The organism is Pseudomonas sp. 14P_8.1_Bac3 (genome assembly GCF_025466085.1).
Taxonomy (GTDB): domain Bacteria; phylum Pseudomonadota; class Gammaproteobacteria; order Pseudomonadales; family Pseudomonadaceae; genus Aquipseudomonas.
The window spans coordinates 114603-170705 of sequence record NZ_JANLOD010000021.1; the positions used below are offsets into that span (position 1 = coordinate 114603).

Genomic DNA, 56103 nt, shown 5'->3' on the forward strand with positions numbered 1-56103 from the left:
GGAGCGCACGGCTTTAATCTTAAACATGATGATCGGCTGGTCCTGAAAAGAAATGCCGTCGATAAATGTGAAAATTTCATTTATCGCGACGGCATTAATTCTAGAAAGCCAACCATCAATTTTTTGTGAAAAGGAAGCCAACGATTAGTTGGCTCCAGTGGTAGGTCGAAGCTTAAGTTGTGTTTGAGAATGGTTCAGGCCTGGTTCAGGTACCAACGCCAATCCTGCTCTCCGACTTCGCCCATGAACTGCCGGTACTCGGCACGTTTAACCGCGAGGTAAACACCCAGAAACTCACTGCCGAAGGCTTCCCGCGCCCAGCCCGAACCTTCCAGCGCGCGCAATGTGGTGAGCCAATCGGTGGGCAGGCGTTCCGTGGCCTGGGCGTAACCGTTGCCCTCCACTGGTGCACCCGGGTCCAGTTGTTCACGAATGCCGCGATGGATGCCGGCCAGGATCGCTGCCGCCGCCAGGTACGGGTTGGCGTCAGCGCCGCAAATGCGATGTTCGATGTGCCGCGAAAACGCCGGACCGCCTGGTACGCGCAAACTCACGGTGCGATTGTCGACGCCCCATGTAGCGGCCAGCGGCGCGTAGCTGTTGGTCTGGAAGCGACGGTAGGAGTTGGCGTTCGGACAGAACAGCAACAACGAGTCGAGCAAGGTGCTCAGCATGCCGCCAACCGCGTGTTTGAGCAGCGGCGTACCGTCCGTGGCGTCGCTGGCGAACAGGTTATTACCCTCTTTATCCGCCAGGCTGACGTGCATGTGCATGCCGGTGCCGGCCAGGTCGTCGAAAGGCTTGGCCATGAAACACGCCGCCATCCCATGCTTGTGCGCCACGCCCTTGACCAGACGCTTGTAGCGCACAGCTTCATCCATCGCCTGCAACGCGTCGGTGCGATGTTCGAGGGTGATTTCCACTTGCCCCGGCGCGTATTCGGAAATCGCCGTGCGCGCCGGGATGCCTTGGAGTTTGCAGGCGCTGTACAAGTCGGCGAGGAACGGCTCGATCTGCTCCAGTTCACGCAACCCGTAGACCTGGGTGCCGCGTGGCCGGCCCCCATCGACATCGCGCGCCGGTTGCGGCCGGCCATTGCTGTCGCGCTGTTGATCCAGCAGATAAAACTCCAGTTCCGCGGCCATCACCGGGTAATAGCCGTCTGCCTGCAAGCCTTCGATCACCTTGGCCAACAGGTGTCGCGGGTCGGCGATGGTCGCGGGCATACCCTCCTTCGGGTGCATGCTGACCTGCACCGCCGCCGTTGGAATCAGGCGCCATGGCATGCGGGTCAAACTGCCACTGATCGGGTAGGCACGGCAATCGATGTCCCCGACATCCCAGACCAGCCCGGAATTTTCCACGTCATCGCCGTTAATGGTCAGGCCCAGAATAGTGCTCGGCAACGGGCGCCCGCTTTCATATACCGCGAGTAACTCGTCGCGATGCAACAACTTGCCCCGTGGCACCCCGTTGTTGTCGAGGATGAACAACTCGAACATCTCGATATCCGGGTTTTGTTCCAGAAATGTCAGGGCTTCTTGCTGGGTGGCGAATGATGTCGTGGCACAACTCATAGGAATTCTCTCGTTTCCGCGTCAGGCAAACGCGCAGGCGCTGCCGATTTGATCCGGCGCAGGGCGCGGGACCTGTAAGCATCATCAACGGGAAAGGCGGGAGTCCGGCGGGCGCGCGTGACGGCAATGCCACAACGCCCAGAAAGCGAGTTCGGATGGAAGTGCGACTGGACAACCGTCCATAGGGAAGACCGCAGTAAACAGATGGGCAGCAGCGTCACATGGCGGGATAAGTCGTTAAATCGGGATTTGAAGAACTTTGGGTTTGGATCGGCTAAACATTAATGGGGCTACCGCTCCCACAGTGGAGCTGCATCGCACTCCAGCTATTGGATTTTTAAATAATGCGCCGGACTTTCTGATTTGCGGCCCTGCCGGCCTCGCGCGCCTAATCTGCGCCAGGTCAGTCAAGGCTCCATCAATGGAAAACGTTCGTGCAAGTTCCCGCCCCGCCCTCTGGTTAATGTTCAGCATCATTTTGATCGCGCTCAACCTGCGTCCCTCCATGGCGGCGGTCGGCCCTTTGCTGTCAGCGATCCGCGGCGACATTGCGCTGAGCTTCAGCCTGGCCTCGCTGCTGACCATGCTGCCGGTGATGGCCATGGGGCTGGCGATGTTCTTCGGCCTCAGCGTCAGCCAATGGCTCGGCGAGCAGCGCACGGTGGCGGTGTCGCTGCTGATCATTGGCCTGGCGACGGCGTCACGTCTGTTCCTGGACTCTGCCACCGAACTGATCCTCAGTGCCGTGCTCGCCGGGATCGGTATCGCGCTGATCCAGGCGTTGATGCCCGCGCTGATCAAGTCCCGTTTCAGCGGCCACGTCTCCATGTGCATGGGCCTCTACGTCACCTCGATCATGGGCGGCGCCGCCATTGCCGCGTCCTTCGCACCGCAGGTGATGCTGCGCACCGACAGCTGGCGAATGGGATTGGCGATCTGGGCACTGCTGGCGTTGGTGGCCGTGCTGTTCTGGCTAGGTCAACGCGCAGGGACGCCGCCACTGCAGGCTCAAACGCAACGTAACGGCTCGTTTTTCGCCAATCCCCGCGCTTGGCTACTCGCACTCTTCTTCGGTCTGGGCACGGCGTCCTACACCTGTGTGTTGGCTTGGCTGGCGCCGTACTACGTGGAAAAAGGCTGGAGCGAGCAGAACGCCGGATTGCTGCTGGGGTTCTTGACTGCCATGGAAGTGTTATCGGGCCTGCTCACGCCGGCGATTGCCAACCGCAGTCGTGACCGACGCCCGGTCCTGGTGGTGTTGTTGGCGCTGATCCTTTTCGGCTTCTGCGGGCTGATCCTGGGCCCGCAACACTTGAGCCTGTTGTGGCCGTGCCTGCTGGGGCTGGGCATCGGCGGACTGTTCCCGATGAGCCTGATCGTGTCGCTGGATCACCTGGACAACCCGCAACGCGCGGGCGCATTGACCGCTTTCGTGCAAGGCATCGGCTACCTGATCGCCGGTCTTTCGCCGCTGATCGCCGGGATGATCCGCGATCAACTCGGCAGTTTCGAATGGGCCTGGTGGTCACTCACCGGCGTCATCGCGGTGATGATGTTGATGGTTCTGCGTTTCAATCCACGGCATTACGCCAGGTACGTTCACTGACTCACAGGAAACTTCCTACAGGGCATTCTCCTGGCACCATCGTTCCGTTAGGATCCGTCGCACGAGTGTGCGCTCAGCCAGCGCAAGGATCACAGCGAGATGAATGGATGCTGAACAGTAACTTGCTTAGAAAACTCGACATGCAGGACCTCATGGTGTTTATCGCCGTGTACGAGCAACGCAGCGTCACCGAGGTGTCCGAAACCCTCTGCGTCAGCCAGTCCACCGTGAGCTATTGCCTGAAAAAACTGCGCACCGGTTTCGAGGACGTGTTGTTCATCAATACCCGCGCGGGTATGCGCCCCACCTGCAAAGCCAGCACCATGTACACCCATGTGCTGAAAATCCTGGAAAGTATCAACCTGTGTCACGCCGTTGCTCCGACCTTCGACCCCACCTTGCAACCGGCCACCTTCAACATTTGCGCGCCTGAATACTTCGAGCAGTTGATCCTGCCGCGCCTTTTGAAACGTATCGATCTCGCCGATTGGCCAGTGATGGTCAATATGCACAAGTTCGAAACCGACATCCCCGCCGAAGCACTGCGCGACGGCAGCCTCGACCTGGTCATTTGCTTCGGCCCGAGCTTTCATCGCAATCACACTGACTTCAAATCCCGGATGTTGCTCGAAGATGACCTGGTCTGTGTCTTCGATAAACGTGCCGCGCCACGGGAGCCGCGTCTAAGCCTGCAAGCCTTTACCGAACGCCGGCATGTGTTTCCGACACCTTGGACGTCCGCCACCAACATGGTGGATGGCTGGCTGGCGCAACAGGCGCAAAAACGCCAAATCGTCGCGCGATCCAACAGCTACGGCGCGGCGCTGAAAATGATCGCCGGCACCGATTTCATCGTCACCCTGCCCCGACGCATCCAGCAATTGCTGGCCAGCGACGCCATTTTCAGCCACTGCGAAGCACCCAACGGTTTACCGGGCTTCACGCTCGACATGCAATGGAGTCAGCATGCCGATCAGGACGGCGCCAACGCCTGGTTGCGTGAACAGGTGGTGCAGGCCTGCTTCGAGCGTGAAGCGGCGTGAAACTCAGTGGCTGATCGCAACCTTGCTGTAGGACTCCCGATCGATGTCGAGGATTTCCACCGCCAGCTGGACTTCAATATCCGTTGGCCACTCACACAGGTCCTGCACCACCGCCAGCAGACTCTCGGACAGCTGCTTCTTGATCTGCGGCGAGCGGCCGCTCAACAGCGCCAACTTCACGTGGACGAACGCCCGCTCAGCCATGGTGGTGCCGACCTTGAACGTCTCGACCTTTACCGCACGACTTTTAATGTCGTATTCGGCCGCAAACTGACCGGAAGCCACCAGCGTATTGTTGAGCCGGATCAGCGCCACATCGGCATTCAGCTCGGGCAAGTTGGTGGTGTATTCCATGTGCAGGTGAGGCATGACGTGGCTCCTGAAGGTAGGCGGAAGGGTCGTACATATATCACAGAGTCGGCCCGTTCACCGGGACGGCGACGGGTGAAAACGCTCACTCATGAACGCCTCCAGTCGCGCACGCAACCAGCGTTCGGCCGGATCGGTGTCGACATGGCTGAGCCAGACCATGGACAGGTCCAGGGTCGGTGTCTCGAACGGAAAAGGTTCCGCGAACAAATGACCGGATGTCGCCATCGCCTGAGCGGTGTAATCCGGCAGGCTGGCGATCAGATCGGTGCCGGCGAGCAACGCTGGCAACGAACTGTATTGCGGCACGGACAGCACCACGTGGCGCGTACGGCCGATCTCAGCCAGCCACTCGTCGGCGTAGCCACTGACATTGGCGGTGTGGGACACGATCACGTGGGGGCGCGAGCAATATTCGTCGAGGGTCAGCGGTGTGGCAGAGGCATCGGCACGCAGAAGGCTGGGCTGGATGTGCCGCAGCAATTTGCGCTTGGCATTGGCCGGAAGGCCGCGGGTCTGGCTGATGCCGACAGTGATGTCACCGGACGCCAGCAAGTCGGGAATCCGCCAGTAATCGACATGCTGCACCACAAACACCACTTTCGGCGCTTCCTGGCGCAGGGCACGCAGCAGTGGCGGCAACAGGCCGAACTCGACATCGTCCGACAGCCCGATACGAAAGGTCATGGTGCTGCTGGCGGGGTCGAAATCGCGGGTCAGGCTCAAGGCCACCGACAGCGAATCCAGCGCCGGCGAAAGATACTGGATCAGCTCTTCCGCCCTGGCAGTGGGCTCCATACGATGCCCGACCCTGATAAACAACGGATCATTGAACATCGCGCGCAAGCGATTGAGCGCCGAGCTGATAGTCGGCTGCCCGAGAAACAGCTTCTCCGCCACCCGGGTCACGTTGCGTTCGAGCATCAAGGTTTCGAACACCACCATCAGGTTAATATCAGCCTTGCGTAGTTCGTTGCGATTCATCCCCTGCCCCCGGTTCCCCTGTCTGCCGACAGTTTAGGTAGCTGTCACCAACGGCGTCTATGCGACTCAAGCAGATTGCATTCGCGCGTGCTTGCGAGGTTGCCTGGAACGAAGCTGCTCCGGTTGAGCAGCTTCAACGCTTGAGGCTAGATTTCCTTCACCGGGGTCAGGTCGTGAGTGCCCTTGATCAAGCTGATGGCATGGGCGCAATCGGCCCGGTTGACGTACGCCTCTCCACTGGCAATCGTTTCGTGGTTGCCCGCCCTCAAGCGCCACCGCCATTGGCCTTTGCCAGTCTGGGGGGTGCCGCGGGTTTGCCTGTAAATCTCAAAATACATGGTTCGCTCCTTGCGATGGCTGATAACGGCAGATCAGTGATCTGCGAAACCAGAGTAGATGAGGATTTTGGGCGGCGAAGTCTTTGAATGTCAGGGGATATTTCACGGAGAAACCCTTGAGTCCCGGGACGCCCAATGGATACGAGCGACGGTAATTCGAGCTACTCGGGTGCGTAATTTTTCCTGTAATCAGGCTTACTTTTCTTACGCCGGGCCGGTGTCGTTTCTCACAACAAAGGGACAGCGGCCGGACGCCCTGCAACGTCCAGCCGATGACTATTACTTGCTGGCCCAGGCGTTGAAGCGTTCCTCGAGTTCTTCGCCGTGATCAACCCAGAACGCCACGTCCATGGACAACGCACCCTTGAGGTTCTGCGGCGCCGTGGGCACCCATTGCGCCAGCTTGCTGTCGAGTTTGGCGGCGGCCAGGGTATTGGTCGGGCCATACGGGATTTGCTCGACATACTTGACCTGAGCATCCGGCTGGTTGGCAAAGGCAATAAAGCGCTTGGCCTGATCAACATGCTTCGAGCCTTTGATGATCGCCCAGTAATCCATGCCATACAGGCTGCCCGGCCAGACCAGCCCAAGGGGGCTACCGGTTTGCGCAGCGGCGGCGATACGCCCGCTGTAGGTGGACGTCATCACCACGTCCCCGGCCGTCAGCCATTGCGCCGGTTGCGCACCCGCTTCCCACCACTGGATATAAGGTTTGAGTTCGGTGAGCTTGGCAAAAGCGCGGTCGACGCCTTGCGGCGTGTTCAGTACCGAATACACGTCCTCGACCTTCACCCCATCGGCCAGCAAGGCGAACTCCAGGTTGTACACCGCGCGTTTACGCAACCCGCGTTTGCCGGGCGTTTTCTTCACGTCCCAGAAGTCGGCCCAGGAGGTCGGTGCCTGTGCCAGCTTTTGCGTGTCGTAGGCAATCGCCACGCTCCACACCAGCGCTGCCGAACCACAGGCCTGCGCCGCGTCGGGGATCAATTGTTCGACGCGCCCGAGACTTTTCCAGTCCAGTTTTTCGTACATGCCTTCGTCGCAGCCGCGCATCAGGTCCGGGCCTTCGATCTGCACCACGTCCCAATCAGCGTTGCCGGTGTCGACCATCACTTTGATCCGGGCCATCTCGCCGTTGTATTCGCTCTGGATCAGCTTGCTGTGATCCGCCGCGCTGAACGGCTGGAAAAACGCGACATCCTGCGCTTTCTGGCCAGCGCCGCCGTAACCCACCACCACCATTTCCGGCGCTGCCTGAGCACTGCCGAGGCCCACGGCCAATGACAGCAGCAAGGGATAAAAACCGTGCTTGAGCGTGTTCGATTTCATCAGTGGATCCTCTTGCAGGTGCCACTCGGCACAACGCCGCGTGACCCTTTTTTATTGTTGTGAGGTTCGCCCGATTGCGGGCGCCAAATGAATCTACTGCGAGCCATAGTAAAAAAACAAGTTGATTTTTTACTGAAGGTAAATTTCTATAGGCAAATAATAACAACGCCGAAACTCGGCCTTTCGGCTTCAGCCTGCCCGGAGTACCCGTCCCATGCCGACCTCGTCCCCTGCTTTTGCACACCTGTTCGAACCGTTGCAACTGCGCGGCAAACGGCTGAAAAACCGCATCATGTCGAGCGGTCACGACACTTCCATGCCCACCGATAACCTGGTCAACGATCAACTGATCGCCTACCACGGTGCGCGTGCCGAAGGCGGGGTCGGCTTGATCGTGCTGCAGGTGGCCGGGGTGCACGACAGCGCTCGTTACACTTCCCACGTGCTGATGGCCACCGATGACGCCTGCATCGAGGGCTACCGGAAGATCGCTGAGCGTTGCCATGCCCACGGCACGCTGGTGTTGTCGCAGGTGTTCCATCCGGGGCGGGAGATAATGGAGTCCAGCGACGGTTTACTCGCCGTCGCTTACTCACCGTCGGCAGTGCCCAATGAGCGTTTCCGGGTGATGCCGCGGGCCCTGGATCAAGCGATGATCGATGAGATCGTCGCCGGTTATGGTGCCGCCGCCCGCCGCTTGTATCAGGCGGGCATCGACGGCGTGGAAGTGGTCGCCAGCCACGGTTACCTGCCGGCGCAGTTCATCAATCCGCGGGTCAACCGCCGCACCGATGGCTACAACGGCGACCTCGAACAGCGCCTGCGCTTCCTGCGTGAAGTGATTGCCGCTGTGCGCGCCAGCACCGATGAGCATTTCATCATTGGCTTGCGCATTTCCGCCGACGAACGCGACCCCGAAGGGCTGACTGAGGATGAATCCCTGGCCGCCGTGCAAACCCTGCAACCGAGTCTGGATTACGTGCACATCGTCGCCGGCACCTCGGCATCGCTGGGCGGCGCCGTGCACATTGTGCCGCCGATGGCGATCGAAGCCGCTTACCTCGCCAAGGAAGCGGGGACGTTCAAGGCTGGCCTGTCGATTCCGCTGTTCGTCACCGGCCGCATCAACCAGCCCCAGGAGGCTGAGCTGATTTTGGCGCGGGGTCAGGCAGATGTCTGCGGCATGACCCGCGCACTGATCTGCGATCCGCAAATGCCCAACAAAACCGATACCGGCCACGCCGAAGATGTACGCGCCTGCATCGCCTGCAATCAGGCGTGCATCGGTCACTTTCATAAAGGCCTGCCGATTTCCTGCATCCAGCATCCGGAAACCGGGCGTGAATTGATCTTCGGCCAGCGGCAACCAACGGCGCAACGCAAACGCATCATGATCGCCGGCGGCGGGCCTGCCGGGATGAAAGCCGCCGCCGTCGCCGCCCAGCGCGGCCATGATGTGACGCTCTACGAAGCCAGTTCGCAATTGGGCGGACAGGTCTTGCTGGCGCAACTTTTGCCACGGCGCGCCGAATTCGGCGGCGCCAGCACCAACCTGCAACGGGAGATGGAACTGGCCGGCGTGCGCGTGGTGCGCAACACCCGCGTCGATCGGGCGTTGGTGGAGCGCGAACGGCCGGACCTGGTGATCGTCGCCACGGGTGCCGCACCCTACTGGCCACACTTCGAGCGCGGCGGTGAATTGCAGGTGGTGGACGCCTGGCAAGTGCTGCGCGATGAGGTGCAGATAGGCCGTTCGGTGGTGGTGGTCGACTGGCGCGCCGACTGGATCGGCCCCGGTATCGCCGAACGCCTGGTGCGCGCCGGGCATCAAGTGCAACTGGCCGTCAACGGCACCCATTGCGGGGAAAACCTGCCGCTGTACGTGCGCGATCAACTGGCCGGCGAACTGCACAAACTCGGCATCCCGATCACCCCCTACGCGCGGCTTTACGGTTGCGACGACAACACCGTCTACCTGCAACACACCGCCAGCGGCGAACCGATGCTGTTCGAAAACATCGACACGCTGGTGCTCTGTCAGGGCCATCAACCAGTCGACACGTTGGGCGCAGAGCTGCAAGGCCTGGTGGAGTTCCGGCGCATCGGCGACTGCCTCGCCCCGCGCACCGCCGAAGAAGCCATCTATGAAGGGTTGAAAGTCGCCTGGACGCTTTGAGGCTGTTTTATACTCCGGGACTTTTGAAATTTCCGGTTTGGAGCACGCCATGAGCAACAGCAGCAAGATGCCGCCTGCCAGCAGCGCGCCCACCCAGGACAGCGCCGCGGCAGCGCCGCATTTTCTCGGCACGCGCATCCGCGGCCTGCGCAAACGCCGCGGCATGACCCTGGCAGAACTGGCGCAACTGAGCGAACTGACTGCGGGCTACATCAGCCAGCTCGAACGAAACCTGGCCTACCCGTCCATCCCCGCCCTCTTCAACATCGCCCGCAGCCTGGGCGTGACCATCCAGTGGTTCTTCGCCAGCGAAGCGCAAACCGCGCCCGAAGACGACGGTATTGTCGTGCGCAAGAACAGCCGCATGAGCGTGCATTACGAAGACGGGATCGTCGATCACCTGCTCACCCCGCAGCCGAATAGGCAATTGGAAATGCTGCACTCGCGATTTCCGCCAGGCACGTATAGCCAGCAGAGTTACAGCCATGAGGGGGAAGAGGCTGGGTATCTGCTGTCGGGGAGTTTTGAGTTGTGGGTGGGGGAACGGCACTTTCAGCTAAGTGAGGGGGATAGTTTCAGCTTTTCAAGCCAGGAGCCGCATCGGTACGGGAATCCGGGGGATGTGGATGCGGTGGTGATCTGGGTGATTACGCCGCCTACGTTTTGAGGGCTGCTCAGCCGTAGTAAGTGCCACATAAAATACCAGCGTCCGGCCTGGCATGACACCCAGTGGGAGCGAGCCTGCTCGCGATAGGCTGGTACTACCGCCACATCTGCTGTGGTTGGAATACCGCCACAACCGGCAAACTGGTCTTGCTAACACAGTGATTGGTCTTAACTAATCGGAATTGGGCGCCGCGCGGGCTTTTTGTAAGCATCGACTCACAACCACCCAAATCCTTTTCCCATCATCCCAGCCAACCCCAGCGCGGCCGTAATCAAAGCGCCAAATAACACACGAAAGTCTGTTCTGGTTTCTTTTCGATGCTCCCGAATATCCACACGAAGTTCATCAAGGTCGCGCCGGACGTATTCGATGTGCGTTTCAAGTTTTGTAACACGCGATTCCAATGGATTTTCTCCTGGAGGACCTGGGGGCCTTCGGTCGTTGCCGTCGCCGCTTGCCCGTCTGTCACTCGGTAAGCGCTCGGGATAATGCTCGTTCAGGTTTACCAGCACAAAAGGCTCACTCATCGCTGGTCTCCGGGCCGTCGCCCGCAATGCCGCCTTCGACGATGACATCTGACAACACGCTCAACGAATGCAGCCGAATAAACCCACAATGCTTACAGTTAAGCATCACTGCCGGCACGCCGCATTGCAAATATTCTGTGCCACGCACCCAAGGCAACCCTACGCCTGTCGCCCCGCTTTGAAGTGGTAACTCCCACTCAGCTTGCTCACAGAATGGACAATCGTCGTTCGTTAGTCTTTCTTTGAAAATCTGCGCTAATCGACTCGTATCTAGATGAAGATCCCTAGGCATCGACTAGCCTCGTGACATCTGCGAGCCAGTCGCTTTTCTCTGGAAAATATACTTTGTCGCCATCGCACATAGCTGCCTCCTCCTTGAGCGCGTAATTCATTGATTGAGCGGGGAACCAAAGTGTCTGCGCCAGCACGACCCGTGACGTCGTATCGGACGCTTAGCTGAGACTGAATATACCCCCTATCAAACTCGGACATGTCTGTGTAAGAAGTAAGAACATTCGCCTCTTTGGCGTCGGCTCGGAATAATCACTGTGGGATCCGTCTGCATGATCTTTGCGTCTGCCTGCATCCCACATCACGCCTCCAATATCTCCAAAACAAATAATCCAGAAACGAAAAAGCCCCGTAACTTTTCAGTTACGGGGCTTTTCCTATGTAATGGCGGAGAGATAGGGATTCGAACCCTAGGTACCGGTGAAGGTACAACGGATTTCGAATCCGTCCCATTCGGCCACTCTGGCATCTCTCCAACGGCGCGCATCATAACAACACTTTTGCCGGAAGCGAACCCCCTAGGCGAAATTTTTCCGTGCTATCAGATGCTTGCGTCGATTAAAGCGGTACGCCCAGACGGTTGGCGACTTCTTCGTAGGCTTCGATGACGTCACCGAGGCCCTGACGGAAGCGGTCCTTGTCCATTTTTTTGCCGGTGGCCTTGTCCCACAGACGGCAGCCGTCCGGGCTGAATTCGTCGCCCAGGACGATGGAGCCGTCGGAGAACACGCCGAATTCCAGTTTGAAGTCGACCAGCAACAGGCCGGCGTCGTCGAACAGTTTGCTCAGGACTTCGTTGACCTTGAGCGAGAGTTCTTTCATGCGAACCAGTTGCTCGGCGGTGCCCCAACCGAAGGCCACGACGTGGGATTCGTTGATGAACGGGTCGCCCTTGGCGTCGTCCTTGAGGAACAGCTCGAAGGTGTAGGGGTTGAGTTTCATGCCTTCTTCGACGCCCAGGCGCTTCACCAAGCTGCCGGCGGCGTAGTTACGCACGACGCACTCAACCGGAATCATGTCGAGTTTTTTCACCAGGCATTCGTTGTCGCCCAGCAGTTTGTCGAATTGGGTCGGTACGCCGGCCGCTTCGAGTTTCTGCATGATGAAAGCGTTGAACTTGTTGTTCACCATGCCTTTGCGGTCGAGCTGCTCGATGCGCTTGCCGTCGAACGCCGAGGTGTCGTTGCGAAACAGCAGGATCAAGCGGTCAGCGTCGTCGGTCTTGAACACCGATTTGGCTTTGCCGCGGTAGAGTTCTTCACGTTTTTCCATGATGGGCTCCGCTTGCTAAGTAGGTGGGCTAGGCGATGTGTCGCCAGTCGAGCCCTGAATCTTGATCGGCCAGTTGCAGCCAGTCCGGGTCGCACCCGAGGGTGTCGACAAAACATTGCCGGGCCAGCTGCGGCAGGTTGTTCTTGCTGCTCAGATGGGCCAGGACCAGGTGTTGCAGGCCTTGCCAGCCCAACTCGGCCACCAGGAATGCCGCCTGATGGTTGTTCAAATGTCCCAGTTCCCCGCCCACCCGCTGCTTGAGAAAGTACGGGTAATGACCGCGAGCCAGCATGTCCCGGCAATGGTTGGCCTCGATCATCAACGCATCGAGGTCGCGATAGCCGTCCAGCACCTTGTTGCAATACGAGCCAAGGTCGGTCAGCAGGCCGAAGCGCCGCTCGCCGTCGCTGAACACATATTGCGTCGGTTCCTGTGCATCGTGGGCCACGGCAATGACGCCGATGCTCAGTGCGCCGATCTGCAATTGCTCGCCGCCCGCCAGGAGGCCGGCCGGTTCAATCGGTTTGCGCATCCCGCGCAGGGTGCCGCGGCTGAGGTAGACAGGCAGATTGTAACGCCGAGACAGCAAACCCACGCCATGCACGTGGTCGGCATGTTCGTGGGTCACGAGTATCGCGCTCAGTTGCGCCGGGTTCACACCCAGGCGCAAAAGGCGTTTTTCGGTTTCCCGCAGGGAGAAACCACAATCCACCAGCACGTACGTGTCAGCGCTGGCTATCAGCGTGCCGTTCCCTTGGCTACCGCTGCCGAGAACGGCAAAACGCATGGAATCAGCCCAGGTTGTCCTGAATCACGCTCAACACTTTGCGCGCCACTTCAGCCGGCGCCACGGTGTTGATGTTTTTCTCGACGGTGACCTGGACGTTTTCGCCGACCTTGCTCAGGCGAACCTGATAACGCTCGGCACGGGCTTCAACTTCTTCCTTGCTTGGCGCACTGCCGAACAGGCTGCTGAGGAAACCGGGCTTCTCGTCTTTCTTCTCGGCTTTTTCGGACAGGTTGATGTAGTAAAGGCCCAGGCTGCGGTTGATGTCTTCAACGCGCCATTCGCCCTGTTCCAGCGCGCGACCGACGCTCGACCAGGCGCGATCCAGGTCGTTACCAACGTTCAGCACCGGGTTGCCACTGCCGTCTTCGCTCAGGCTGACACGGCTAGGCGTATCGAAATCACGCGAGGCCAGCATGGAGACCGAACCGCCCTTCTCGGAGATGCGGCTCATGCTCGCGAGCATGTCGTCGACCAGTGCCGCGTCCAGGCCAGTGTTGACCGAACGGTTGGTGAACTCCACATCGGCTGTGCTGCCGGCAGGACGTTCGGCACTGACCACATAGACTTCACTGGTGTTGCGCTGCACGCCCGGCTCGATGCGCACCCGCACGCGGGTTTCGCTGCCAGCGTCGACACCGGCTGCGCTCAGGCGCTTGGCCATCGCCGCGGACAGTTCGTCGGAGTGCTGCCAGGTGGTGGTGAATTCGCCGGTTTGCGGGCGCTGTTCATCCAGACGGAAACCGTTGTCCTGGAAGAACTGCACTGCCACTGGCCAGACTTCGGCCGGCGGGTTCTGCGCGACGATCCAGCGCGAGTCGCCGGTCTTCTGCAGCGAGTAGGCACTGGCGTCGGCGGCCGCGGACAGCGGCTGCGGACGCGGCACGACGTATTCGCCCTTGGCGGTGTCATCAGCTACGTTGCGCGGGATCGGCAGCAGCGGATCCAGGTGCTTGGAAGTGCTGACGTCCGGTGGCAATTGCATGGGTGCAGTCTGTTGCGCTTCGAGGTAATCGCTACCACGGTCACGGAAATAACCTTCCGGGCCCCAGACCCATCCACAGCCACTGGTGCTGGAGATAATCAAGGCAAGTGCGGAAAGTCCGGCCAATCGCTTCATGCGTAGTGCTTCCTCAATTAAACCAGGACGCCGGACTGGCGCATGGCCTGCCGCAGCGGTTCGTGACAGGCCGCACTGAGCCAGGTGAGCGGCAGACGGATACCGTCCGGCATCAAGCCCATTTCATGCAGTGCCCATTTCACGGGGATAGGGTTGGATTCGACAAACAGGGCTTTATTGAGCGGCATCAGCTTTTCGTGGATCGCGCGGGCCGTGACGGCATCGCCTTTCAGCGCAGCGTTGCACAGGTCAGCCATTTCCCGCGGCGCGACGTTCGCGGTCACCGAGATGTTGCCCTTGCCGCCGAGCAGGATCAGTTCCACTGCGGTCGGGTCGTCGCCGGAAATCACCAGGAAATCCTTGCTGACGCCGTCGAGGATCGCTTTTGCACGGGACAGGTCGCCGGTGGCTTCCTTGATGCCGATGATGTTTTTCACGGTCGACAGACGGATCACGGTCTCGGCCTGCATGTCGCATGCGGTACGGCCAGGCACGTTATAAAGGATCTGCGGGATGTCGACGGCCTCGGCGATGGCCTTGAAGTGCTGGTACAAGCCTTCCTGGGTCGGCTTGTTGTAGTAAGGGGTCACCAGCAGGCAGGCATCGGCGCCGGCGGTCTTCGCATTGGTGGTCAGCTCGATGGCTTCGCGGGTCGAGTTGGCGCCGGTACCGGCGATCACCGGGATGCGCCCAGCGACCTGCTTGACCACGTAACGAATCACTTCGATGTGTTCATTCACGTCTAGCGTGGCCGATTCACCTGTGGTGCCAACCGCCACGATGGCGTGGGTGCCGTTTTGCAGGTGAAAGTCCACCAGTTTGCTCAGGCTGTCCCAGTCGAGACGACCCTGTGCATCCATGGGTGTGACCAGTGCCACCATACTGCCCGCAATCATGCAACCGCTCCTGCCGGAAAAAGAGAGCCGTAATGGTACTGGCGCCAAGATGCTTGTACAAGCGAAGTACTGCGCGGCTGCCATTCCCCTTGGCGCTGCTTTTCGCTACCCTTCAGACTTTGATCGGTACTGATAAGCTCGGACACCGGGTTCCAGCCTCCATTTTCGGCATCACAAGCCCCGATCCAGCGTTGCCGCCCCCTCGCTATTGCCCTACTGGAGCAGGTGGCAACCTTCCGGCTCGGGTTTTCTGAATTCGCATCCACAGGCTCGTCCCCGGTCAAAACAGCCCGTAGAAGTACCGACCGCTCATCGCTTTAGGAATGCTGCATGTCCACCCCCACAGTTCGCGAACAATTCCTTGTCATCAGTGCCCTCGGCGCCAACCCCATGGAGCTGACTAACGTCCTGTGCCGCGCCAGCCATGAAAACCGCTGCGCCGTGGTCACCTCTCGCCTGACCCGCCATGGCGAGTGCAGTGCGTTGATCCTTGAAATCTCCGGCAGCTGGGACGCTCTGGCACGCCTGGAAGGCAGCCTGCCGTCACTGGCCAAGAAGCACGCGTTCACGGTCAACGTGGTACGCAGCGCAGCGCTGGAAAATCGTCCCCAGGCCTTGCCTTACGTGGCCTACGTCAGCTCGGCGTACCGCTCGGACATCATCAACGAGTTGTGCCAGTTCTTCATGGACCACAACGTCGAGCTGGAAAACCTGACCTGCGACACGTATCAGGCGCCGCAAACCGGCGGCACCATGCTCAACGCCACGTTCACCGTGACCTTGCCGGCCGGCGTGCAGATCAGCTGGTTGCGCGATCAGTTCCTGGACTTCGCCGACGCGCTGAACCTGGATGCCCTGATTGAACCGTGGCGCCCACAAAACCCAATGTAAGGAAGCTTTCATGGCCGTTGCCATCGATCAACCGGTTGCCGACTTCGAAGCCCCCGCCACCAGCGGGGAGACCATTAGCCTCGCCGGCCTCAAAGGCAAGCAAGTGGTGATCTACTTCTATCCGAAGGACAGCACGCCGGGTTGCACGACCCAGGGTCAGGGCTTTCGCGATCAGCTGGACGCTTTCAAGGCGGCGAACACCGAAGTCTTCGGTGTGTCCCGCGACAGCCTGAAATCCCACGAGAACTTCAAGGCCAAGCAAGGCTTCACCTTCGAGCTGATCAGCGACAAGGAAGAAGCGTTGTGCCAGTTGTTCGATGTGATCAAGCTGAAAAAGCTCTATGGCAAGGAATACATGGGTGTTGATCGCAGCACGTTCCTGATCGACAAGAATGGCGTGCTGCGTCAGGAATGGCGTGGTGTGAAGGTGCCGGGGCATGTGGATGCTGTTTTGGCGGCGGCACAGGCGTTGAACAAGGCCTAAGCTATATTGGCGTCTGTGCTGACGCCATCGCGGGCAAGCCCGCTCCCACAGGGACTGCATCGGTCCTGTGGGAGCGGGCCCGCGATGAGGCCCTCCGCCTCATCCTGTGAATCAGAACAGACAATTAAAGCAACGGCGCCACCACCGGCTCCTTGCGCGGCCAGGCATCCAGCACCGCCTTGAACAGCGTCGCCAGCGGAATCGCAAAGAACACACCCCAGAAGCCCCACAACCCGCCAAACAACAGAACCGCGCAGATAATCGCCACCGGGTGCAGGTTGACCGCTTCCGAGAACAGCAGCGGCACCAGCACGTTGCCGTCCAGCGTCTGGATAATCCCGTACACTGCCATCAAATAGATGAATTGATCGCTCCAGCCCCACTGGAACAGCGCAATCAGTAGCACCGGCACTGTCACCACCACGGCCCCGACGTAGGGCACAACCACGGACACGCCCACCAGCAACGCCAGCAGCGCCGCGTAGTTGAGCCCCAGCACGACGAAGCCGATGTAGGTCACCCCACCGCAGATAAAAATTTCGATGACTTTGCCGCGAATGTAGTTGGCAATCTGCCGGTTCATTTCGTGGGCGACCCGGGTGATCAACGCGCGCTCACGGGGCAGGTAACCGCGGACCCACTGGCCGATCATTTGCCGATCCTTGAGGAAGAAGAACACCAGGATCGGCACCAGTACCAGGTAGATCATGATGTTGACCAGCAGCGGCAAGCTCGACAACGAGAACGTCAGCGCCCATTGCCCGAACTTGCCGATCTCGCCCCGCGCCACCTCGATGGCCTGCAGCACCTGCTCGTCGGACACCAGGTGCGGATAACGCTCGGGCAACAGCAATAGCAGCGACTGCCACTTGGCAAGCATGCCGGGCAGTTCGTTGAACAGCGTGATGAGTTGATGCCAAAGCAGCGGCACCAACACAATGATGAACACCAGCAGCACGCCCATGAACAAGGCGAAGACCAGGCCCACAGCCACTCCACCCGGCACGCGCAATCGCTCAAGCGTGACGACCAGCCCCTGCATCAGGTACGCCAGCACCATCCCGGCGAGCACCGGCGCCAGCATGCCGCCGAGGGTCAGCACCGCGGTGAATGCCAGAACCAGCAGGACCGCCAGCACCACCGCTTCTTCATCGGAGAAATAACGCTGAATCCAGTCGCGTAACACTTTGAACATCAATAATCCTTAGCAACGAACACAACAGTTTTCAGGCTTTCTTCAACCAGTAGCGGTAGACGCCCGCTTCATCTTCTTCACGCAGCAGCGTGTGACCTGCCAACCGCGCAAAGGTGCGGAAGTCGCGTTGCGATCCCGCATCAGTGGCGATCACCTTGAGCACCGCGCCGCTGGCCATGCGATTGAGTTCGAGCTTGGCCTTGAGCAACGGCAACGGGCAATTCAGGCCGCTGGCGTCCAGTTCGGCGTCATGGGCTACAGCGTCGGTCATTGCGTCACTCCGGGTCAGGTCATCGAGCGGCTTAGAATATCTGGTCCGAAGCGTACTGTCCGGCTACAGTAAGGTCTTTGTCGACTAAGGCTTTGTGCATGACTTTTTTGCGCCCTACCCTGCTGACGCTCGCTTGCCTGCTCGCCTCACCGGGCTTCGCCGACGACCTGCCGTCACTCGGCGACGCCAGTTCTGCCATTGTCTCGCCGCAACAGGAATACCAGTTGGGTCGCGCCTGGCTGGCGCTGCTGCGTAGCCAGGTTGACCAGCTCAACGATCCGCAGCTCAAGGACTACGTCGAATCCAGCGTCTACCGTCTGGTGGAGACCAGCCAGGTCAACGACCGGCGCCTGGAATTCATCCTGATCAACAGCCCGCAGCTTAACGCCTTCGCGGCGCCAGGCGGGATTGTCGGGGTCAACGGCGGCTTGTTCCTCAATGCCCAGACCGAAGGCGAATACGCCTCGGTACTGGCCCACGAACTGGCTCACTTGTCGCAACGCCACTTCGCCCGAGGCGTCGAAGCGCAACAACGCATGCAAGTACCAATGATGGCCGCGCTGCTGGCCGGGATCGTGATTGCCGCGGCCGGTGCCGGCGATGCCGGGATCGCCGCCATTGCCGGCACGCAGGCCGCAGCGATTCAGGAGCAACGGCGCTTCTCGCGTCAGAACGAGCAAGAAGCCGACCGTATCGGCATCCTCAACCTGGAAAAGGCCGGTTACGACCCACGCTCGATGCCGACCATGTTCGAGCGGTTGGCGCGCCAGTACCGCTTTGACGCCAAGCCGCCGGAATTCCTGCTGACTCACCCGGTGACCGAATCGCGTATTGCCGACACCCGTAACCGCGCCGAGCAAGCCCCGCTGGGCGGTATCGAAGATACCATGCGTTATCAGCTGATTCGCGCGCGGGTCCAGTTGATCTACGAAGAAACTCCGGGCCTGGGCGCCAAGCGTTTTCGCGCTCAGCTCGATGAAAATCCGAAAAACGATGTCGCGCGTTATGGCCTGGCGATCGCCCAGATCAAGGGCGGTCAGCTGAACGAAGCGCGGGAAAACCTCAAGCTGCTGCTGGCTAAGTCACCGAACGAGATCATCTACAACCTCGCGCAGATCGATCTGGACATCACCAACAATCGCCTGCCGGACGCACAGACCCGGGTCGACCGGATGCTGACTCAGTATCCGGGCAACTATCCGCTGAATCAGGTGCGCGTCGATTTGCTGCTCAAGCAGAACCGTGCACCGGAAGCGGAAAAAGCGCTGGAAAACCTGCTCAAGAGCCGCCCGGATGATCCGGACGTCTGGTACATGGTGGCGGAAACCCGTGGTTTGTCGGGCAACATCATCGGCCTGCATCAGGCTCGCGCCGAGTACTTTGCGTTGGTCGGCGATTACCGCCAGGCCATCCAGCAACTGGACTTCGCCAAGCGCAAGGCCGGCTCCAACTTCCCGCTGTCCTCGCGCATCGACGCACGCCAGCGCGAGTTGATGGAGCAGGAGCGCATGGTCAAGGACATGATGGGCTGAGCGGTTACTCACAAAATCTGCAGACACAAAAAAACCGCCTCTTTCGAGGCGGTTTTTTATTCAACCTGCAACCGGTTATTCAGCCAGTTTGAAGGTGATGAAGCTGGCGCGATTCTGACGCAGAACCCGCATGGACACCGAGCGGTTCTTCGGCAGCGCCTTGGCGATATCGGTGAACTCCTTGGTGGAGCCGATCGCCTGATTGTTCAGGTGAGTGATGACATCACCTGGCTGCAGCCCGATCAGCGATGCAGGACCGTCCTGAACTTCCTTGATCACCACACCACCTTTAAGGTCGTAGGTTTTCTTCTGCTCAGCGGTCAGCTCGGCCACGGACACGCCCAGTCGATTGCTGCTGCGCTCGGTACTGGATTGCGGCAACGAATCCAGCTCTTTGCCTTCTTCCGGGATCGCGCCAACGGTCAGCTCGACATTTTTGCGTTTACCTTCACGGATCACTTCCAGGTTGGCTTTCGAGCCGGCTTTCAGTGCGCCAACCAGGTGCGGCAGATCAGCAGACATGACGATCGGTTGACCATTCATGCTCAAGATCACGTCGCCGACCTGCAACCCGCCTTTAGCGGCCGGGCCGTCATCCTGGATCTGTGCGACCAGGGCGCCAGCGGGCTTCTCAAGACCAAACGACTCGGCCAGGTCCTTGTTCACTTCCTGAATGACGACACCCAACCAGCCACGACTGACCTTGCCGCCGCTTTTCAGCTGATTGGAAACGTCCATGGCGACGTCGATAGGGATGGCGAACGACACGCCCATGAAGCCACCGGAACGGGTGAAGATCTGCGAGTTGATCCCCACTACTTCGCCATTGAGGTTGAACAGCGGACCGCCGGAGTTGCCCGGGTTGATCGGTACGTCGGTCTGGATGAACGGCACATAGTTTTCGTTCGGCAGGCTGCGACCGACGGCGCTGACGATACCTTGAGTGACGGTATGGTCGAAACCGAACGGTGAACCGATGGCTACGACCCACTGGCCGGCCTTCAGGTCCTGGGATTTACCCAATTTCAGGACGGGCAGATCCTTGCCTTCGATTTTCAGCAAGGCCACGTCGGAGCGTGGGTCAGTGCCGACGAGCTTGGCTTTCAGCTCGCTGCGGTCGGCGAGACGAACGAGAATTTCATCGGCATCGGCGATCACATGGTTGTTGGTGAGGATGTAGCCATCAGGCGAGATGATGAAACCTGAACCCAGCGACTGGGCTTCGCGCTGACGATCACCGCGTGGCGAACGTTGCTGCGGCATGCCGCGCTCGAAGAACTCGCGCAACATCGGCGGCAAGCCTTCGAGGTCGGGCATTTGATCGCTCACTTTGCGATCCGGCAGTTTCTGCGTGGTACTGATGTTCACCACCGCCGGCGAGGCTTGTTCGACCAGTTGCGTAAAGTCGGGCAACTCGGCTGCTTGCGCAGCGACCGCCTGACCGAGCACCAGTACAGTGGCGAAAATGGAGAGGTAAGACTTCAAACGTGGTATCGACATACGGCTCCCGTTACGACGAGCATGGTTGAGCGATATGGAGCAAGGAACACCGGGAACGATACGCCGGTATTTTTGTTCCGGGAACAACAAACAAGGCCAGAGCCGAGGGGCTCTGACCTATAAAAAATTTCAGGAATATTTGCAAATTGAAATGCTCACCAAACATTTCGATATCAGCTCACTACTGGGTTGCAGTGGCATCGGTGCGCATGGACAGCGCAATCCGTTCAGCGGTACCTACAGGAATTTCACCAACGACGGTCACCATAATTTCGCCCTGAGGCGTGGTCAGGCGTCGGGATACAGCAACCGTTGGGCCCAGCTGAGTGCGTGTATCGGTGACGGTGGCGCCATTCAACGGTTCGAGGAACACCGAAAAACGCGCCAAACCATCGTCGTACATCAGGCTGTTGACCTGGGTTTTGGTCTCTGGATCTTTACGCGATGTGCTGCTGGTCAGCTCGAAACCTGCGGGCAGCCAATCTGAATGCCAAGCCTGGGCAGCCTTGACCGCCGACGCCTTGTCGCTGTCGAGGGCGATGGCTTTGCAATCACTGCCCGGCTGCAGGTCGCTCTCGGAAGGAGCACTGGAGGTATCCAGCTGTGTGAACTGGAAGCGTTCAAGCAACTGCCCCTTGTCGTTCAATAGCAGCGACTTAAGAGGCAAACCGGTTTCTTTATCCAGGTGAAGTTCAAAACCGTAGCGATGTTGATCCCGTGGCTTCAGCGAAACGATGACAGCTGAACGTCCAGCCACACGCGACTTGCCGATGACGGCAAGGTCGTACCAATTCTTGAGCTTTTGTGGATCGAGTGCCCGGGCAGCGGAGTTGGGGGAATCCCCAAGTCCAGCAATCAGGGTGCCGCTGACGCATTGAGTATGCCCATCAATGCGCACGACTTCCTGCGCAGAGCCGTCGAGCTGGAGCAGACGCTCGCGGACCTTGCCATCCTGGACGCGGTGCCAGATATTGTGGGTAGAAAAACTACCGTTTCGCTCGTAAACAAAAGTACCGTGAAAGCTTTGCTGTTGCTCGGCCTGACCAAGACGGGTCAACCAGTCCTGGGCTTCATCGGCGTGGGCTGGAACAACGAACCAGCCACCGAGCAGAAGCGAAAGTAGAGGGATGGCGCGCATGATCCTCCTTAACGGTTTTCCAGGCTTGCCGCACGAGCGTAAGGCAGAGCGCTCTCAGTACCTTTCAGTGCAGCTTGTTGAGCATGTTGGCGCAAGTAACCTGGCAAACGCTGATCGTGCCAGCCTGGTTGACCTTGCAATACGCCGTTGACCATCGGGCCAGTGGCTTCCGAACTCTCATTATAGCCTGCCAATACAGCTGGACCTTTAACCTGAGGAACGGCCAGGCTCGGTTGGTTCGACTGCTGAGCCAACTGCACACCTGCGATCTCGTCCTGGTTATAGAGACGAACACCCGCCAGCACGGCGACGGTGACCGAAGCTGCGACCGCCAGACGACCCAGGCTACGCCATGGACCACGGGAAGCTTTTGCCGGTACAGCCTCGTCAGCCAGCGCAGCGGAAACGGCCGCGGCGATGTCCAGGCGTGGAAGCAGTAGATCCTTATGCATCACTGCCCGAGCGATTTGATAACGAGCCCATGTTTCACGAGTTTCAACATCGTCAAAGGCATTCAATACCCGACGCAATTCCAATTCGTCCGCTTCGTTATCCATCACTGCGGACAGCGATTCCTGCAGGGCTTCACGACTCATGGCGTTCCTCTCTTGGCTGTCGCCGCTGTCTCAGTTTTCCTGCAACAACGGCTGCAGGGCTTTATCGATGGCCTCCCGAGCGCGGAAAATCCGGGAGCGCACGGTACCGACCGGACATTGCATGACCGCCGCAATGTCCTCGTAACTCAGACCATCGAATTCACGTAAAGTTAAAGCCGTACGCAAATCTTCTGGCAGTTGCTGGATGGTTCGATGGACGGTGCCTTCGATTTCATCCCGCAGCAATGCACGTTCTGGCGACTCGAGATCCTTGAGGCCGTGATCGCCATCGTAGAACTCTGCATCCTCGGAACTGACATCGCTATCCGGCGGCCGACGGCCGCGTGATACCAGATAGTTTTTCGCCGTGTTAATGGCGATGCGGTAAAGCCACGTATAGAACGCGCTGTCTCCGCGAAAGTTTCCTAGTGCACGGTATGCCTTGATAAAGGCTTCCTGTGCCACGTCCTGGGCTTCATGGGTGTCGTGCACGAAACGCACGATCAACCCGAGAATTTTGTGCTGGTATTTCAGCACTAGCAGATCGAAAGCTCGCTTGTCGCCGCGCTGAACGCGTTCGACCAGCTGCTGATCCTCTTCCTGGGTTAGCATGAACTCTCCTCGATAAGCTCGGAGGAAGCTTGCATAACTAAACGACCAGACTTGCAAACATAGACTCGGGCTTTTCGCAAAAGTTCTCCCCCTCCAAGCAAGTTTCCTGCGGACTCTGATTTGGCACGCACGAAAAGCGCAGCTCGGGTTAACCCGGCTGCGCGAATAATCTTGTCATCGGATCCATCAGCAAGGACCAAACTGCAATCTTGCGCTGAAGCCGACGCTGTCCCTTGATTCAGGCAACGGTCTATTGATCTTGAGCCTTTGGCAAAAGTTCCAAATATTTATAGCTGTGCCAGAGCGACATTGTGCAACCGTGAAGCGAAAAAGACTGTTAAATCCACGATACAGTCGTGTTGTCGCTGAACCGGTCAAAAAATCATCCGACGAAGCGTCAGATCCATTCTGTCACCGTAGTTTCACAATGCCATGCCAGCGCGGCTATTGTGCCGCTCCCCCCCTCTATATACTAGTGGGCTGTGTGGCAGCCTTGACTCGCCGGTCCAGAAGTCTGGCGCCAACCCCGACCCGGGTCGCTTTGAGCGGAATCCTGAAATGAGCCAACAGTTTCAACATGATGTTCTGGTCATTGGCAGCGGTGCTGCCGGTTTGAGCCTTGCGCTGACCTTGCCCGATCATTTGCGTATCGCCGTACTGAGCAAAGGCGACCTCGCCAACGGTTCGACGTTCTGGGCTCAGGGTGGTGTCGCCGCCGTCCTGGACGACACCGATACTGTCGAATCCCACGTCGATGACACCCTCAATGCCGGCGGCGGCCTGTGTCATGAAGACGCCGTGCGCTTTACCGTCGAGCACAGTAAAGAGGCGATTCAATGGCTGATCGACCAAGGCGTGCCGTTTACCCGCGATGAACAATCCGGCACGGAGGACGGCGGCTTCGAGTTCCACCTGACCCGAGAGGGTGGCCACAGTCATCGGCGCATCATTCATGCTGCCGATGCGACAGGCGCAGCAATTTTCAAAACCCTGCTCGAAAAAGCCCGGCAGCGACCTAACGTCGAACTGCTGGAACAGCGGGTCGCGGTCGATCTGATCACCGAAAAACGCCTGGGCCTGGAAGGCGATCGTTGCCTCGGCGCTTACGTCCTCAATCGCGGCACCGGCGAAGTCGACACCTACGGTGCGCGCTTTGTGATTCTCGCATCCGGTGGCGCCGCCAAGGTCTACCTCTACACCAGCAACCCCGACGGCGCCTGCGGTGACGGCATTGCCATGGCCTGGCGTTCCGGCTGCCGGGTGGCGAACCTGGAATTCAACCAGTTCCACCCCACCTGCCTGTATCACCCGCAGGCCAAGAGCTTCCTGATCACCGAAGCCCTGCGTGGCGAAGGCGCGCACCTGAAGCTGCCCAACGGCGAGCGCTTCATGCAGCGGTTCGACCCCCGCGCGGAACTGGCACCACGGGACATCGTCGCCCGGGCGATCGACCATGAGATGAAACGGCTCGGTATCGACTGCGTTTATTTGGACATCAGCCACAAACCGGAGGCGTTCATCAAGACGCACTTTCCGACGGTGTACGAGCGCTGCCTCGAGTTCTCCATCGACATCACCCGACAACCGATTCCGGTGGTTCCCGCGGCGCACTACACCTGTGGCGGCGTGATGGTCGATCAGCAGGGCCGCACCGACGTGCCGGGGCTGTACGCGATTGGCGAAACCAGCTTCACCGGCCTGCACGGCGCCAACCGCATGGCCAGCAACTCGCTGCTGGAATGCTTCGTGTACGCGCGATCGGCGGCGGCGGACATTCTCGAGCAATTGCCGCAGGTGTCGATTCCCGCCGCCCTGCCCGTCTGGGATGCCAGCCAGGTCACCGACTCGGACGAAGACGTGATCATTGCGCACAACTGGGACGAACTGCGGCGGTTCATGTGGGACTACGTCGGCATCGTGCGCACCAACAAGCGCCTGCAGCGGGCGCAGCACCGTGTGCGGTTGTTGCTGGATGAAATCGACGAGTTCTACAGCAACTACAAGGTCAGCCGGGATTTGATCGAGCTGCGTAACCTGGCCCAGGTTGCCGAGTTGATGATCCAGTCAGCCATGGAGCGCAAGGAAAGTCGCGGCCTGCATTACACCCTCGACTACCCGGACATGCTGCCCGTCGCGCTGGACACTATTCTGGTGCCGTCCACCTACGTCGACTGAACGTGAGCCGGACCCGCAGGCGTCGATGAAGATCGGCCGCCTGCGAGTCCCGTGGCACGCAAATCGAACGGACCCGCCGCTCGCCTCGCAGACGAAACCGCAACACCACGATCAACGGTAACGCCAGGCTGTCCCGCCGCAGCTGAACCGCCTGCCAGCCTTGCGCCTGATTCCACAACTGCCAGCCATCCGCGTCACGACGCAAGCCGCGAAACGCCTGCGGGTGGGTCAGCAGGATCTGGCGCGGCAAGACCCGGACGCCATGCGCCAGACAGCATAAAGCCCCCAGCAAGCTGGCCCAGGCCGGTATCGCAAGCAGAAACAACGAACCCAGCGCGAACAGCTGGGCCGACAGATAGGCCGCCAGCAATTGCCGTGAGGCATGCCAGCGGCATTCGAACGCATTACTTGGGCTGGACACGATCCAGGATCATGCGAACCATGCGCTGAAGCTCCGGATCTTCCGATTCGGCGCGTTCCATGAACCAGCCGAACATGTCCTGATCTTCGCACTCGAGCAGCTTGCGGTAGCAATCGCGGTCAACATCGTTGAGGTGCGGGTAAACCTCTTTCACGAACGGCACCAGCAACACGTCTAGCTCAAGCATGCCACGGCGGCTGTGCCAGTAGAGGCGATTCAGTTCAACATCTTCGACCATGGAGCGCTCCTCAAATAGGCGGCAAGTATACAGCCCCGGGGAACATCGAACAGTCGGCTTTGGTCGGGCGCACCCGACCTTTTGTGAACTACCCATTTCATGGGCGCCCCCTTATGATGTCCTCCAGACTCTTCACGCTGCGATGTCCCATGGCCGACTCTGCTTTTTTCTGCACCCTCTCTCACGAAGGCGTTCTCGCGGTCCGCGGCGCGGATGCCGGTAAATTTCTGCAAGGCCAGTTGACCTGCAACCTCAATTACCTGAGCGACACTCAGGCCAGCCTCGGCGCACGCTGCACGCAGAAGGGCCGGATGCAATCGAGTTTCCGTATCCTGTTGCAAGGCGATGGCGTGCTGATGGCCATGGCCACCGAGCTGCTGGAGCCGCAATTGGCGGACCTGAAAAAGTACGCGGTGTTTTCCAAATCCAAACTGACCGACGAAAGCGCCGCCTGGGTCCGCTTCGGTGTCGAGCATGGCGACGCCGCCCTGCTCAGCCTCGGTCTTGAATTGCCAACCGACACCGGCAGCGTTGCGCGCAACGACGGGCTGATCGCCATCCGCGTATCGCCAGACCGCGCCGAACTCTGGACCGCCGCCGATCAGGCCGAGGCCATCAAGGGCAAGCTGTCCGCGCTGTTGGCCGAAGGCGATCTAAATCAATGGCTGCTTGGCCAGATCCGCGCCGGGATCGGTCAGGTCATGCCGAGCACCCGTGAACTGTTCATTCCGCAGATGCTCAACCTGCAAGCCGTGGGTGGCGTGAGCTTCAAAAAAGGCTGCTACACCGGCCAGGAAATCGTCGCGCGGATGCAGTACCTGGGCAAACTCAAGCGCCGTTTGTATCGCCTGAGTCTCGACACCAGTGAATTGCCGGAACCGGGCACGCCGCTCTTCTCGCCGACTCATGGCAGCGCCATCGGCGAAGTGGTGATTGCCGCACGCGCCGGGCAAGAAATTGAACTCCTTGCAGTACTGCAAGCCGAAGCAGCTGAAGGCGGTGACGTCCATCTGGGCGCACTCGAAGGGCCCGCCCTGCACCTGCTCGACCTGCCTTACGAACTGGACCGCGATCGAGAAATCCAGCGTTAACGGCAGCACTTGTCGCAACACCTAGAGAAAAAAAATGATTGAGCTGGCGGAAAAGGTCCAACAGGATTTGGTTGAGGCCATCGATAACGATGACCTGGTTCTGCCAACGTTGCCGGAAGTGGCCCTGCAGATTCGCAAGGCCGCTGAAGACCCGGAAATCAGTGTCAGCACCCTGAGCAAAGTGATCGGTCGGGACACCGCGCTCTCCGCGCGCCTGATCAAAGTGGTCAATAGCCCGCTCCTGCGCGCGACCCAGGAAGTCACTGGCTTGCACACGGCCATTACTCGCCTGGGCGTCAACTACAGCAGCAACCTGGCCATTGGCCTGGTGATGGAACAGATTTTCCACGCCCGCTCTGAAGTGGTGGAGAAGAAGATGCGCGAAGTCTGGCGCAAAAGCCTGGAAATCGCCGGCGTCAGCTACGCATTGTGCCGCAGTTATACGCAACTCAAGCCTGATCAGGCAGCGCTCGGCGGCCTGGTGCACCAGATTGGCGTGTTGCCGATCCTGACCTACGCCGAAGACCACTACGAACTGCTGTCAGATGCGGTCAGCCTGAACCACGTCATCGACCAGATCCACCCGGTGATCGGTGACAAACTGCTGCGGGTCTGGGAGTTTCCGGAAAAGCTGGTGCAACTGCCGGGCCTGTATCTGGACTTCAAGCGTGACTCCAGGCGCGTCGACTATGTTGACCTGGTGCAGGTCGCCAGTCTGTATTGCCACAAGGGCACCGACCATCCGCTCGCCCGGATCGATGTGTTCAATGTGCCCGCCTTCAAGAAGCTGGGGATTGATCCGCAGAACGAGGCGATGTGTAGAGACCTCGAAGAAGCGCGGTCGATGTTCTTATAAAAGCTTCGCGGGCGGGCCGCGAAGAGGCCGTCACGTCCAATATTGATGTTGCCTGATACAACGCCATCGCCAGCAAGCTGGCTCCTACTGTGGATTGGCGGCGTGCCCAAATTTCAGGTTTCACCAAAAATCCTGTGGGAGCGAGCCTGCTCGCGATATAGGCCCGCCCGAACACCACGAAGCTACCCCGCAACAAAACTCACCCGCACCTTCAACCCCGCCTGCTCACCATCGTGCAAGCTGATCTGCGCCAGATGCGCGCGGCAAATTTCGCCGACAATTGCCAACCCCAACCCCGACCCGGCGACTTGCTGGTTGCGCCGATAGAAGCGTTCGAATACCCGCTCACGCTCTTCCAGCGGAATGCCCGGCCCATCATCCTCGACCTCCAGCACCGCTGGCGCCGAGACCCGCAGGATCACATTGCCGCCGGGGGGCGTATGGGCCAGCGCGTTATCCACCAGATTGCTCAACAGCTCGTTCAGCAGCGTCGGTTCGCCGCGCAGCCAGACCGGCTCGTCCGCCTCCAGCGCCAGGGCGACACCACGCGCATGGGCCAGCGGCGCCATGGCCATGCCGAGTTCCCGCGCCAGTTGGCTCAGGTCCAGCAACTGCGCGCCGCCCTCGGCGATCGCCCGGGCACCGTTCTCGACCCGCGCCAACGAAAGCAATTGGTTGGCCAGATGAGTCAAGCGATCCGTGCCCTGGGCCGCCGTTTCCAGAGTGTTGCGCCAGGTCTCGGGTTCGCTCGCACGCAGACCCAGTTCAAGCCGCGCCTTGAGCGCCGCCAATGGCGTGCGCAGTTCATGGGCGGCGTCGGCGATGAATTGCGCTTGCCGCTCGAACTGCCCGCGCAAGCGCTCGGTAAAGTGATTGAGTGCACGCACCAGCGGCCACAATTCGTGCTGCACTTCCACCAGCGGCAGTGGTCGCAGATCATCGGGTTGCCGCTCTTCCACCGCCGTGCGCAAGCGCTCCAGTGGACGCAATGCGGCGCTGACCGCAAACCACACCAGCAATAACGCCCCCACCGCCAGCATGCCCAGACGCAACAAGGTGTCCGCCGCCAGACTGCGGGCCATGCTGACCCGCGCCTCGTCGGTTTCCGCCACGCGGATCTCCGCCATGCCGTTCATGTTCGGTTCGCTGACAGGCTTGAGCAGGCTGACCACCCGCACATTCTGCCCCCGATACGTCGCGTTATAGAACCGTGCGAGCGCCGGATAGTCATCGGTGCGTGGCGTGCCCGGTGGCGGCGGTGGCAGGTTTTCGTAACCGGAAATCAGCTTCTGGTTGATGTCGTTGACCAGGTAGAAAATCCGCCCGGCACTGTCATAGGCAAACGTATCGAGGGCGACGTAGGGCACGTCGGCGCTAAGGCTGCCATCGCGCTGGGAAACGCCCGCGGCGATGGTCCGCGCCGAAGCCAGCAAGGTCCGGTCGTACGCGGTGTCGGCGGCTTCGCGCCCGTTCCAGTACGCGCTCAAGCCACTGGCCAGCATCAACACCACCAGCAACAGCGCGAGGTTCCATAGCAACCGCCAGCGCAAGCTGCTGGGCTTATGCATCGCGGCTTTCCAGCAAATAACCGAGGCCGCGGAAGGTCACGATGGCCACCGGTTGCCCATCGAGTTTCTTGCGCAGGCGGTGGACGTAGATTTCGATGGCATCGGGGCTGGCTTCTTCATCCAGGCCGAACACCTGGGCGGCCAGTTGCTCCTTGCTCATCACCCTACCCGGACGGGCGATCAGCGCTTCGAGCACCGCCTGCTCGCGGGAGGTCAACGTGAGCAATTCGTCGCCGAGGGTGAAGCGTCGCGTGTCCAGATCGTAAGCCAGCACGCCGCAGGTCTGCTGTCGTTCGCCGCCGAGCACGCTTCGGCGCAACAAGGCTTTGACCCGCGCTTCGAGTTCGGTCAGTTCGAACGGCTTGGCCAGGTAATCATCGGCGCCGAGGTTCAGGCCATGGACCCGGTCCTTGACGTCGCTGCGGGCGGTCAGCATCAGCACCGGCAGGTTCTTGCCCCGCGCACGCAAACGCGCCAGCACCTCGAAACCATCCATGCGCGGCAGACCGACGTCGAGGATCGCCATGGCGTACTCCTCGCTGCTCAACGCCAGGTCGGCGGCCACGCCGTCATGCAACACATCCACGGTCAGCCCGGTGCTCTTGAGCGCCTGGGCGACACTGTCGGCGAGTTGCAGATGGTCTTCGACGAGCAGAACACGCATGGATCTTTACCTCATTCAGGGATGTTCGACGCCACTCTTTGGCGCGGAGTTTACAGCCGCCTCCGCTGCTGTGAAGCCTGAAAACCGTGAAAGTCCGCTGAAAGGTTAGTGAAAGGTTCGACCGCTAGAGTCGACCCACGGATGGTTTCGACTGCCATCAATTGTGCTTTGAAATGTAGCTCCCGAAAAACGCCCCGATGCGTTTTCGCCAATAAGAACAATAACGAGGTACTTCGCCATGCTGTGCGCACCGCTGCAGTTTTGCCCGCCCCGCCCTCTCCCATCGCTTTCATTCGCCAGCGCCGACAGCGGCCGCCCGGCGCCGCACCGTCTCACCTGAATACATCCAAAAACAATAACTCCACGGAGACCACCATGAATCGATCACTGCGCCGTTTCGCCCTCGCTGCCAGCTGCATGCTGCTGGCCAGCCACCTGATGGCCGAGCCGAAACGCCCGGAATGCATCGCCCCGGCCTCGCCCGGCGGCGGTTTCGACCTGACCTGCAAACTGGCGCAAAGCGCGCTGGTCAACGAAAAGCTGCTGACCAAACCGATGCGCGTGACCTACATGCCCGGTGGCGTCGGCGCGGTGGCGTACAACGCCGTGGTCGCTCAGCGCCCGGCCGATGCCGGCACGCTGGTGGCATGGTCGAGTGGTTCGCTACTGAACCTGGCCCAGGGCAAGTTCGGTCGTTTCGATGAAAACGCCGTGCGCTGGCTGGCGGCGGTCGGCACCAGTTACGGTGCGATCGCGGTGAAAAGCGATTCGCCCTACAAGACCCTGGACGATCTGGTCAAAGCCCTGAAGAAAGATCCGAGCTCCGTGGTGATCGGGTCTGGCGGCACAGTCGGCAGCCAGGACTGGATGCAGACCGCGTTGATCGCCAAGGCCGCCGGGATCAACCCGCGCGACTTGCGTTACGTCGCCCTCGAAGGCGGCGGCGAAATCGCCACGGCGCTGCTCGGCGGCCACATCCAGGTCGGCAGCACCGACATCTCCGACTCCATGCCGCACATTCAAAGCGGCGACATGCGCCTGCTGGCGGTGTTCTCTGAAAAGCGCCTTGAAGAGCCGGAAATGAAAGACATCCCGACCGCCAAGGAGCAAGGCTACGACATCGTCTGGCCGGTGGTTCGCGGCTTCTACCTCGGGCCAAAAGTCAGCGACGAAGACTACGCCTGGTGGAAAGACGCTTTCGACAAACTGCTGGCCTCGGACGACTTCGCCAAGCTGCGCGATCAGCGCGAGCTGTTCCCGTTCGCCATGACCGGTCCGGAGCTGGACACCTACGTGAAGAAGCAGGTGGCGGACTACAAAGTGCTGGCCAAAGAGTTCGGCCTGATTCAGTGATCGCCTCTGTCTAGCGGCTGCGGCTCCGTTTGGCGGGGCCGCGGCACAGGAGTTTTCCATGCTCTTACAACGCATTTTCGCTTCGGTGCTGTTGCTGGCCTGTGCTGGCCTGGCGCTGATGGCGTGGCCGTATCAAGCGGCGTTTTCCTACGAACCCGTCGGACCTCGGGCCTTTCCGCTGTTGATGCTCGGCCTGATGGGCCTCGGCCTGCTCTACATGCTGTTTCGCCCGACGCCCATTGTGCACAGCGACGACGACCCGAAACTCGACCGCGAAACCCTGAACAAAATCGGTATATGCATTGTGCTTTTGCTGATTTTCGCCGGCCTGTTCGAACCGCTGGGCTTCATCCTCAGCAGCATCCTGATCGGCATTCCGATGGCGCGCCTGTACGGCGGCCGCTGGTGGCCGAGCATTGTGGTGACGACGCTGATGAGCATCGGTCTCTACCTGCTGTTCGACAAGTTGATGGACGTGCCGCTGCCCCTGGGCCTGCTCGAGTTTCTGGAGAACTGATATGGATACTTTCGGCTATTTGGGCCAGGGGTTTGGCGTCGCGCTGAGCCCGTATAACCTGGTGACCGCCCTGTGCGGCACGCTGATTGGCACCGTCGTTGGCCTGCTTCCAGGCTTGGGCCCGATCAACGGCGTGGCGTTGCTGATCCCGATTGCCTTCGCCCTCGGTTTGCCGCCGGAGTCGGCATTGATCCTGCTGGCGGCGGTGTACCTGGGTTGCGAATACGGCGGCCGGATCAGCTCGATCCTGCTGAACATTCCGGGCGAAGCTTCCACCGTCATGACCACCCTCGACGGCTACCCGATGGCCCGCAAAGGCCTGGCCGGCGTGGCGTTGTCGCTGTCAGCGTGGAGCTCGTTCATCGGTGCGTTCATCGCGACCTGCGGCATGGTGCTGTTCGCGCCGCTGCTGGCGAAATGGGCGATTGCCTTCGGACCAGCAGAATATTTCGTACTGATGGTGTTCGCCATCGTCTGCCTCGGCGGCATGGCCGGTGATCGGCCGTTGAAAACGTTTATTGCGGCGTTGATCGGCCTGTTTCTGTCGACCGTCGGCATCGATGCCAACAGCGGCGTCTACCGTTTCACCGGGGACAACATTCACCTGACTGACGGCATTCAATTCGTGGTGCTCGTGCTCGGTCTGTTCTCCATCAGCGAGATTCTCCTGCTGCTGGAAAAAACCCACCGCGGCCAGGAAGCGGTGAAAGCCACCGGCCGAATGATGTTCAACTTCAAGGAAGCCTCGGCGGTGTTCATTGTGAACATCCGTTGCGGTCTGCTCGGTTTCATCATGGGCGTGCTGCCGGGCGCCGGCGCAACGCTGGCCAGCGCCGTGGCCTACATGACCGAGAAACGCATCGCCGGCAGCAAAGGCACCTTTGGCCAGGGCGACATGCGCGGCCTCGCTGCCCCGGAAACCGCCATCGGCGCGTCGGCCTGCGGCGCGCTGGTGCCAATGCTGACCCTCGGCGTTCCGGGTTCCGGCACCACGGCGGTGATGATCGGCGCACTGTCGCTGTACAACATCACGCCGGGCCCGCTGCTGTTCCAACAGCAACCGGACATCGTCTGGGGCCTGATCGCGTCGTTGTTCATCGCCAACATCATGCTGGTGATCCTCAACATTCCGATGATTCGAATCTTCACCCGCATCCTCGCCGTGCCAAACTGGGCGCTGGTGCCGGTGATCGCGATCATTACCGGGATCGGTGTGTACGCGGTGCATGCCACCACGTTCGACCTGTTCCTGATGATTGGCATCGGCATCTTCGGTTACATCCTGCGCAAGCTGGACTTCCCGTTGTCGCCCGTCCTGTTGGGTTTCATCCTCGGAGGCTTGATGGAGCAAAACCTGCGTCGCGCCTTGTCGATCTCCAACGGTGCACTGGAGATCCTCTGGTCGAGCCCGATCACCTTCGGTGTCTGGGTGCTGACTGCGTTGATGCTGCTGATGCCGATCCTGCGGATCTGGCGCAAACGTACGGTCGCTCGTCGCACAGTCGCCAATGTCTGATCGAACACCGTTCAACGCCTGGTGGGGTACGCCGCTGGTCGGTGCGCTGGGCGGTTATCTGGCCAGCCAGGTCGGCTGGCCGCTGCCGTGGATGGTCGGCTCGTTGCTGGCGATCATTCTGGTGCGGTGCCTGACGCCCTGGCAACTGGCGGAAATCCCTGGCGGCCGCAAGTGCGGCCAGTGGATCGTTGGCATCGGTATCGGCCTGCACTTCACCCCGGTGGTGATGGAGCAGGTGCTGGGTCACTTCGGCCTGATCTTCTTCGGTGCGTTGATCACCAGCCTTTCCGCGATAGTGGGGGTCTGGCTGATGCGGCGTACCGGTGAGGACCGCGCCACGGCGTTCTTTTCCAGCATGCCCGGCGGCTCCGGGGAGATGGTCAACCTCGGCGCGCGTAACGGCGCGGTGCTCAGCCGTGTGGCGGCGGGGCAAAGTCTGCGGGTGCTGGTGGTGGTGCTGTGTGTGCCGGCGGCCTTCAAGTATTTGCTGGGTGACGGCGCGCCGGTGGCGCATCCGACCGCCGTTGATTGGGGGTGGCTGGCCATTTTATTCCCGGCGGGCGCCTTGGCGGCCTGGCTGTGGGAACGCTTTCGTCAACCCAATCCGTGGCTGTTCGGCTCATTGCTGGTGAGTGCCACGGTGAGCATCGGTTGGGACCTGCACATCGGCTTGCCCCACGGTGGTAGTCAGGTGGGTCAATGGCTGATCGGCAGCGGCCTGGGCTGTCACTTCAATCGGCAGTTTTTCCGCCGCGCCCCTTCGTTCATGGGGCGAACGTTGGTTGGCACGCTGCTGACGATGTTGATTGCCACTGCGGCAGCATTGGGATTGAGTGCGCTGACGCACCTGGATTTGCGCTCGCTGACCTTGGGCATGATGCCCGGCGGTATTGCGGAGATGAGCCTGACGGCGGAGACCTTGCAGTTGTCGGTGCCGCTGGTGACGGCGATGCAGGTGATGCGGTTGTTGTTCGTGCTGTTTCTGGCGGAGCCGTTGTTCAAGTATTGGAATCGCGATCCAGAATAAAGACCGAGTTAGATTCATCGCCAGCAGGCTGGCTCCTACCGGTTTTGGTGGGAACCAGGCTGCTGGCGATGCACTTTAAACCGGTGGCAATCGCCACTCGATCGGCGTCTCGCCATTCTGCTCCAGAAACTTGTTGGTCCGGCTGAAGTGCCCGCACCCGAGGAAGCCGCGATAAGCGGACAACGGTGACGGGTGCACCGACGTCAACACCAGGTGCTTGGTCGCATCGATCAGCTTCTGCTTGCTCTGCGCATGGGCGCCCCACAGCATGAACACCAGATGCGGCTGCCGCTGGCTGACCACTTCGATGATTCGATCGGTGAAAAACTGCCAGCCTTTGTCCTTGTGCGCATTGGCATTCGCGCGCTCGACGGTCATGGTGGTGTTGAGCATCAGCACGCCCTGATCGGCCCAGCTTTGCAGGTAACCGTGGTTGGGGATGTCGATGTTCAGGTCGCGCTTCAGCTCTTTATAGATGTTGACCAACGACGGCGGCGCCGGCACGCCCGGTTGCACCGAGAAGCACAAGCCATGGGCCTGGCCCGGCCCGTGATAGGGGTCCTGACCGAGGATGACGACCTTGACCTTGTCCAGCGGTGTCGAGTTGAGCGCGTTGAAAATCATCGGGCCTGGTGGATAAATTTCCTTGCCGGCCGCACGCTCCTGTTGCAGGAAATTGCGCAACTCTGCCATGTAGGGCTGGTCGAACTCAGCACGCAGTGCCTCCTTCCAGCTCGGTTCGAGTTTGATACGGTCGTCAGCAGTCATGGTTACATCCGGCAAAAACAATGGAGCGAACCCTAGGAAAGCTCATCACGCTTGTCAATTGATCTGACGCAGAACCGGCAACTTCCTGCATTGCGATCATACTGAACGCTCAAATTCCCGATCGAGGTCACGATGAATCTGCACTTCGAAGAACTCACCGGCACCGACGGCGCCCGCATCGGGGTCGCCAGCCTGGATGCCGAAAAGTCCCTGAACGCCCTGTCCCTGCCGATGATCAACGCGTTGCGCGACCGCCTGGACGCCTGGGCCAAGGAGCCGCAGATCGTCTGCGTGCTATTGCGCGGCAACGGCGCCAAGGCGTTTTGCGCCGGCGGCGAAGTGCGCAGCCTGGTGGAGGCCTGTCGCGCCCACCCGGGTGAAGTCCCGCCGCTGGCCGCGACTTTTTTCGCGGCGGAATATCGCCTGGACTTCAACCTGCACACCTACCCGAAACCACTGATCTGCTGGGGCCACGGTTATGTGCTGGGCGGCGGCATGGGCCTGCTGCAGGGCGCGAACATTCGCATCGTCACGCCAAGCAGCCGCCTGGCGATGCCCGAGATCACCATCGGCTTGTACCCGGACGTTGGCGCCAGTTGGTTTCTGTCGCGTATGCCCGGCAAGCTCGGGCTGTTCCTCGGCCTGACCGGCGCGCACATGAATGGCCGCGACGCGATCGATCTGGACCTCGCCGACCGTTTCCTGCTCGATGAACAGCAGGAAGAACTGGTCGAAGGCTTGTTGCAGTTGAACTGGCAAGAGCAGACGCCGATGCAACTGAAAAGCCTGCTCAAGGCGTTGCAGCGGGAGGCCATCGCACAACTGCCCGAAGCCCAGTGGCTGCCGCGCCGTCAGCAGATTGATGAACTGCTGGACGTCAGCGACGTGCGTTGCGCCTGGAAGGCCATCAGCCAGCAACGTGACAGCACTGACCTGGTGCTCAGCCGCGCCGCGCGGACGATGAGCGAAGGGTCGCCGCTGACTGCTCACCTGGTGTGGGAACAGATCATCCGCGCACGGCACTTGTCATTGGCGGAGGTTTTCCAGATGGAATACACCCTGAGCCTCAACTGCTGCCGACATCCCGAGTTCAGCGAAGGCGTACGGGCGCGGTTGATTGACAAGGATCAGAAACCGCACTGGCATTGGCCGGACATCAACAACGTGCCGGAGGCGGTGGTGGAAGCGCATTTTCATAAGGTTTGGGAAGGTCGGCATCCGTTGGCGGATTTGTCGGAATACTGAACGAAATGTGGGAGCGGGCTTGCTCGCGAAGGCGGTGTATCTGACGGCTTGAACGTCGACTGATACACCGTCTTCGCGAGCAAGCCCGCTCCCACAGGTGTGTAGTTAAAATTGGTTACCGCCGACCACCCCGGCCATCGTGATCGCCGCGACCATCATGATCGCCTCTCCCGCCATGATTGTTGCTACGCCCGCCGCCGCGGTAGTCATTGTTCCAGCCACCCCGGTTGCGGCCATCCCAGCCCTGATTTTGATGCGCCGATAATCGCCGCGTGGCGCCTGATAATAACGTGGTGCCGGTTGATAGACCCGCGGTTGGTAGTAATAGCGCGGTGTTGGCTGGTAGTAGCGAGCCGGCGGTGCGTAGTAACGGCGCGGCGCCGAGTAGTAACCGCCGCTGGAGTAGTAGGCCCCGCCATCGGAATAGTACGGCGCGGGGGACGTGTACACCTCGGAACTGTAGTAGCTGCCTCCATCGGAATAGGGAACGCACGCACCAACAGACAAACCCAGCACAGCAATCAGAAGAATTCGAGAGAGCATGGCGGCCTCCTGGACCGCGAGTGAGCCACACCAGCGACGCTGGCGAGCGACAGTCAATTATTCGGTGACTGTCGCAAGATCAGACATCGGTTTCGAAATCTGGTGCGGCCCTGCAACAAGTTGAAACATCTGGCCGATGAAAGGCTTTTCATCATTCACGTGCTGATTAGTGATGCCCTCCTCGATATCCACCGCCGTAATACCGAGGCGAATGCCCGCCCCAATAGTAGTAGTGGTAACCACCGTAAAAGCGCGGTCCACCGTAGTAATAACGCGGCCCGTAATAGTAGGAATAAGGCGCGTAGGCAGGGTAGTAATAAGGTGAGGAATACGCGTCGTAGGAACCGGCGTAGTAATAGCAGCCGGACAGCCCGACACCGAGCACAACACCAAGCAGCAGTCGACGAAACATGGCGGCCTCCTGAAAGACCCACAGCCGATGCGGGTCGGCTGACACTTGTTTTGACTGGCAACGCAGCGCCAAGTGCCGGGCAGCGCCGACCTTCGGATCAGCGGCCGACACGCTGCATCTCAGTGCATCGATGCACCATCACAAAGCAACGAACCGCCGGCTCGCCCTGCCCGCCAGTGGCAATCCCACGGCCCAGAGCCGTTGCAGCAACTTGGCACGTCTCTCGCTTTAGCAAACCCGTGCAGGAGTCATCACAGGTTCGCGGCACCACAATTTGCAATGGCTGACTAGGGTTCCGGCTCGCTAAGGCGAGTGACTGGTCCGAGAGTTGGCGACCTCCAGTTGAGGTTACACGGCGGGACAAAAGCCCGGGAGACAAGCCACCGTTTGCGGTGCCGCGTTGCCTCCTGTCCGCCCTTGATCAACTGGAGAACCACCATGTCCCAGCTTCGTTTACCCGCCCTGCTTGCCGCTGCCTTCGCAGCCTTCGTGAGCTTCTCGGCCCAGGCCGCGCAGAAAGACCACTTCAGCGTCTGCTGGACCATCTACGCCGGCTGGATGCCCTGGGAGTACGCGGGCAGCCAGGGCATCGTCGACAAATGGGCGAAAAAGTACGGCATCAAGATTGATGTGGTGCAGCTCAACGACTACGTCGAATCCATCAACCAATACACCGCCGGCCAGTTCGACGGCTGCACCATGACCAACATGGACGCGCTGACCATTCCCGCGGCCGGCGGCGTCGACAGCACCGCGCTGATCGTCAGCGACTTCTCCAACGGCAACGACGGCATCGTGCTCAAGGGCGACGGCAAGACCGTCACCGACCTCAAGGGCATGGACGTCAACCTGGTCGAGCTGTCGGTGTCCCACTACCTGCTGGCTCGCGCGCTGGACTCGGTCGATCTCACCGAGAAAGACCTGAAAGTGGTCAACACGTCGGACGCCGACATCTCGGCCGCCTTCAACACGGAACAGGTCAACGCCGTCACCACCTGGAACCCGATGCTCTCGGACATCAAGGCCAAGCCGGGCGTGACCGAAGTCTTCAACTCCAGCCAGATCCCCGGTGAAATCATGGACATGATGGTGGTCAACAGCGCCACCCTCAAAGACAACCCCCCCCTGGGCAAAGCGCTGACCGGCGCCTGGTTCGAAGTGGTCGAATTGATGAACGCGAAGAACGCCGCCAGCCACGCCGCGCTCGAACACATGGCCAAAGCGTCCGGCACCGACCTCGCGGGTTTTCAGGCGCAACTGGACACCACCAAATTGTTCGCCACGCCCCAGGAAGCCCTCGCTTTCTCCACCAGCAAGCAACTGCCGGACACCATGCGCAAGGTCGCCGAGTTCTCTTTCCAGCATGGCTTGCTGGGTGAAGGCGCCAAGGACACCAGCGCCGTCGGCATGGCCTTCGCCAACGGCGTGACCAGCGGCGACAAGAGCAACCTCAAGCTGCGCTTCGACCCGAGTTACGTGCAACTGGCTGCCGACGCCAAGCTGTAAGAAGAGGACCTGGCCATGCGCCTGATCAATCGCCACCCGGATCGCCCAAGTCGCCTGTTGCTGGTGATCCTGCCGTTCGCCCTGGTGCTGCTCGCCTACTTCCTGGGTTCGGCCGAGCGGCTGACGGACAACCCCAACGACAAGCTGCTGCCGAGCGCGGTGCAGATGACCGACGCGGTCAAACGCCTCGCGTTCACCGCCGACAGCCGCACCGGGGAATACGTGCTGTGGCAAGACACCGCGTCCAGCCTGCGACGCCTGGCCATCGGCCTCGGCATCAGCGCGTTGGCCGGCCTGTGCCTGGGCATCGCCGCCGGCACCCTGCCGCTGTTCGGCGCACCGTTGTCGCCGCTGCTGACGGTGCTGTCGATGGTCCCGCCGCTGGCGATTCTGCCGATCCTGTTCATCGTGTTCGGGCTGGGGGAATTGTCCAAGGTGATGCTGATCGTGATCGGCATCACCCCGTGCCTGGCGCGGGACCTGGAGCAACGCGCCCGGGAAATACCCGTCGAGTTGCTGATCAAGGCCCAGACCCTCGGCGCGTCGACCTGGACGTTGATGCTGCGCGTGGTGCTGCCGCAATTGCTGCCGCGCCTGCTGATCTCGCTGCGACTGATGCTCGGTTCAGCGTGGCTGTTCCTGATTGCCGCCGAGGCCATCGCCTCCACCGACGGCCTTGGCTACCGGATTTTCCTGGTGCGGCGTTACCTGGCGATGGACGTGATTCTGCCGTACGTGGTGTGGATCACCCTGCTCGCCTGGCTGATGGATTGGGGCTTGAAGCGCCTGACTCAGCGTGCGTTTCCCTGGTATGAAGGAGCCCGCGCATGAGCTTCATCACGGTGAAAAACGTCTGGCAGCAATACGCCGACCAGGTGGTGCTCGAAGGCTTGAACCTGGACGTCAACGAAGGTGAGTTCTGCACCCTGGTCGGCGCCTCCGGTTGCGGCAAATCGACCTTTCTGCGCCTGTTGCTTGGCCAGGAGCGCGCCAGTCGCGGCGAGATCCTGCTCGACGGCCAGGCGCTGGCCGGTGAACCGGATTCAAGCCGTGGCGTGGTGTTCCAGCGCTACTCGGTGTTCCCGCACCTGACCGTACTGGACAACGTCGCCCTCGGCCTCGAACTGCCGCGCTCGCCGCTGCTCGGACGGCTGTTTGGCCGCGCGAAAAAAGACGCCCGCGAACAAGCCTCGGTGCTGCTGCACAAAGTCGGCCTCGGCCACTCGCTGGACAAGTACCCGGCGCAGCTCTCCGGCGGCATGCAACAACGGCTGGCCATCGCCCAGGCACTGATCATGAAACCCCGCGTGTTGCTGCTCGACGAACCGTTCGGCGCGCTCGATCCCGGCATTCGCAAAGACATGCATGCCCTGCTGCTGGAGCTGTGGCGCGAGACGCAACTGACGGTGTTCATGGTCACCCACGACCTGTCCGAAGGTTTCAGCCTCGGCACGCGCCTGCTGGTGTTCGACAAGGTCCGCGTCGACCCGCATGCCCCCGGCGCCTATGGCGCGCGCATCACTTACGACATCCCTTTGAACAGCGACCGCCGCGTCCAGCGCGCCGCCGTCGATGCCTTGCCGGCTGCGTTGGCAGGCACCCTTCGTATCGCTTAGAGGACATTGAAAAATGACTGACTCGACTCAACTGTTCCCGCCCTTCGCCGAAGAAATGCTCCCCGGCGGCGGCCATCGTTCGTTCGTGCTGAAACGCGGCCAATTGCTGCGCCTGACCGACTTGCGTGGCGGCGCCAACGTCAGCCTGACGCTGCTCAACGCCAACGAAAAAACCGAGCGCCTCAACCTGCCCGACAGCCTCAAATGCCAACACACCGCCAAGCTCACCCGCGGCCACTGTCTGTACTCGGACATGGGCCGCGTGCTGGCCGCGATCACCGCCGACACTTGCGGCTGGAGCGACAGCCTCGGCGGCGTGTTGTGTGCTGAAGAGGTCGCGGAAAAATATGGCGCCGGCCGCTATCAGGAACTGCGCAATGGCTTCTTCCGCAACGGCACCGACAACCTGCTGGTTGAGCTGGGCAAATGGGGCCTGGGGCTGTCGGATCTTTTGATGACCCTCAACCTGTTCAGCCGGGTGAACGTCGATGACGCCGGACGATTCCACTTCGTCGACGGCCACTCGAAGGCCGGCGACTACATCGAGTTGTACGCGCCGATGGACACCCTGGTGGTGCTGACCGCGCTGCAACACCCGCTGGACCCGTCGCCGGACTATGCGCCGAAACCCTTGAAGCTCAGCTGGATGAACGCCGACTCCAGCGTCGCCGAACACTGCCGCACCTCGCGCCCGGAAAACGAGCGCGGCTTCATCAACACCGACCGTCTGTTCGCTTGAGGATCGCTGCCATGTCACTCGCAATCGCTTCTGTGCAAAAGCAACCGGAAACAGCGGTGTACCGCGCGACCATCCCCGCCGGTGAACCGTGGCTGATGGAGGTCAAGGCCGGCCAGACCCTGCGCATCCTCGATCTTGAGGGTAATCAAGCCGTCGATACCTTGTTCTACAGCGTCGCCAACCCGAAAGAACGCTACGACGTGCAACGCACCTTGCGCCGGCAGAACAGCGTCTACCTGAGCACCGGCAGCGTGCTCTATTCCAACCTTGGCAAACCGATGCTGACCATCGTCGCCGACACCTGCGGCCGTCACGACACCCTCGGCGGCGCCTGCGCGCAAGAGAGCAACACCGTGCGCTACGCCCTGGAAAAACGCTACATGCACAGCTGCCGCGACAACTACCTGCGCGCCTGCGTCCACGACGGGCGACTGGGCAAAGGCGACATCGGGCCGAACATCAATTTCTTCATGAACGTGCCGGTCACAGCGGACGGTGGGCTGACGTTCGAAGACGGGATTTCGGCGCCGGGCAAGTACGTGGATTTGCGCGCGGAGATGGACGTGATCGTGCTGATCTCCAACTGCCCGCAGCTGAACAATCCGTGCAATGCCTACAACCCTACGCCTGCGGAGCTCCTGGTATGGAACTGAAATTAGCGCGGTTGCGTAAATGGTTGTTTGCCCTGTGCCAGGCCCGCTCCGGGCAGTGCCTGAAAAAGTAAAACCACCACGAATCCAATGTGGGAGCGGGCTTGCTCGCGAAAGCGGAGTGTCAGTCGCCATTGATGTTGGATGTGACGGCCTCTTCGCGAGCAAGCCCGCTCCCACATTGGTTCGCGGTTCTGAAGAGCATTGATTCTGCCGCCGGGGACGACCCCGGCGCTCATCGAAAAACTGCGGGACGGCCCGCATCCCCTCCGGGGTCTATGCCATGTTCGAAAAAGTCCTGATTGCCAACCGTGGCGCCATTGCCTGCCGCATCCTGCGCACCCTGCATGACCTGCACGTCAGCGGCGTGGCGGTTTACTCCGAAGCCGATGCCGCGAGCCTGCACCTCCTGCAAGCCGATGAAGCCCATAGCCTCGGCGAAGGCGCGGCCGCCGGCACCTACCTGGCGGTGGACAAAATCCTCGCCATCGCCACGGCCAGCGGCGCCACGGCGATCCACCCCGGCTACGGTTTCCTCTCGGAAAACGCCGCGTTCGCCGAAGCCTGCGAAGCGGCCAACATCGCCTTCATCGGTCCGACGCCCGAGCAGTTGCGCGTGTTCGGCCTCAAGCACACAGCCCGCGCCTTGGCCAAGCAACACGGCGTGCCGATGCTCGAAGGCACCGAGCTGCTCGACAGCCTAGACGCGGCACTGAGCGCTGGCGAACAGGTTGGCTACCCGGTGATGCTCAAAAGCACCGCCGGCGGTGGCGGCATCGGCATGCGCGTGTGCCGCAGCGCCGCCGAGCTGAGCGAATCCTTCGAAGCGGTAAAACGCCTCGGCCAGAACAATTTCAGCGACGCCGGCGTGTTCATCGAGAAGTACATCCAGCGCGCCCGGCATCTTGAAGTCCAGGTGTTCGGCGACGGTCGCGGCGAGGTGATTGCCCTCGGTGTGCGCGACTGCTCGGTGCAACGGCGCAATCAGAAAGTCCTCGAAGAAACCCCGGCGCCGAACCTGCCCGAGGGCATGGCCGAAGCGCTATGCGCGGCGGCAATCACATTGGCCAAAGCGGTGAACTACCGCAGCGCCGGCACCGTGGAGTTCGTCTTCGACAGCAAAGACCAGCGCTTCTACTTTCTCGAAGTGAACACCCGCTTGCAGGTGGAGCACGGCGTCACCGAACAGGTATGGGGCGTGGACCTGGTGCGCTGGATGATCGAACTGGCGGCGGGTGATTTGCCGCCGCTGAGCGTTTTGAGCCAGGGTCTGAAAGCCGACGGTCATGCAATTCAGGCGCGGCTGTATGCCGAAGACCCGGGTCGTGATTTTCAACCGAGCCCGGGGTTGTTGACCGCTGTGAATTTCCCGAGCGCCGACGGCAAACACCTGCGCATCGACACCTGGGTCGAAGCCGGTTGCGAGATCCCGCCGTACTTCGATCCGATGATCGCCAAGGTCATCTGCTGGGCACCCACTCGCGAAGCAGCGCGCGCCGATCTGTATCAAGCCTTGGGCGACAGCCTGCTGTATGGCGTGGAAACCAACCGCGATTACCTGCGGCAAATTTTGCTCGATACCCCGTTCGCCAGTGGTCAGCCGTGGACCCGTTGCCTCGAACAACTGGTCTATCAGGCCAACACCTTTGAAGTGCTCAGCGCCGGCACCCAGACCAGCGTGCAGGACTATCCGGGACGCCTCGGTTATTGGGCGGTGGGCGTGCCACCGTCGGGGCCGATGGACAGTCGCGCGTTGCGCCTCGGCAATCTTTTACTGGGCAACAACGAAGGTGCCGCCGCGCTGGAAATCACCATGAGCGGGCCGTTGCTGCGCTTCAATTGCGCGGCGGTGGTGGCGGTGACCGGGGCGCAAATTCCGCTGACGTTGAACGGTGAAGCCGTGGCGATGAACACCGCGCTGCTGATTCCCGCAGGCGCCACACTAAGTCTGGGCACGATTGCCGGGGCAGGCGCGCGCAGTTATCTGTGCCTTCGCGGTGGCCTGCAAGTGCCGGATTATCTGGGCAGCAAAAGCACTTTCACCCTGGGTCAGTTTGGCGGACATGGCGGCCGTGCGTTGCGGGCGGGGGACGTGTTGCACGTGCCGGCGCTGATCGATCGCAGCGCGGGGGAACAACTGCCTGAAGTCACCGAATTGCCTGCCGTGCGACAAATCCGGGTGATCTACGGTCCCCACGGCGCGCCGGAGTACTTCACCGAACGCTACATCGGCACCTTCTTCGCGACACAGTGGGAAGTGCATTTCAACTCCAGCCGCACCGGCGTGCGCCTGATCGGGCCGAAGCCGGAATGGGTCCGCGCCGACGGTGGCGAAGCCGGGCTGCATCCGTCGAACATTCATGACAATCCGTATGCGATTGGCGCGGTGGATTTTACCGGGGACATGCCGGTGATCCTCGGGCCGGACGGGCCGAGCCTGGGCGGATTTGTGTGCCCGGTGACGGTGATTGAGGCGGATCTTTGGCAACTGGGGCAGCTCAAGGCCGGCGACAAAGTGCAGTTTCACCCGGTCGATCTCCAGACCGCCCGCACCCTCGCCCTGAAATGGAATCAATGTGGGAGCGGGCTTGCTCGCGAAAGCGGCGGGTCAGACACATCAATTTTGACTGACACTCCCTCTTCGCGAGCAAGCCCGCTCCCACAGGGTCTTGTGTCGCCGGTGGTGTTGGATTTGGGTCAGGACGATACGCGGCTGGTGGCGAGGCTGTCCGGCGATACACATCTGCTGCTGGAAATCGGCGCTCCCGAACTGGACCTCGTCCTGCGCTTCCGCGCCCACGCGCTTATGCAGGCGCTGGAAAGCAAACAGCTGCACGGCGTGATCGACCTGACGCCGGGCATCCGCTCGCTGCAAGTGCACTACCAACCCGAGCAGCTGCCGCTGACCGATCTGCTCGGCATCGTCGCCGGTGAATGGGACGCGGTGTGCGCCGCCAACGACCTGCAAGTGCCCTCGCGGATCGTCCATCTGCCGCTGTCCTGGGACGACCCGGCCTGCCAGTTGGCGATCGAGAAATACATGACCACCGTGCGCAAGGACGCGCCGTGGTGCCCGAGCAACCTGGAGTTCATCCGCCGCATCAACGACCTGCCGAACCTCGACCAAGTGCAGCGCACGGTGTTCGACGCCAGTTATCTGGTGATGGGCCTGGGCGACGTCTACCTTGGCGCGCCGGTCGCCACGCCGCTCGATCCGCGGCATCGCCTGGTGACCACCAAATACAACCCGGCCCGTACCTGGACCGCGGAAAACTCGGTGGGCATCGGTGGCGCCTACCTGTGCGTCTACGGCATGGAAGGGCCCGGCGGTTATCAGTTCGTCGGCCGCACGTTGCAGATGTGGAACCGTTACCGCGAAGTGGCCGCGTTCGATGGCAAACCGTGGCTGCTGCGCTTCTTCGATCAGATCCGTTTCTACCCGGTGAGCGCCGACGAACTGCTGCGCATCCGCCGCGACTTCCCCCTCGGGCGCTTCGATCTGAACATCGAGCACAGCCAGTTGAACCTCGCCGATTACCAGGCGTTCCTGGCGCAAGAGGCCGAGTCCATCGCCGCGTTTCGCGCGCAGCAACAAGGCGCGTTCAACGCCGAGCGTGAGCGCTGGATCGCCAGCGGCCAGGCGCATTTCGACAGTGAAGAAGCAGCCCCGGAAGCGACCGAGGACGCACCGCTGGCCAGCGGTGAAATGAGCGTCGACAGCCACATCGCCGGCAACCTCTGGCAGGTTCAGGTCGAGACCGGTAGCCGGGTAGCCGCCGGTGATGTGCTGGTGATTCTGGAGTCGATGAAGATGGAAATTCCGCTTCTCGCACCGATGGCCGGCGTGGTGCGCGAGATTCGTGTGCAACCGGGCTCGGCGGTGCGCGCCGGACAGCGCGTCGTGGTGCTGGCACCCGACTGAACCCTCTTTGAAAAGGACTGACCGCATGAACTTCAATCTGCAACTCGATGCACTGCGCAGCGCCTACCGCGATGGCAGCCTCACACCTCGGGACTTGCTGCGCAGCCTGCGCGATAAAGCCGCAGCGCTGAACCCGGACTATCACCTGTTCATCCACTTGCTCAGTGTTGAGGAACTGGAACCCTACCTCGCCGCCCTCGACGGTCGCGACCTCGACAGCCTGCCGCTGTACGGCGTGCCGTTTGCGATCAAGGACAACATCGACCTGGCAGGCATTCCGACCACGGCGGCGTGCCCGGCATTTGCCTATGTGCCGACGCAATCGGCGACCATCGTCGAGCAGCTGCTGGCGCTGGGGGCCATTCCGCTGGGCAAGACCAATCTTGATCAGTTCGCCACCGGCTTGAACGGCAGTCGCTCGCCGTATGGCGCGTGCCCGAACAGCGTATTGCCGGAGTACCCGTCGGGCGGTTCCAGTGCCGGTTCTTCGCTGGCGGTGGCGCTGGGCGTCGCGAGTTTTTCCTTGGGCACCGACACCGCGGGCTCCGGACGTGTGCCGGCGGCGCTGAACAATCTGGTGGGGATGAAAGCCACCAAAGGCTTGATCTCCACCGCCGGCGTGGTGCCGGCGTGTCGCACGCTGGATTGCGTCACGACGTTTACCGCGACGGCGCGGGAAGCCAGCCAGTTGCTGGCGCTCACTGCGCACCTTGATCCACGGGACGCTTACAGCCGCAGCAATCCGATGTGGAACGACGGTTCAGCGTTTGGCACGCCGCGTCCCTTCCGCTTCGGCGTGCCGCGAGCGCAGGACCTGGAGTTCTTCGGTTGCCCTGAGGGCCCGCTGTTGTTCGATAGCGCCATCGATCAGCTCGAGGCGCTGGGCGGCGAAGCGGTCGAACTTGATCTGTCGCCGTTTCTCGAAGCCGCGCGCCTGCTCTATGAAGGCCCGTGGGTGGCGGAGCGGTACAGCGTCGCCGGTGAGTTGATGGAGCACAATCCTCAAGCGGTGCTGTCGGTGATTCAGGCTGTGCTGGCCAAGGCGCCAGCGGTGACCGGCGTGCAAACGTTCCGTGCGCAGTATCGGCTGCAAGCCCTGAAAGCACTGTGCGATAAGGCGCTGGAGGGGCTCGATTGTGTGATCACGCCGACCATCGGCCGTCCCGTGACCCTGGCGGAACTCGACGCTGAACCGGTGCTGCGCAATTCGGAATTGGGTTACTACACCAACTTCATGAACCTGCTCGATTACGCCGCCGTCGCCGTGCCCAGCGGTTTCATGGGCAATGGGTTGCCGTGGGGCGTGACGCTGTTTGGGCGGGCGTTTACCGATCAGTATCTGCTGAGCGTGGCGGATGCTTTTCAACGCCGCTCGGAGGCGCCCGCACCGACCACGGTCGCGCGCAACGATCGGGCGCGGTTGGTGGTGTGCGGCGCGCACCTGGATGGGCTGGCGTTGAATTGGCAATTGAAACGCCGTGGCGCGAGGTTGGTCGAGACCACGTTCAGTTCGCCGGATTATCAACTGTATGCGTTGGCCGGTGGCCCGCCGTTTCGTCCGGGGATGGTTCGGGTGACGGAGGGCGGCGTGGCGATTGCGGTGGAGGTTTGGGAACTGCCGAGCAGTGAGCTGGGTTCGTTTCTGACCGGGATCCCGGCGCCGCTGGGGTTGGGCAAAGTGCAACTGGCGGATGGCCGTTGGGAGAGTGGGTTTATCTGCGAACAATATGGGTTGCAGGGGGCGGTGGATATCAGTCATCTGGGTGGATGGCGAGCTTACCTGGCCCGGTGACGCCCCCGTGGGAGCGGGCTTGCTCGCGAAGGCGGTCTGACATTCAGCATTGATGTTGCCTGTCAGGCCCATTCGCGAGCAAGCCCGCTCCCACCCACATCAGGCGCGACCTGATCTTCTCTGATTCACCCTACAAATCCCGCAGTTATTTCCCCGCAGTCCCACTAGAATGCTTTGCAACGGGTCACTGCCTACGGAATCGTCATGCCGCCTCACTCGCCGCTGTATTCGCAACGTTCGCTGGTTCTCACGCTGATCGCGCTGCTGGGCGCGGGTTTTCTGGCCACTTCATTCCTCAGCTACTACGCCTCGCGCGCCTCGATCCGCGACAACATCGTCAACACCGAGCTGCCACTGACTTCGGACACGGTGTACTCGGAAATCCAGAAAGACCTCGTCAGACCGATCCTGATTTCCTCGATGATGGCCCGCGACACCTTCATGCGCGACTGGGTGGTCGGCGGCGAACAAAACCCCGAGCAGATGACCCGCTACCTTAACGAGGTCATGACCCACTACGGCGCCTACACCGCGTTCTTCATCTCCAACAGCACGCTGACCTACTACCACGCCAAGGGTGTGCTCAAGCAGGTCAAGGTCGACGAGCCGCGCGATGCCTGGTACTTCCGCGTGCGTGACATGGCCGATCCGTACGAGATCAACGTCGACCCGGACCTCGCCAACAAGGACAACCTGACCTTCTTCATCAACTACAAGGTCTACGACTACAACAACCACTTCATCGGCGCGGCGGGCGTGGGCCTGACCGTCGATGCGGTGATCAAGCTGATCGACAAGTACCAGCAGCGTTACCAGCGCAGCGTGTATTTCGTCGACAACTTCGGCCGGTTGGTGCTGACCGGCGCCGATGGCGGCCCGCAAGGTGCGCGCGTCGGCCAGACCCTCGCCGAACTCGACAGCATGAAAAGCCTCGTCAGCCAACTGCCGAAACCCCACAGCGGCAGCTACGAATATTCCGTTCAGGGCCAGGGCCATTTCCTCAACGTGCGGTTCATCCCGGAGCTGAACTGGTACCTGTTCGTCGACAAGCGCGAAGACGGCGCTCTGAGTGAAATCCGCCAGTCGCTGTACCTCAACCTGCTGATCTGCCTGTTCGTGACGCTGATCGTGCTGGCCCTGCTCAACCGGGTGATCAAGCGCTATCAGGGCAAGATCCAGGCCCAGGCCACGCTGGACAGCCTGACCGAGCTGCCGAACCGGCGCGGCTTCGACCTGCTGGCCGCGCAAGCCCTGCATGAAGCCCAACGCGAGCCCAAGCCGCTGACCGCGTTGCTGCTGGACCTGGACCACTTCAAGGCCTTGAACGACACCTACGGTCACCTCGCTGGCGATCAAGTGCTGATCGGTTTTGCCCGGGACCTGCAGAGTTGCCTGCGCCACTCCGACATCGTCTGTCGCTGGGGCGGTGAAGAATTCATCGTGCTGCTCAAGGACACCGACGGTGAGACCGGTCTGATGATCGCCGAGAAAATTCGCCAGCATGTCGAACAACAGCGTTATGCCTACAACGGTCAGTCCCTGCGGCTGACCGTCAGCATTGGCTTGACCACACTGCAACCGGATGAAACCCTGCACACCCTGCTGTCCCGAGCCGATCATGCGATGTACCGGGCCAAGCAATCCGGCCGAAACCGTACCTGCGCGGAAATGTCCCAGACCAGTTATGCATAGTCCTACATGAACACATCTGAATGCTGCCCGGCGTGCGGCGCCTCCAACGACTGCAGTCTGGCCGACCCGCGAACCGCCGACCGGCCCTGCTGGTGCTACGGCGTCAGCATCGACCCGGCGGTGCTCGAAGCTTTGCCGCCCGAGCTGCGCGACAAATCCTGCCTGTGCCCACGCTGCGCGCAGGTGGAAGCGCAGTTATAAGCAGCCGTTCGGCCGATCACGTAAGATGCGCGGCCCTTTTCCTGTCGATCCCAATTCATGCGCGTTGACCGTTTCCTCAGCAACCTGCCCCGCTTCAACCGTCAGCAGGTACGCCTGTTGCTGGTGGAAAAACGCGTGCGGATCGACGGAAAAATCGTCAGCGACCCGCATGCCGAAGTGCTGGAATTCAGCCGTGTCGAGGTCGACGAGGAAGTGCTGCAAGCCGGCAAACCCGCGCGTTATTTCATGCTGCACAAACCGCCCGGCTGTGTCAGCGCCACCCGCGACCCACAGCATCCGACCGTGCTCGACCTGATCGACGAGCCGGACAAGCACGACCTGCACATCGCCGGACGCCTCGACTTCAACACCACCGGCCTGATGCTGATCACCAACGACGGCACCTGGTCGCGGCGCCTGACGCAGCCGCAAACCAAACTGCCCAAGGTCTACTACGTCGAGACAGAGCGAGAGATCGGCCCGGAATATGCGTTGAAGTTCACCGAGGGCCTGTACTTTGCTTTCGAAGACCTCACCACGCAGCCGGCGGAATTGCTGCTGTTGGGGCCGACGTCGGCGCGCCTGAGCATCGTCGAGGGTCGTTATCACCAGGTGAAGCGGATGTTCGGCCACTTCGACAACAAGGTGCTGCGCCTGCATCGCGAATCCATGGGCCCGCTGGTGCTCGACAGTGCGCTAAAACCGGGCGAGTACCGCGCGCTGCGCACTGAAGAGATCCAATTGATCTAAGCAGGCGACCGCTCAGCAGAAGTTGTCGAACAATTTACCAATGACACTTGCGCGAAGACGTGACCCCTGCTTGAATCAGGACGTCGGCCGAAATGTGACCGACAAGTCACACCATACTTCTAAGAAACTTTTTGCCGGTTAGTGAACCCTCAGGTTCCGCCTCAGACCAGCAGACTGCCCGCCTATAACAACACCCGTCGACCGGACTGCATGGATCGACATGGGCCTCCAAAAATTCCAGGCATATGCCTACCTGTCACAAAGCTCGTGCAATCTCATTTGCGCGCATACCCGCTTGCCAGGAGTCTTATGACATGAGGCCAGAAATCGCTGTGCTGGATATACAGGGTCAGTATCGGGTTTACACGGAGTTCTATCGCGCAGACGCCGCAGAGAAGACCATCATTCTGGTCAACGGCTCGATGGCCACGACTGCGTCGTTTGCACAAACCGTGAAAAACCTTCACCCGCAGTTTAATGTGGTCTGCTACGACCAGCCCTACGCGGGCAAGTCCAAAGCCCACAACCTGCATGAGAAATTACTGACCAAGGAAGTTGAAGGGCAGATCCTCCTGGAGCTGATCGACCACTTCGGCGCTGAACACGTGCTGTCATTTTCCTGGGGCGGCGCCGCCACCCTGGTCGCCCTCGCCCACCGGCCACGGCGCATCGAAAAGGCCGTGATCAGCTCGTTCTCTCCGGAGATCAACGCGCACATGCTCGACTACCTCGAGCGCGGTGTTGACTACCTTGGCAGCCGCGATGGCGACCGGGTCGGCAACCTGGTGAACAGCACCATCGGCAAACACTTGCCGACCCTGTTCAAGCGCTTCAACTACCGCCACGTCAGCAGCCTGGCCGATCACGAATACGGGCAGATGCACTTCCACATCAACGACCTGCTGCACAGCGATCGCCAGTGCTTCCTCAAGGCCTCGGAGAAAATCAACGTGCCGGTGCTGTTCATGAATGGCGAATGGGACGAATACACCGCCGCCGACGGCGCGCGATTGTTCGCCAATCACGTGCAACACAGCACCTTCACCACCATCGAAGCCACCGGCCACTTTCTCGACATGGAGCACAAAGCCGCCTGCCGAGACAGCCGCAACGCCCTGCTGGGCTTCCTGAGCCCAACGCCACAGGCCAGCCGACCGCGTTACCACTACGTCCAGGACCACCATGCACTGGCCATCTGAAACAGTGTCATCGCGAGCAAGCTTCGCCGCCTGACGCCATCCTCCAGGCGCGAGGCTTGCCCGCGAACGACCGCACAAGCGCAAAGAAAAACTTCATTTCCACGCGCACATCTGGTACAAAGTCAGCCGCTCTGAGCGGGTGTCGTATAATGGCATTACTCCAGCTTCCCAAGCTGATAACGAGGGTTCGATTCCCTTCACCCGCTCCACATCACATCTCCACCTATCTCCCCACATCTCACCTCCCCTTATAGATCAATAACTTAGCATTCCGTGAATCTCTCATGATTGCCGGTGGTCTCCGCACGGCCCTACTTTTTCTGTACAGGCTCGTGTACGGTTTCGAAAACTTCGAACCAGGCCATACACAACCATGAAACGATCAGAGATAAAAAGACGACCCCTTTCTCGGACTGTCATCGATGCACTTGAACCCGAGGTCAAGGGCTATCGCGAGAACTACGGTGGCGCAGAGCGGCTTCACATCGTTGTGAGCCCAACCGGGCGTAAACGCTGGGAGCTGAGATATAAAAAATCTGATGGAAAATGGGGCTGGCACGGCCTGGGCAGTTATCGGGACGTGAACATCGAACAAGCCCGTGAAAAGGCTCAGCAGGCTCTCAAGCTGCTTGCAGCGGGAACGGATCCTGTCGCGCACAGGGCGCAAAAAAAATACGAATTGAGCGAAGCGACAAGCAACAGTTTTGAGAGCGTTGCCGAGGCTTAAAGGAGACAGAACAGGTCACAATTTTTATTAATTATTCAAGAGAAGCGGAAGCTCGAACATTCGCTAATGCTCTGAGGCCGCCGAACTGGTGTAGCACATGCATACAACGGTTACCCACACCGCCTGCTGAGCAATGGCAATTTCTCCCGGAAGGCCCAGATTATTCCGCTATGCTCAAGCGGCTCGGCTACTCCCCTCGCGAAAGCGCCTGGAACGCCTCTTGCCGCGCTTTCAGAGTATTTTGCATAGATCGCGACTGCAGGCGTTACGGAAAAGCTCTGAAATCGCTGCACAGACGCGTACAGCATTCTCATGCCGTTTGAGATGCTGAGGGTATTAAGGGAGACGGACGAATAAACGGGAAGTCGGCCTGACACCCCCCTCAGACGAGCCACATTCAACGAAACTGCTTCAACCTGAGATACCCAGTGACGAGACCTTAGGGCAGCTTCAAGCGTTGTGTGGCATTCACTACAAACCCATGCAAGTTAAAAGCAAAGAGTATTTTGGAGGTAACCTGAAATATTCTACCAAGCTCAAGCAAAAGCCGGAACGCCGTTCAGAAGCGTCATATGGGGCTCTAGAACGCTAACCTCACCTCGTTACCGTCCAGTGCTCTATCCGACATAGCCCCAGCCCTGCTGACATTTGAGGGGGCCACAGGAAGCAGGATATCCATGTAGTTGCCACCAGATAACAACGCGTGCAAAACGCATCCGAATTCAAATACTTAAGTACCATCAGGCTGAGCTTACACATCATTCCTTTTTGCGAAGGCGACTTACAAATACAGCGTCGCTGGTAGTGAAGGTATTTTTCGCTCTCAGCCAGTCGGTGACTACGTTACCAGCTTTAGATTCATTATCTAACATACGCTGGATAAACCAAACTGCGACTGGAATCCATACCGCCGTAGGGCCGGTAACCAATGCAGGTACTAACGCCCCTGTCAATGTGAGCAAATCTCGTCTCTTTGCACCCCGCTCCACACGCTCCAATGACTTAACTTTATCGTTAACATTTATTACGTAATTCCTAACTGATTCCGCATTAAAATTATGCTTTTTAAGCAATATATTTAGACGATTGACGTCTTCCATACTGAATGCACTTACCACATCTGCAATAGGAGTATCCCCATCGAGAACAAGCAGATCCTCTACAACCACCCCCAAGTTCGAGGCCGTATCAATAATAGGTCGAGGAGGTACGCCGGTGATAAAACTAGCGGTCAATGTAACTATTTTTTCGATATTAAATCCGCTAGAACTCACAGGGCAGTAATTAGCGTTAAGTGCAGTACCCCACTCAACAGAAGTCGAGCATGCCAAGACAACAGGATTTATTTCAGCACCGTTCTTTCCTGAAATTATCTCCGCCAGCAGTCGGCCCATACCATGATGGAATCCTGCTCTCGCGCCCTGAGTTGAAAAATCCGTTTCTAAAGATGCCCAGCTCGAACCGAGGTATCTACGTACCGATTGCAGTTCGGAAAGGCCAGGGTCGGATTTGTTCGAGCTTAGTAGGCTAAGCAGATTGCGGCGTGCTTCATTATCTAGGGCAGGATACAGTAGGGGATTCCTTTTACGGCCCTCCGCAATAGTCGCCGCCGCGAGCGGTCTGTGGAGCACAAACTGGCTTTGATCATGATCAAGCAACTTTGCAAGCATCGCCCGGTCATAGAAATGGAGTTCGGCAGGGAGAATGATAATAACCCGACCCGAGTTAATCAATTCAACTAGCTCGCGCTCTGAGATTGAGAAGCCTCTAAGCAATTCCTCTAAACCTCTAAAAGGAGGCGCGAGGTATATTGTATTGTAAGTTGTTAAATAGTTCCTGATATTACTTGGCATTCCAAATGAACAGTCAATAAAGCAAGCCGTTCGCTCCCGCTTAGTCGAGGGGACGTATCGCGAAGGGTCTATCTGTTCGGTTGAAAATAACGATAGCCGATCATCGAACCACTGCTGCTCACCTGATTCTTGCGCTGTGACTAGCTTAGCTGGCCAACCTTTCAAGCGTTGATCAGTGAAATAAAAATCGGGCGTTTGAATTCCTGGAAAGCCCTCTGGTTCGACCTTAAACTCCAGCTCAATACTAATGCCAAGATTAGAAATTGCAATTTCTATAAGCTGTGCTGACTCTTCATCGAGCTCAACGGGCGAAATAATACGCAGTAGTGCTGGATGGTCATCTATTTTGAAAATCGGAAACTTTCTAGGGAGCTGACGTATTAGCTCAAGATGAAACTCAGACGCATTAAGAGGAGCTCCATTGAGTTGAGATAGTTGTTCAGGTGTCCGAGCTGGTATGCGAATAGCACCGTTTGGTGGACTTTTTACCAGATCAACTTGATATGCGATAACCCGGCAATATTTATCAAACCACTCTTTTAATGGCAGTCCCTCTGATGACATCGCCTCATCTAGCGTAACGCATACGATAAGATAGCTGCCATTTAAACACCAGAGCCCACCAAACTCTAATTGAGGTTGATTTAAAATTAGCCGTTCATATGAAGTCAGCGCATAACCCTTGGCGAAGCCGAATTTATCCATGGCATATATCCCTCGTTGTCAGCCAGAGCAGAGCATAGCACGCTTATTTGCTTTGTAAGGCGATTCGTCAATAACCACCGTAGTCGTATTTAACTGAAGGAACCTGAGGCGAACGCTGGCTCAGCTCTCATTAAAGAAATCATCAAGATCACGGCTCGTATAATCCGCTCGTCCGTTGTCGCTTGGAACCTCATTGGATTCTGAACGCCGATCGCTCTTTTGATAATAACGGCGCAGGTGTTCGCGCAACATCTCAATGCTGTTGCTCATTCTATGTCTTGGGAAGAGGTGCGATAAGACGCTCCGAACGAACGAAGCTCATCAGCCTCATAAAACTCCGCGACCGCGCCAAAATTTATCTCGTTCAAGATATTTTCCTTGTATACCGGAGCATCAGTGATACGCCAATTGTTTAATAACTGGCTCATGCTTAATAATATCTTTGATGCATAAGAACGAACAAGGCTCCTCGCATGATTTCATCACGCAACTTGTTGGGGTTCCCCCAAACCCCTAACAGCCAAAAAAGAAAAATAAAACATGAGCCGACGATAGAAACAAAAAAACACAGACAAATAAGTCTGCGCATGAGCCTCGCACAACGAGCGGAACTCCAGCGAAAAGCTGACTTAGCAGGGTTTTCTTTGAATGCTTATGTATTAGCAGCGACTCAGCACTCTCAAGTCGCGGGTGTTAATAACGAACAGATCAGAGAGCTTAAACAGCTCAATAGCTGGCTTAAGCGAATAAACTCAAACCTGAATATGATTGCAAGGGTCTGCAACTATAAAAAAGACAGGGTTGACCTAGTGTTGGTTAACATTTGCTTGAGCAAGATCAAGGCACACGTTGAAAATTTCGCAAAGGAGTATAAACAGTGATCCACGGAATATCAAAGCACAGTGGCGCGAACGACAACAGTGCTGCCAGAGCCATTGACTACTTCTTAAGTGAAATTTTCTACGATGCAGAAATCAAGAGATGGACGAAGCGGGAGCCCGCCGCCGAGCTTGTTAGCGGTGACAGAGAGGCGATTGAGAAACTCTGTCTCGAATGCGGATTTAAAAAAAGATACACATCTGGCGTACTTTCTTTCTCAGAGCAAGAATCAAAATTTCTAAAAGACTCCCCTGAAAAATTAACCAGTTTATTAAAA

55 protein-coding genes, 2 tRNA genes, 1 pseudogene and 1 riboswitch (2 of these 59 running past the window's edge) are annotated in these 56103 nt (G+C 59.7%); of the genes and pseudogenes, 30 read left to right on the forward strand and 28 right to left on the reverse strand.

Annotation, left to right across the window (positions count from 1 at the left end; translation table 11 throughout):
• Positions 1-27: the 5' portion of a phosphoethanolamine transferase gene (locus tag NTD84_RS07880; protein WP_262164542.1), read on the reverse strand. It extends 1623 nt beyond the left edge of the window; only the first 27 of its 1650 coding nucleotides appear in the window; the start codon lies at positions 25-27; its stop codon lies off the left edge, out of view.
• 167 nt (positions 28-194) lie between these two features.
• A complete protein-coding gene (locus NTD84_RS07885; protein ID WP_262164544.1) occupies positions 195-1577 on the reverse strand; it encodes a glutamine synthetase family protein in 1383 nt (460 codons plus the stop codon).
• A gap of 421 nt (positions 1578-1998) precedes the next feature.
• On the opposite strand from NTD84_RS07885, the gene NTD84_RS07890 reads away from it, so the two are divergent.
• The gene (locus NTD84_RS07890) at positions 1999-3183 is read left to right on the forward strand and encodes a cyanate transporter (protein WP_262164546.1); all 1185 of its coding nucleotides are present in this window, start codon (positions 1999-2001) and stop codon (positions 3181-3183) included.
• 107 nt (positions 3184-3290) lie between these two features.
• Positions 3291-4226 (forward strand): LysR family transcriptional regulator, encoded by a 936-nt coding sequence (locus NTD84_RS07895; RefSeq protein ID WP_262164548.1) that lies wholly within the window; start codon positions 3291-3293, stop codon positions 4224-4226.
• Between the two features lie 3 nt (positions 4227-4229).
• Here NTD84_RS07895 and NTD84_RS07900 read toward each other — a convergent pair whose 3' ends face one another.
• From NTD84_RS07900 to NTD84_RS07915, 4 genes are all read right to left on the reverse strand, one after another.
• Positions 4230-4595: a 5-carboxymethyl-2-hydroxymuconate Delta-isomerase gene (locus NTD84_RS07900; protein ID WP_262164550.1), complete on the reverse strand. Its 366-nt coding sequence runs from the start codon at positions 4593-4595 to the stop codon at positions 4230-4232.
• A gap of 57 nt (positions 4596-4652) precedes the next feature.
• Positions 4653-5579 (reverse strand): LysR substrate-binding domain-containing protein, encoded by a 927-nt coding sequence (locus NTD84_RS07905; RefSeq protein WP_262164551.1) that lies wholly within the window; start codon positions 5577-5579, stop codon positions 4653-4655.
• Between the two features lie 146 nt (positions 5580-5725).
• Positions 5726-5917, reverse strand: coding sequence for a YegP family protein (locus NTD84_RS07910; RefSeq protein WP_262164553.1), 192 nt, complete (start codon positions 5915-5917; stop codon positions 5726-5728).
• A gap of 279 nt (positions 5918-6196) precedes the next feature.
• Entirely contained in the window at positions 6197-7246 is a 1050-nt protein-coding gene (locus NTD84_RS07915; RefSeq protein ID WP_262164554.1) for an ABC transporter substrate-binding protein, read from the reverse strand.
• A 214-nt stretch (positions 7247-7460) separates the two neighbouring features.
• On the opposite strand from NTD84_RS07915, the gene NTD84_RS07920 reads away from it, so the two are divergent.
• Complete coding sequence (locus tag NTD84_RS07920) at positions 7461-9422, forward strand: FAD-dependent oxidoreductase (RefSeq protein ID WP_262164555.1); 1962 nt, start codon at positions 7461-7463, stop codon at positions 9420-9422.
• 67 nt (positions 9423-9489) lie between these two features.
• Positions 9490-10089, forward strand: a complete 600-nt coding sequence (locus tag NTD84_RS07925; RefSeq protein WP_262164670.1) for a cupin domain-containing protein — start codon at positions 9490-9492, stop codon at positions 10087-10089.
• Between the two features lie 215 nt (positions 10090-10304).
• Here the strand turns inward: NTD84_RS07925 and NTD84_RS07930 are convergent, their stop codons facing one another.
• From NTD84_RS07930 to dapA, 6 genes are all read right to left on the reverse strand, one after another.
• Positions 10305-10616, reverse strand: a complete 312-nt coding sequence (locus NTD84_RS07930) for a hypothetical protein (protein ID WP_262164556.1) — start codon at positions 10614-10616, stop codon at positions 10305-10307.
• A gap of 676 nt (positions 10617-11292) precedes the next feature.
• Positions 11293-11382, reverse strand: a tRNA-Ser gene (locus tag NTD84_RS07935).
• Positions 11383-11465: 83 nt separating this feature from the next.
• Positions 11466-12179: a phosphoribosylaminoimidazolesuccinocarboxamide synthase gene (purC, locus tag NTD84_RS07940; RefSeq protein WP_008034929.1), complete on the reverse strand. Its 714-nt coding sequence runs from the start codon at positions 12177-12179 to the stop codon at positions 11466-11468.
• Between the two features lie 28 nt (positions 12180-12207).
• Positions 12208-12966 (reverse strand): MBL fold metallo-hydrolase, encoded by a 759-nt coding sequence (locus NTD84_RS07945; RefSeq protein ID WP_262164559.1) that lies wholly within the window; start codon positions 12964-12966, stop codon positions 12208-12210.
• 4 nt (positions 12967-12970) lie between these two features.
• The gene (gene bamC, locus NTD84_RS07950) at positions 12971-14086 is read right to left on the reverse strand and encodes an outer membrane protein assembly factor BamC (protein ID WP_262164561.1); all 1116 of its coding nucleotides are present in this window, start codon (positions 14084-14086) and stop codon (positions 12971-12973) included.
• A gap of 17 nt (positions 14087-14103) precedes the next feature.
• On the reverse strand, positions 14104-14982 hold the full coding sequence (dapA, locus tag NTD84_RS07955) for a 4-hydroxy-tetrahydrodipicolinate synthase (RefSeq protein ID WP_262164563.1): 879 nt from the start codon (positions 14980-14982) through the stop codon (positions 14104-14106).
• 330 nt (positions 14983-15312) lie between these two features.
• Between dapA and NTD84_RS07960 the strand changes: the two genes are divergently transcribed.
• Positions 15313-15873: a glycine cleavage system protein R gene (locus NTD84_RS07960; RefSeq protein WP_008034925.1), complete on the forward strand. Its 561-nt coding sequence runs from the start codon at positions 15313-15315 to the stop codon at positions 15871-15873.
• A 10-nt stretch (positions 15874-15883) separates the two neighbouring features.
• The gene (locus NTD84_RS07965) at positions 15884-16357 is read left to right on the forward strand and encodes a peroxiredoxin (protein WP_262164565.1); all 474 of its coding nucleotides are present in this window, start codon (positions 15884-15886) and stop codon (positions 16355-16357) included.
• 124 nt (positions 16358-16481) lie between these two features.
• Here the strand turns inward: NTD84_RS07965 and NTD84_RS07970 are convergent, their stop codons facing one another.
• Positions 16482-17552 (reverse strand): AI-2E family transporter, encoded by a 1071-nt coding sequence (locus tag NTD84_RS07970; RefSeq protein ID WP_262164567.1) that lies wholly within the window; start codon positions 17550-17552, stop codon positions 16482-16484.
• 31 nt (positions 17553-17583) lie between these two features.
• A complete protein-coding gene (locus tag NTD84_RS07975; protein WP_028621876.1) occupies positions 17584-17823 on the reverse strand; it encodes a sulfurtransferase TusA family protein in 240 nt (79 codons plus the stop codon).
• Positions 17824-17921: 98 nt separating this feature from the next.
• Here NTD84_RS07975 and NTD84_RS07980 point away from each other — a divergent pair, with 98 nt between their 5' ends.
• Positions 17922-19355, forward strand: a complete 1434-nt coding sequence (locus NTD84_RS07980; RefSeq protein WP_262164570.1) for a M48 family metalloprotease — start codon at positions 17922-17924, stop codon at positions 19353-19355.
• A gap of 75 nt (positions 19356-19430) precedes the next feature.
• Here the strand turns inward: NTD84_RS07980 and NTD84_RS07985 are convergent, their stop codons facing one another.
• From NTD84_RS07985 to rpoE, 4 genes are all read right to left on the reverse strand, one after another.
• A complete protein-coding gene (locus tag NTD84_RS07985; RefSeq protein WP_262164572.1) occupies positions 19431-20855 on the reverse strand; it encodes a DegQ family serine endoprotease in 1425 nt (474 codons plus the stop codon).
• A gap of 181 nt (positions 20856-21036) precedes the next feature.
• Positions 21037-21993 (reverse strand): MucB/RseB C-terminal domain-containing protein, encoded by a 957-nt coding sequence (locus NTD84_RS07990; RefSeq protein ID WP_262164574.1) that lies wholly within the window; start codon positions 21991-21993, stop codon positions 21037-21039.
• Between the two features lie 8 nt (positions 21994-22001).
• A complete protein-coding gene (locus NTD84_RS07995) occupies positions 22002-22589 on the reverse strand; it encodes a sigma-E factor negative regulatory protein (RefSeq protein ID WP_262164576.1) in 588 nt (195 codons plus the stop codon).
• 30 nt (positions 22590-22619) lie between these two features.
• Entirely contained in the window at positions 22620-23201 is a 582-nt protein-coding gene (rpoE, locus tag NTD84_RS08000; RefSeq protein ID WP_007944079.1) for an RNA polymerase sigma factor RpoE, read from the reverse strand.
• 558 nt (positions 23202-23759) lie between these two features.
• Here rpoE and nadB point away from each other — a divergent pair.
• Entirely contained in the window at positions 23760-25376 is a 1617-nt protein-coding gene (gene nadB, locus NTD84_RS08005) for an L-aspartate oxidase (RefSeq protein ID WP_262164580.1), read from the forward strand.
• Here the strand turns inward: nadB and NTD84_RS08010 are convergent.
• Both NTD84_RS08010 and NTD84_RS08015 read right to left on the reverse strand, forming a co-directional pair.
• Positions 25345-25797, reverse strand: coding sequence for a protein YgfX (locus tag NTD84_RS08010; protein WP_262164582.1), 453 nt, complete (start codon positions 25795-25797; stop codon positions 25345-25347). The genes nadB and NTD84_RS08010 overlap by 32 nt on opposite strands.
• On the reverse strand, positions 25781-26035 hold the full coding sequence (locus NTD84_RS08015; protein ID WP_007944081.1) for a succinate dehydrogenase assembly factor 2: 255 nt from the start codon (positions 26033-26035) through the stop codon (positions 25781-25783). The genes NTD84_RS08010 and NTD84_RS08015 overlap by 17 nt, the downstream gene beginning before the upstream one ends.
• 149 nt (positions 26036-26184) lie before the next feature.
• On the opposite strand from NTD84_RS08015, the gene NTD84_RS08020 reads away from it, so the two are divergent.
• Both NTD84_RS08020 and NTD84_RS08025 read left to right on the forward strand, forming a co-directional pair.
• Positions 26185-27126: a YgfZ/GcvT domain-containing protein gene (locus NTD84_RS08020; RefSeq protein WP_262164585.1), complete on the forward strand. Its 942-nt coding sequence runs from the start codon at positions 26185-26187 to the stop codon at positions 27124-27126.
• A gap of 34 nt (positions 27127-27160) precedes the next feature.
• On the forward strand, positions 27161-27982 hold the full coding sequence (locus NTD84_RS08025; protein WP_262164588.1) for an HDOD domain-containing protein: 822 nt from the start codon (positions 27161-27163) through the stop codon (positions 27980-27982).
• A gap of 182 nt (positions 27983-28164) precedes the next feature.
• On the opposite strand, the gene NTD84_RS08030 is transcribed toward NTD84_RS08025, so the two are convergent.
• Entirely contained in the window at positions 28165-29550 is a 1386-nt protein-coding gene (locus tag NTD84_RS08030; RefSeq protein ID WP_262164591.1) for a sensor histidine kinase, read from the reverse strand.
• Positions 29543-30214, reverse strand: a complete 672-nt coding sequence (locus NTD84_RS08035) for a response regulator (protein ID WP_008034908.1) — start codon at positions 30212-30214, stop codon at positions 29543-29545. The genes NTD84_RS08030 and NTD84_RS08035 overlap by 8 nt, the downstream gene beginning before the upstream one ends.
• 375 nt (positions 30215-30589) lie before the next feature.
• On the opposite strand from NTD84_RS08035, the gene NTD84_RS08040 reads away from it, so the two are divergent.
• The 4 genes from NTD84_RS08040 to NTD84_RS08055 are packed head-to-tail and all read left to right on the forward strand — an operon-like array spanning position 30590 to position 34627.
• On the forward strand, positions 30590-31567 hold the full coding sequence (locus tag NTD84_RS08040) for a Bug family tripartite tricarboxylate transporter substrate binding protein (RefSeq protein ID WP_262164596.1): 978 nt from the start codon (positions 30590-30592) through the stop codon (positions 31565-31567).
• A 58-nt stretch (positions 31568-31625) separates the two neighbouring features.
• Positions 31626-32084 carry a tripartite tricarboxylate transporter TctB family protein gene (locus NTD84_RS08045; protein WP_262164599.1) on the forward strand — a complete coding sequence of 153 codons (459 nt, stop codon included), beginning with the start codon at positions 31626-31628 and terminating at the stop codon, positions 32082-32084.
• A 1-nt stretch (position 32085) separates the two neighbouring features.
• The gene (locus NTD84_RS08050) at positions 32086-33600 is read left to right on the forward strand and encodes a tripartite tricarboxylate transporter permease (protein ID WP_262164602.1); all 1515 of its coding nucleotides are present in this window, start codon (positions 32086-32088) and stop codon (positions 33598-33600) included.
• Positions 33593-34627, forward strand: coding sequence for an AbrB family transcriptional regulator (locus tag NTD84_RS08055; RefSeq protein ID WP_262164604.1), 1035 nt, complete (start codon positions 33593-33595; stop codon positions 34625-34627). The genes NTD84_RS08050 and NTD84_RS08055 overlap by 8 nt, the downstream gene beginning before the upstream one ends.
• Positions 34628-34702: 75 nt before the next feature.
• Here the strand turns inward: NTD84_RS08055 and ung are convergent, their stop codons facing one another.
• Positions 34703-35395 (reverse strand): uracil-DNA glycosylase, encoded by a 693-nt coding sequence (ung, locus tag NTD84_RS08060; RefSeq protein ID WP_262164606.1) that lies wholly within the window; start codon positions 35393-35395, stop codon positions 34703-34705.
• A 132-nt stretch (positions 35396-35527) separates the two neighbouring features.
• Between ung and NTD84_RS08065 the strand changes: the two genes are divergently transcribed.
• Positions 35528-36640 (forward strand): enoyl-CoA hydratase/isomerase family protein, encoded by a 1113-nt coding sequence (locus tag NTD84_RS08065; protein WP_262164609.1) that lies wholly within the window; start codon positions 35528-35530, stop codon positions 36638-36640.
• Positions 36641-36755: 115 nt separating this feature from the next.
• Here the strand turns inward: NTD84_RS08065 and NTD84_RS08070 are convergent.
• Both NTD84_RS08070 and NTD84_RS08075 read right to left on the reverse strand, forming a co-directional pair.
• Positions 36756-37183 (reverse strand): annotated as a pseudogene (locus NTD84_RS08070) (hypothetical protein).
• Positions 37184-37349: 166 nt separating this feature from the next.
• The gene (locus NTD84_RS08075) at positions 37350-37595 is read right to left on the reverse strand and encodes a hypothetical protein (protein ID WP_262164611.1); all 246 of its coding nucleotides are present in this window, start codon (positions 37593-37595) and stop codon (positions 37350-37352) included.
• A gap of 276 nt (positions 37596-37871) precedes the next feature.
• Positions 37872-37972: riboswitch (guanidine-I (ykkC/yxkD leader) on the forward strand.
• A gap of 61 nt (positions 37973-38033) precedes the next feature.
• Between NTD84_RS08075 and NTD84_RS08080 the strand changes: the two genes are divergently transcribed.
• The 13 genes from NTD84_RS08080 (at position 38034) to NTD84_RS08140 (ending at position 52389) form a co-directional block, all read left to right on the forward strand.
• On the forward strand, positions 38034-39101 hold the full coding sequence (locus NTD84_RS08080) for a putative urea ABC transporter substrate-binding protein (RefSeq protein WP_262164613.1): 1068 nt from the start codon (positions 38034-38036) through the stop codon (positions 39099-39101).
• A 15-nt stretch (positions 39102-39116) separates the two neighbouring features.
• Positions 39117-39932 carry an ABC transporter permease gene (locus NTD84_RS08085; protein ID WP_262164616.1) on the forward strand — a complete coding sequence of 272 codons (816 nt, stop codon included), beginning with the start codon at positions 39117-39119 and terminating at the stop codon, positions 39930-39932.
• On the forward strand, positions 39929-40717 hold the full coding sequence (locus tag NTD84_RS08090; protein ID WP_262164617.1) for an ABC transporter ATP-binding protein: 789 nt from the start codon (positions 39929-39931) through the stop codon (positions 40715-40717). Before NTD84_RS08085 ends, NTD84_RS08090 begins: the two co-directional genes overlap by 4 nt.
• 13 nt (positions 40718-40730) lie before the next feature.
• Complete coding sequence (locus NTD84_RS08095; RefSeq protein ID WP_262164618.1) at positions 40731-41456, forward strand: urea amidolyase associated protein UAAP1; 726 nt, start codon at positions 40731-40733, stop codon at positions 41454-41456.
• Positions 41457-41467: 11 nt separating this feature from the next.
• Positions 41468-42109, forward strand: a complete 642-nt coding sequence (locus NTD84_RS08100) for an urea amidolyase associated protein UAAP2 (RefSeq protein ID WP_262164620.1) — start codon at positions 41468-41470, stop codon at positions 42107-42109.
• A 280-nt stretch (positions 42110-42389) separates the two neighbouring features.
• Positions 42390-46028: an urea carboxylase gene (gene uca / locus NTD84_RS08105; protein WP_262164622.1), complete on the forward strand. Its 3639-nt coding sequence runs from the start codon at positions 42390-42392 to the stop codon at positions 46026-46028.
• Between the two features lie 25 nt (positions 46029-46053).
• On the forward strand, positions 46054-47820 hold the full coding sequence (gene atzF / locus NTD84_RS08110) for an allophanate hydrolase (RefSeq protein WP_262164624.1): 1767 nt from the start codon (positions 46054-46056) through the stop codon (positions 47818-47820).
• Positions 47821-48024: 204 nt separating this feature from the next.
• The gene (locus NTD84_RS08115; RefSeq protein WP_262164626.1) at positions 48025-49512 is read left to right on the forward strand and encodes a diguanylate cyclase; all 1488 of its coding nucleotides are present in this window, start codon (positions 48025-48027) and stop codon (positions 49510-49512) included.
• Between the two features lie 6 nt (positions 49513-49518).
• Positions 49519-49713, forward strand: a complete 195-nt coding sequence (locus NTD84_RS08120) for a cysteine-rich CWC family protein (RefSeq protein ID WP_262164628.1) — start codon at positions 49519-49521, stop codon at positions 49711-49713.
• 57 nt (positions 49714-49770) lie between these two features.
• The gene (locus NTD84_RS08125) at positions 49771-50463 is read left to right on the forward strand and encodes a pseudouridine synthase (protein WP_262164631.1); all 693 of its coding nucleotides are present in this window, start codon (positions 49771-49773) and stop codon (positions 50461-50463) included.
• A gap of 314 nt (positions 50464-50777) precedes the next feature.
• Positions 50778-51662 (forward strand): alpha/beta fold hydrolase, encoded by an 885-nt coding sequence (locus NTD84_RS08130; protein ID WP_262164633.1) that lies wholly within the window; start codon positions 50778-50780, stop codon positions 51660-51662.
• A gap of 135 nt (positions 51663-51797) precedes the next feature.
• Positions 51798-51871: transfer RNA gene (locus NTD84_RS08135), tRNA-Gly, on the forward strand.
• Between the two features lie 164 nt (positions 51872-52035).
• Positions 52036-52389, forward strand: a complete 354-nt coding sequence (locus NTD84_RS08140) for an Arm DNA-binding domain-containing protein (RefSeq protein ID WP_262164634.1) — start codon at positions 52036-52038, stop codon at positions 52387-52389.
• A 758-nt stretch (positions 52390-53147) separates the two neighbouring features.
• Here the strand turns inward: NTD84_RS08140 and NTD84_RS08145 are convergent.
• From NTD84_RS08145 to NTD84_RS08155, 3 genes are all read right to left on the reverse strand, one after another.
• Complete coding sequence (locus tag NTD84_RS08145; RefSeq protein ID WP_262164635.1) at positions 53148-54947, reverse strand: hypothetical protein; 1800 nt, start codon at positions 54945-54947, stop codon at positions 53148-53150.
• A gap of 120 nt (positions 54948-55067) precedes the next feature.
• Positions 55068-55217 (reverse strand): hypothetical protein, encoded by a 150-nt coding sequence (locus NTD84_RS08150; RefSeq protein ID WP_262164636.1) that lies wholly within the window; start codon positions 55215-55217, stop codon positions 55068-55070.
• Complete coding sequence (locus NTD84_RS08155) at positions 55214-55375, reverse strand: hypothetical protein (RefSeq protein WP_262164637.1); 162 nt, start codon at positions 55373-55375, stop codon at positions 55214-55216. The genes NTD84_RS08150 and NTD84_RS08155 overlap by 4 nt, the downstream gene beginning before the upstream one ends.
• Positions 55376-55420: 45 nt before the next feature.
• On the opposite strand from NTD84_RS08155, the gene NTD84_RS08160 reads away from it, so the two are divergent.
• Together NTD84_RS08160 and NTD84_RS08165 are read left to right on the forward strand one after the other, a co-directional pair.
• Positions 55421-55828 carry a plasmid mobilization protein gene (locus NTD84_RS08160; RefSeq protein WP_262164638.1) on the forward strand — a complete coding sequence of 136 codons (408 nt, stop codon included), beginning with the start codon at positions 55421-55423 and terminating at the stop codon, positions 55826-55828.
• Positions 55825-56103 carry the beginning of a relaxase/mobilization nuclease domain-containing protein gene (locus tag NTD84_RS08165; RefSeq protein WP_262164639.1) on the forward strand. 315 nt of this gene lie beyond the right edge of the window, so the window shows 279 of its 594 coding nt (coding positions 1-279); it begins with the start codon at positions 55825-55827; its stop codon lies beyond the right edge, outside the window. Before NTD84_RS08160 ends, NTD84_RS08165 begins: the two co-directional genes overlap by 4 nt.

Bases quoted from the DNA above. Each gene is read 5' to 3' on its own strand.
- atzF (WP_262164624.1), top strand. From the start codon at position 46,054: ATGAACTTCAATCTGCAACTCGATGCACTGCGCAGCGCCTACCGCGAT.
- NTD84_RS08160 (WP_262164638.1), top strand. From the start codon at position 55,421: ATGATTTCATCACGCAACTTGTTGGGGTTCCCCCAAACCCCTAACAGC.
- NTD84_RS08015 (WP_007944081.1), bottom strand. From the start codon at position 26,035: ATGGTCGAAGATGTTGAACTGAATCGCCTCTACTGGCACAGCCGCCGT.
- NTD84_RS08150 (WP_262164636.1), bottom strand. From the start codon at position 55,217: ATGAGCAACAGCATTGAGATGTTGCGCGAACACCTGCGCCGTTATTAT.
- NTD84_RS07990 (WP_262164574.1), bottom strand. From the start codon at position 21,993: ATGCGCGCCATCCCTCTACTTTCGCTTCTGCTCGGTGGCTGGTTCGTT.
- NTD84_RS07945 (WP_262164559.1), bottom strand. From the start codon at position 12,966: ATGCGTTTTGCCGTTCTCGGCAGCGGTAGCCAAGGGAACGGCACGCTG.
- NTD84_RS07960 (WP_008034925.1), top strand. From the start codon at position 15,313: ATGTCCACCCCCACAGTTCGCGAACAATTCCTTGTCATCAGTGCCCTC.
- NTD84_RS08050 (WP_262164602.1), top strand. From the start codon at position 32,086: ATGGATACTTTCGGCTATTTGGGCCAGGGGTTTGGCGTCGCGCTGAGC.
- NTD84_RS07995 (WP_262164576.1), bottom strand. From the start codon at position 22,589: ATGAGTCGTGAAGCCCTGCAGGAATCGCTGTCCGCAGTGATGGATAAC.
- NTD84_RS07885 (WP_262164544.1), bottom strand. From the start codon at position 1,577: ATGAGTTGTGCCACGACATCATTCGCCACCCAGCAAGAAGCCCTGACA.
- NTD84_RS08090 (WP_262164617.1), top strand. From the start codon at position 39,929: ATGAGCTTCATCACGGTGAAAAACGTCTGGCAGCAATACGCCGACCAG.
- NTD84_RS08045 (WP_262164599.1), top strand. From the start codon at position 31,626: ATGCTCTTACAACGCATTTTCGCTTCGGTGCTGTTGCTGGCCTGTGCT.
- NTD84_RS07970 (WP_262164567.1), bottom strand. From the start codon at position 17,552: ATGTTCAAAGTGTTACGCGACTGGATTCAGCGTTATTTCTCCGATGAA.
- NTD84_RS08115 (WP_262164626.1), top strand. From the start codon at position 48,025: ATGCCGCCTCACTCGCCGCTGTATTCGCAACGTTCGCTGGTTCTCACG.
- NTD84_RS07965 (WP_262164565.1), top strand. From the start codon at position 15,884: ATGGCCGTTGCCATCGATCAACCGGTTGCCGACTTCGAAGCCCCCGCC.
- NTD84_RS07905 (WP_262164551.1), bottom strand. From the start codon at position 5,579: ATGAATCGCAACGAACTACGCAAGGCTGATATTAACCTGATGGTGGTG.
- NTD84_RS07920 (WP_262164555.1), top strand. From the start codon at position 7,461: ATGCCGACCTCGTCCCCTGCTTTTGCACACCTGTTCGAACCGTTGCAA.
- NTD84_RS08100 (WP_262164620.1), top strand. From the start codon at position 41,468: ATGTCACTCGCAATCGCTTCTGTGCAAAAGCAACCGGAAACAGCGGTG.
- NTD84_RS08140 (WP_262164634.1), top strand. From the start codon at position 52,036: ATGAAACGATCAGAGATAAAAAGACGACCCCTTTCTCGGACTGTCATC.
- NTD84_RS08055 (WP_262164604.1), top strand. From the start codon at position 33,593: ATGTCTGATCGAACACCGTTCAACGCCTGGTGGGGTACGCCGCTGGTC.
- NTD84_RS08040 (WP_262164596.1), top strand. From the start codon at position 30,590: ATGAATCGATCACTGCGCCGTTTCGCCCTCGCTGCCAGCTGCATGCTG.
- NTD84_RS07895 (WP_262164548.1), top strand. From the start codon at position 3,291: ATGCTGAACAGTAACTTGCTTAGAAAACTCGACATGCAGGACCTCATG.
- NTD84_RS08095 (WP_262164618.1), top strand. From the start codon at position 40,731: ATGACTGACTCGACTCAACTGTTCCCGCCCTTCGCCGAAGAAATGCTC.
- NTD84_RS08130 (WP_262164633.1), top strand. From the start codon at position 50,778: ATGAGGCCAGAAATCGCTGTGCTGGATATACAGGGTCAGTATCGGGTT.
- NTD84_RS08080 (WP_262164613.1), top strand. From the start codon at position 38,034: ATGTCCCAGCTTCGTTTACCCGCCCTGCTTGCCGCTGCCTTCGCAGCC.
- uca (WP_262164622.1), top strand. From the start codon at position 42,390: ATGTTCGAAAAAGTCCTGATTGCCAACCGTGGCGCCATTGCCTGCCGC.
- NTD84_RS08155 (WP_262164637.1), bottom strand. From the start codon at position 55,375: ATGAGCCAGTTATTAAACAATTGGCGTATCACTGATGCTCCGGTATAC.
- NTD84_RS08120 (WP_262164628.1), top strand. From the start codon at position 49,519: ATGAACACATCTGAATGCTGCCCGGCGTGCGGCGCCTCCAACGACTGC.
- NTD84_RS07985 (WP_262164572.1), bottom strand. From the start codon at position 20,855: ATGTCGATACCACGTTTGAAGTCTTACCTCTCCATTTTCGCCACTGTA.
- NTD84_RS08145 (WP_262164635.1), bottom strand. From the start codon at position 54,947: ATGGATAAATTCGGCTTCGCCAAGGGTTATGCGCTGACTTCATATGAA.
- NTD84_RS08035 (WP_008034908.1), bottom strand. From the start codon at position 30,214: ATGCGTGTTCTGCTCGTCGAAGACCATCTGCAACTCGCCGACAGTGTC.
- purC (WP_008034929.1), bottom strand. From the start codon at position 12,179: ATGGAAAAACGTGAAGAACTCTACCGCGGCAAAGCCAAATCGGTGTTC.
- NTD84_RS07910 (WP_262164553.1), bottom strand. From the start codon at position 5,917: ATGTATTTTGAGATTTACAGGCAAACCCGCGGCACCCCCCAGACTGGC.
- NTD84_RS08075 (WP_262164611.1), bottom strand. From the start codon at position 37,595: ATGTTTCGTCGACTGCTGCTTGGTGTTGTGCTCGGTGTCGGGCTGTCC.
- NTD84_RS07980 (WP_262164570.1), top strand. From the start codon at position 17,922: ATGACTTTTTTGCGCCCTACCCTGCTGACGCTCGCTTGCCTGCTCGCC.
- NTD84_RS08030 (WP_262164591.1), bottom strand. From the start codon at position 29,550: ATGCATAAGCCCAGCAGCTTGCGCTGGCGGTTGCTATGGAACCTCGCG.
- NTD84_RS07975 (WP_028621876.1), bottom strand. From the start codon at position 17,823: ATGACCGACGCTGTAGCCCATGACGCCGAACTGGACGCCAGCGGCCTG.
- nadB (WP_262164580.1), top strand. From the start codon at position 23,760: ATGAGCCAACAGTTTCAACATGATGTTCTGGTCATTGGCAGCGGTGCT.
- NTD84_RS08025 (WP_262164588.1), top strand. From the start codon at position 27,161: ATGATTGAGCTGGCGGAAAAGGTCCAACAGGATTTGGTTGAGGCCATC.
- NTD84_RS08020 (WP_262164585.1), top strand. From the start codon at position 26,185: ATGGCCGACTCTGCTTTTTTCTGCACCCTCTCTCACGAAGGCGTTCTC.
- bamC (WP_262164561.1), bottom strand. From the start codon at position 14,086: ATGAAGCGATTGGCCGGACTTTCCGCACTTGCCTTGATTATCTCCAGC.
- NTD84_RS08085 (WP_262164616.1), top strand. From the start codon at position 39,117: ATGCGCCTGATCAATCGCCACCCGGATCGCCCAAGTCGCCTGTTGCTG.
- NTD84_RS08065 (WP_262164609.1), top strand. From the start codon at position 35,528: ATGAATCTGCACTTCGAAGAACTCACCGGCACCGACGGCGCCCGCATC.
- NTD84_RS07925 (WP_262164670.1), top strand. From the start codon at position 9,490: ATGCCGCCTGCCAGCAGCGCGCCCACCCAGGACAGCGCCGCGGCAGCG.
- dapA (WP_262164563.1), bottom strand. From the start codon at position 14,982: ATGATTGCGGGCAGTATGGTGGCACTGGTCACACCCATGGATGCACAG.
- rpoE (WP_007944079.1), bottom strand. From the start codon at position 23,201: ATGCTAACCCAGGAAGAGGATCAGCAGCTGGTCGAACGCGTTCAGCGC.
- NTD84_RS07900 (WP_262164550.1), bottom strand. From the start codon at position 4,595: ATGCCTCACCTGCACATGGAATACACCACCAACTTGCCCGAGCTGAAT.
- NTD84_RS07930 (WP_262164556.1), bottom strand. From the start codon at position 10,616: ATGAGTGAGCCTTTTGTGCTGGTAAACCTGAACGAGCATTATCCCGAG.
- NTD84_RS07890 (WP_262164546.1), top strand. From the start codon at position 1,999: ATGGAAAACGTTCGTGCAAGTTCCCGCCCCGCCCTCTGGTTAATGTTC.
- ung (WP_262164606.1), bottom strand. From the start codon at position 35,395: ATGACTGCTGACGACCGTATCAAACTCGAACCGAGCTGGAAGGAGGCA.
- NTD84_RS08125 (WP_262164631.1), top strand. From the start codon at position 49,771: ATGCGCGTTGACCGTTTCCTCAGCAACCTGCCCCGCTTCAACCGTCAG.
- NTD84_RS07915 (WP_262164554.1), bottom strand. From the start codon at position 7,246: ATGAAATCGAACACGCTCAAGCACGGTTTTTATCCCTTGCTGCTGTCA.